Genomic DNA, 57,671 nt, shown 5'->3' on the forward strand with positions numbered 1-57,671 from the left:
TGTCACGCTGCGCCAGATGCGCGAAATTGCCGAATTCGTCTTCCGCGACCTGTCGTTCGAGAAGGAAATGGCGAAGCTGGAGCGCGAGATCAATCACGGCATCCAGCTGTACGGTATTTACCGTCATCCGGAGTTCGGGCCGATCTACGCGTACGAGACCGACGGCTTCGGCAACTACTGCCTGATGGACGACGCGGGTACGCCGGGCTTGATCTCGATTCCGTACCTCGGCTATGTGGACGGAGACGATCCGATTTATCAGAACACGCGCCGTTTCGCGCTGAGCAAGGAAAACCCGTTCTATTACGAAGGCACGGCCGCGAAAGGCATCGGCAGCCCGCATACGCCGCCGGGATATATCTGGCATATGGCTTTGTCCATGCAAGGGCTGACAGCCAAGACGGACGAGGAGATTCTCGATATGATCGCGGTCTTGGAAGCGACGGACGCCGACACCGGCTTCATGCATGAAGGCTTCCATTCGGACGATCCAGCCGTGTTCACGCGCAAATGGTTCGCCTGGTCCAACAGCTTGTTCTCCCAGCTGGTCTATAAAGCGATGAAAGCGGGACTCCTCGATGCTTAATTCGACGATTATTTTCTATGATGGCGCCTTTCCGGGCGCCTCTGCCATTAACGGAGCGGAACTGGAGCAGCTGCGGGGCGTCGGCGAGGTATACGGCGCCGATGCGCTGGCGGCAAGGCTGGAAGGTGCGGAAGGCGGCGTATTCGTGTCGCTGCACGCGCCTTACTTCCCGGTCGCCGCATGGGAAGCGCTGCTCGGGTTCTTGAAACGCGGCGGAGGACTGATCAGCTTGGGCGGCGCGCCTTTCCGCGTGCCGGTGCGCAAGGAAGCGGGCCAGTGGCTTGCAGAGCCGGAGCAAACCGCGTATCACCGTCAGCTGCGCATCCACGAAATGCTGCCGGTAAAAGCGGAGCCCGTTCTGAAGCTGGCCGCTGTCGAGGAAATCCCTTTATTCAAAGGCAGAGAGGCTCTGCTTGACACAGCGGATACGTGGAACCTCGTGCCGCACGTAACCAAATCGAGCGACCTGCCGCTGCAGATGGGCTCGGCGGGTCCGATGGACGCGCATATTTACCCCGTGCTGAAGGGCATCTCCGCCGAAGGGCGGGAGGTTGCTGCACCGGCCGTGCTATGGGAGAACACGAAAGGCGATTTCGCCGGCGGACGCTGGCTCTTCGTCAACCAGCCGCTTGGCGCGAATTTCTTCGCGCGCGGCGGAGCTGAGGCGCTGCAGGCGTGGACGGCATTCTGCGCGGCCGGCGTGACCGAGCTGTGGCTGAAGCCGGGCTATGCTTCCTACGAGCTGCATGAGCGGCCGTTGCTGACGCTCCAGGCGCAGAAGCTGGGCCGTGGATCGGCGGGCAAGACGAACTGGACGTTCGACATTAAAGTCAGCCGCGCGGAAGGATCGGACGTGTTCGCCTGCCGCCACGAAGCGGAAATCGGCCCCGAGCTCGAGCTGAAGCGCATTCCGCTGCCCGTCGACATTCAAGCCGGTTATTATCAGGTGGATTGCGTCGCTAAGTCCTCGGACGGCGAGACGCGTCTGCTTCGCCAAGGCTTCTGGGGCATGGACGCCGGCTTGCTGAACACCGGCGGGCTGCTGTCGCGCGGCCGGGATTATTTCGAGAAGGACGGCCGGCCGATGCCGGTTGTCGGCATGACGTACATGACCTCGGACGTCGCGCGCAAGTTCCTGTTCCTGCCGAACGTTTCGGTGTGGGACCGCGATATGGCGCAGATGCGCAAGGCGGGCATTAACTGGATCCGCACCGGCATCTGGACGGCATACCGCAATATTATGCAGGTGGACGGGCATGCGTCCGAAGAAGTGCTGCGCTCGATCGACGCGTTCTTCATGACCGCGAAGCGGCACGGCCTGCAGGTGACGTTTACATTCTTCTCCTTTACGCCGGAGACGTGGGAAGGCGCGAACCCGTATCTCGATCCGCGCAGCGTGGAGGCGCAGAAGCGGTTTATCCGTTCCATCGTCAGCCGTCACCGCGAGACGACAAACGTCGATTGGGACCTGATCAACGAGCCGTCGATGTTCGATCCGCCGCGGATCTTCTCCGACGGTCCTCGCTCAAGCCGCGACCGGTTCGAGAAAGCGGCGTTCGCGGAATGGCTGGCGAGGCGCCACGGCGCCATCGAGAAGCTGCGGGAGCGCTGGGGCATGACCCCGGGCGAGCTGCCGGATTTCGCGTCCGCCGCCATACCGGAGCCGGAGGACATCAACTTTGACGTGCAGGACATGCACCAAGGCAAAAGAGGGACGCGTTGGCTGGATTACGCGCTCTTCTCCATGGACATGCACAACCGCTGGGCGAAGCAGCTCGTCGACGCGATCAAGGAAAGCAATCCGTCGCAGCTCGTGACGGTCGGTCAGGACGAGGCGCTTGGCGCGCAGCGGCCTTCGCCGTTCTTCTATGGGGAAGCGGTCGACTACACGACCGTGCATTCCTGGTGGCTGAACGACCATCTGCTGTGGGACGGCATCTTCGCGAAGACGGCTGACAAGCCGAACGTGGTGCAGGAGACGGGCATCATGTACGTGGAAACGCCGGCCGGCTTCGCGAAGCGGTCCGAGGAAGAGCTGCGGGCGATGTTGGAGCGCAAGTACGCGTATGCCTTCGCGGCAGGCGGAGCCGGAGCCGTGCAGTGGATCTGGAACACCAACTTCTACATGGACAACGCGAACGAATCCCATATCGGCGCGCTACGGGCCGACGGGACCGAGAAGCCGGAGGCGGACGTCTCCTACCGGTTCGGCAGCTTCATGGAACGGATCCGCGATCTGTTCCGGGACCGCGAGCTGGAAGACGTCGCCGCCGTGTTCCCGTATTCCAACGACTTCTCCAACCGCAAGCTGGCGTTCGACGCGACGACGCGCCTGACGCGTGTGCTCGGCTACGAGCTGAAGACGCCGTTCCGCGGCGTGTCGGAGTACCATCTGGACGCGCTTGAGGCGGCGCCGGCCAAACTGATTATCGTGCCGTCCGCGCATAACTTCGAGGGCGAGGCGTTCGCGCGGCTGCTTGACATCGTGGACCGGACGGCCGCAACGCTCTTGTTCACGGGCCCGCTCGGGCTCGACGCCTACTGGCGGGAAGCGGACCGGCTGACGGATACGTTCGGCCAGCGGAAGCCGGCCAATGTCGTTCGGGAAGAACGGCTTGCGATCGGGGACAAGGCATATACGGTATCGTACGGTCACCGGAGGATCGCCGAGGTGTTCAAGGAGGCAGGTTACGGCGCCTCTGCGGGAGCGGACCGGGTCATGGAGGCGGCTTACGGACAAGGACGCCTGATCTGGTGTCCGCTGCCGGTGGAGCTGAACGAACGCGCCGAGCCGGTCGCGGCGCTTTACGCGCATGCGCTAGAGATTTCGGGCGCGCGCCGAGAATTGGAATGGCTGAGGGGCGGCGACCTGGCCGGCGTGTACGGCCGGAGTATGCAATTCAAGGACGGAGAACTCTTCGTGTTCGTGTCCGAATACGCGCATGACGCAGAGATCGAAGTGAAGTCCGCCGCGACGGGAACGACGTATTCGTTCGTGCTGGAACGGGAGCGCGCGGTATTGTTTGCCGCCGACCGGACCGGCCGCGTGACGGCGGTCTATCGCCCGGACGAAGTGGAAGTGCTGGCGCTGCCGGCCGGAGAAGGCTTGAAATAAGAAAGCTTGAAACAAGAAGGCTTGAAATCGAAAGGAGACGATCGCCATGGCGAACGCTGATCATAGAAAAACCGCGCATATCATCTCGCACACGCATTGGGACCGCGAATGGTATCTGCCTTACGAGAAACATCACGTGCGGCTTATCGCGCTAATGGATACGCTGCTGGACACTTTGGAGAACGACACGGAATACCGCAGCTTCTATCTGGACGGACAGACGATCATCATCGAGGACTACCTGCAAGTACGCCCGGAAATGCGGGAGCGTCTAGAAAAATGGATCCGCGAGGGCCGCATTCATATCGGCCCATGGTACGTGCTGCAGGATGCGTTCCTGACGAGCAGCGAAGCGAATGTCCGAAATCTGCAGATCGGGCACCAGGATGCCGCGCAGTACGGCACGATCGCGAAGGTCGGGTATTTCCCCGACACCTTCGGCAACATCGGCCAAGCGCCGCAGCTCATGAAGCAGGCGGGCATCGACAACGCGGTGTTCGGCCGCGGCGTCAAGCCGACGGGTTTTAACAACATGGTCTCGGACTCCGCATACGAGTCGTCCTTCTCGGAGCTCGTATGGGAAGGGCCGGACGGCTCGCAGGTGCTCGGCATTCTGTTCGCCAACTGGTACAGCAACGGCAACGAGGTACCCGTGGACGAAGCGGAAGCCAAGGAATACTGGGACCGCAAGCTGGCCGATGCCGGCAAATACGCATCGACGGGGCAGTTCCTGTTCATGAACGGCTGCGATCATCAGCCGATCCAGACGGATCTGGCCGAAGCGATCCGCGTCGCGCGCAAGCTGTACCCGGATACGGATTTCGTCCATTCGAATTTCCCGGATTACCTGGCGTCGCTGAAGTCGTCGCTCGCCGATAAGCAGCTGTCGGTCGTACGCGGCGAGCTGCGCAGCCAGCGGACGGACGGCTGGTCGACGCTCGTGAATACGGCGTCCGCACGCGTCTACCTGAAGCAGATGAACCAGGTCGGGCAGACGATCCTCGAGAAGGTCGCCGAGCCGCTCGCCGCGTTCGCGCATGTGGCTGGCAAGGCAACCTACCCGCATCATCTGATGAAGTACGCTTGGAAAACGCTCATGCAGAACCATCCGCACGACAGCATTTGCGGCTGCAGCGTCGACGAAGTGCACCGCGAGATGGTTACCCGGTTCGATAAGAGCCGCCATGTGGCGGAGACGATCGTCGACGACAGCAAGCATGCGGTCGCCGGCGCCGTCGACACGAGCGTGTTCGCGGGCTACGGCCAGGATGCCCTGCCGCTTGTCGCGTTTAATACGACCGGATGGACGCGCAGCGGCGTCGTTGAGGTCGAGCTGGACGTTGCGCGCGTGTATTTCCGAGAAGGCATCGCCCCGAATGACATGATTCGCATGATGAAGGAGGTTTCTCTCGAGGGACGCACGCTTGTGGACGCGGACGGCAACGCGGTCGCGCATACGTTCGAGGATCTGGGCTTGAAGTTCGGCTACGACCTGCCGGATGACAAATTCCGCCAGCCGTATTGGACCCGCCGGGTGAAGCTGACTTTCGAAGCGACCGCCGTGCCGGCGCTTGGCTTGAAAACTTACGCTTGGGTGCTCGGTGCTGCAGGCGATGCTTCGTCGTCGTCCTTGGTAACCGGTCCGCGTACGCTGGCGAACGACAACCTGAGCATCGAGATCGCCGAGGACGGAACCTTGGCGGTAACGGATATCGCCAGCGGACGCACGTACCGCGATCTGCTCATCTATGAAGATGCCGGAGATATCGGCAACGAGTACATGTTCAAGCAGCCGGACGGCGAGCCGGCGCTTACGACCAAAGGTCTTGCGGCCGAAATCCGCGTTATCGAAGACAGCGCGTACCGCGCAGCGTTCGAGATCGTGCATCATTGGTCGATACCGGCATCCGCGGACGAGCTGTTCGAGCAGGAGAAGCAGGAAGCCGTTTATTATCCCGAGCGTAAAGCCGGCCGTTCCACGGACTACGTGCCGTTTAAGATCCGCACCGTCGTCAGCCTGGAGCGTTCCGGGCGCGGCGTAGGCATCCGTACGACGTTTAATAACCAAGCGAAGGACCATCGCGTACGCGCCTTGTTCCCGACCGACCTGGCCGCGTCCGTCCATCGGGCCGACGCGATCTTCGAAGTGGCGGTACGTGACAATGAGCCGGCCGCCGAATGGGAGAACCCGAGCAACGCGCAGCATCAGCAAGCCTTTGCCGATGTGAGCGACGGCACGCTGGGTCTCACGATCTCGAACCTGGGCTTAAACGAATACGAAGTGCTGCGCGACGGCCGCAATACGATTGCCGTCACGCTGCTTCGCTCCGTCTCCGAGCTGGGCGACTGGGGCGTCTTCCCGACGCCGGAAGCGCAATGCCTCGGCGAGCAAACGGTAGAGCTCTTAATCCTTCCGCATGGCGGCGACGGTGCGGCGACGGGCGCTTATGCGGCTGCGTATCAGTTCCAAGCGCCTTGGACCATCGCGCAAACCGGCATACACGGCGGAACGCTTTCGCCGGAGCATGCGTTCCTGGCATGGGAAGGCGAAGGCATCGCGTTCTCCTCCGCCAAGATCGCGGAAGCGACGGGCGACCTCATGCTGCGCTGGTTCAACATGCGGCCGGAAGCCGCGAAGCTGCAGGCGCAGCCGAACGTCGGCACGGCCGCTGCAGCGTACGCGAGTGACGTGCTCGAGCAAGCGGGCGAACGCCTTCAGCCACCGGGCGAAGGCGGCAACGGCTCGTTCGCGGCGGAGCTCGGGCCGTGCGAGATCTATACGGTAGGCATCGCGGCTGCGAAATAAACGCCGCTTTTGCGAATTGGTTTTAACCAACGGAGCGGAAAGAGGGTGGATCGGCAAGTCCGGTCCGGAACAGTAGTTAAGGGCAGCTGGCCATATGGCCAGCTGCCCGATTTATTTTTCATAAGCCCTGCCGCATGAAATAATTAACTCCGTTTTTGCGCACCTTTAAACCATACGGCTTTAATGGATAAGGTATCCGAGATATGGGTTGTCGGATCGCCATCCACCAGTACGAGGTCCGCACGCGCGCCTTCCGCAATACGACCCCGATCCGTAAGGCCGAACCGACGGGCAGGTTTCGAGGTAGCCGACTGAAGGGCTTCTATCGGAGTGAATCCGGCCTTAACCAGCAATTGCAGCTCATGATGCACGCTGGCTCCGTGGGCAAGGCCGCCAAGATTCGGAACGGGAACGGGGGCGACATCCGTCCCGACCAGAATATCCACGCCGGCCTTGTGAAGATCCATCACGTTTTTAAAGCTGTTTTCCAGGTTGCCTTGCGGGAAAGTATTGAAGCTTGAGTTCAATATATCCATCCATTCCGGACTTAGCTTGGAATGAACGCGGGGATCATTCGCCAATTCCGATGCCGGGTTCCCAAGAATGGATGAGTTCAATACCAGGCACGGTGTAACAAACGCGCCGGAATCGGCGATGGTCTGCACTAACTCCGGCGTATACCCGGGCCTGTCGATAAACAGGTGGCCCAATCCGTCCACTCCAAGATCGATGGCAGTTTGCGATGAATGGGCAGTCAAGACATGGGCGATGACGATTTTACCGGACTTATGGGCTTCTTCTACGGCTGCTTTAAGAATCTCATCGCTTAATACGGGCAGGCCGGGGGCACCCATGACCGTACCTTCTTCAATCATGATCTTTATATAGTCGGCGCCATTATCCACTTGAGTATGCACATGTTTAATCGCTTCTTCCACCGTCGTTACTTGCGGCACCTCTTCGTGATCGTGGGCATAAGCGGCTAGCATAGCTTCCCGGTCTTCATCCGATAACTTTGCCAATTCCTTTAATACGAATTCCGGAATCTCGTCCCCATCAGGCAGTAATTCATCCGGATGGCCTCCCGGAGCGGTGATTGCCGTGCCTGCAGAGCGGACATCGGCGACGTCATCCGCATTTTTTAATTGAATCGCGCGTCCTCTCCCCGTGAAATCGCCATTCATTTCGAGTTCCGTCGTCACTCCGAAATTTAATGCATCCCTTAATCCGCCGACGGAAGTGTGGACATGCGCATCAATCAAGCCGGGCAGTAAGGTTGCTCCCTCGGCATCGATTATTGCTGCATCCGCCGGAACGTCGCCGCCCACCGCAATTATGGTTTCCCCTTCGATGACGATGCTCCTTGCTTCGATTACTTTTTCGCCATCGAAAATACGCGCATTCGTAATCGCCGTTACTTTTTCTACAGAAGAGCTTGGGATTGAATTATTCATTTTATTATTCCTCCTTGGAGTTGCGTTCGAATCAATTCGGAGTATAACTGTTAGAAAACTAACTGTCAATAAACTAATATTTGTTTGACAGGAAAGCTGCTTCTCTGTATAGTTTATTTGCTTACAGTTAGCGTTCTAACAATAAGGGAGGAACGGTTATGAAGCCTCGCAAGGATACGCCTTATCTGGATTTGTTTCAGATTATTGGCCTTAAGTTAAAGAAAAAAGCGGACGAGAGCATAAAAGAGTTAGGTTTAAACGCTCAACAAGGAAAAATAATCGGCTATATCTACGAGAATCAAGAAAAGGAATTAATTCAGAGGGATCTTGCCGATCGGTTTCATCTGCGCGGGGCCAGCATAACAAGCATGCTTCAAGGCCTTGAGCAAAGAGGATTTATCGAACGGAAAATCCCGGCCAATAACGAAAGGCAAAAAAATATATATGTTTTGCCAAAGGCCGTTGAATTGATTGAAGATTTTAATGAGTCCTTCCAAAAGGTGGAGGACGAGATCGTTCAGGTTCTTACCGAAGAGGAAAAGCAAGCCTTGAAGGAATTGCTCACCAAAATTAATGAACGCTTATAGGGCGCGTTTGGAGTCGCTACCTCGAAGGTCGGCTATCATTGGCCGAGATCATAAACGCTATAAAGAACAGAATTAAAGCAGCATTTCCTTTTATGGAAATGCTGCTTTTTTAGTATCGGAAATAAAGTTCGTTCAGGATACAGGAGTTGAAAAAGTATCCTGATATTTCCTGTAAATTAGATCAAAAGAACTAGAAAACGAAGTTTTTTCACGAAATTATTACAAAATGTATAAATTATTAACACAGTTTTTTTTATTTTGCTATTCAACTTATAGTTATTTAGTACGATACTATATAAATAGTCTATGTCGAAATTTGGCAGCATTACGAGATTGGATTTATGTTTTTCAGAAATTATTCCATATCGTTACTTAAGGGAAGGGGGTTAATCGCGTTTCGATTTGATAATGCAGCCAAATAGACAATTAAATGATAATAGGAGCGTTTTACAGATGTTGTTGATCAGACGGATGTCCTTTTTCACCAAGATGTTGCTGCTAGCCTTTATTAACATTATTTTAATCGGCACAATTCTAATCTCCTCCAGTTATATGACCCAAAAAGACATTCTGATTGAGCAGCTGCGCGGTCAGATTATTGCCATAACGCAGGAGTGGGCGAAAGAAATCGACCCGGCGGTCGTTGCCCAGGCGATTGAGCAGAAGAGTTATCAGGGTTCGGCGCAAGCCGAGCTTCAGGTTAAATTCGACGAAATTCACAAATACAATCCGAATATCGCGCAAGCGTACATATTTGGCACGGAGCTCGAGGACGGCAATAAAACCTCGCTGGTCGCCATGCCTACAAGTCTCGTAGAAGCGTTCTCTGCCGAGAACATTAATATCGGGGACATGTACGAGCAGCCGTCCGCCATGGCGAGTGCCGTTGCCAAGATGCTGAAGACCGGCAAGCCGACCTTTACAAGCTTCTATTCCGACAGCTTCGGGACATGGACGTCGGTTCTTTACCCAATCGTTGACAGCCAAGGCAACAGTCTTGGATTCTTCGCTGCCGACGTGGATGCAAGCGCTGTTCCCGAGGGACTGCACAAGCTTCTTGTGAATGGCATTACCATTATGGTTATTTTCATGCTGATTATTTTCCTGATCCAATTCTTTGTGTCCCGCCGTACGATGAAGCCTATTAAGGAGCTGGTTCGCGGTATTGATACGGTCAGCACCGGCAACCTGAACGTAGAGCTGAAGACCGGCAGCGACGACCTTGGAATGGTTAACCAGAAATTCAACCAGATGGTCAGCCGGATTAACGATATGATGCTTCAAGTTCAGCACACCTCGCATGCCGTTACGAATTCTGCCAAGAATCTGCATGAAATCTCGGAGCTGAACAGTAAAAATACAAACCTGATCACGGCAAGCGTACAGGAAATCTCGGGAGGCATCGGGGAGCAGAAGCAGGCGACCATGGATACCGCCAGAGCGATGGCCGAGCTTGCAACCGTTATTCAGACGATCGCGGAGAATTCCTCGAAGGTCGCTCACGAAGCTTACGACATGGAGCAAAAATCCATTGAGGGCAACTCGGCCGTAAAGCAGGTCATGACGCAGATGGAGCAAATCCAGACCGTCGTCAGCAAGTCTACAAGTGCCATTAAGCTGCTGGACAGCCGTTCGCAGGAGATCGAGAATATCGTTTCGATTATCATGAACATCTCCGGCCAGACGAATCTGCTTGCGCTGAACGCGGCGATCGAAGCCGCACGGGTAGGCGAGCATGGTAAAGGCTTTGCCGTCGTTGCCGGCGAGGTGCGGAAGCTGGCGGAGCAGTCCGACCAGTCCGCGAATCAAATCTCCGAGCTCGTGAAGGAAATTCAGGACGTTATCCGGATTGCCGTAGAGGCGCTGGAGCAAGGTACCTACGAGGTTATTGACGGCCTCAAAGTGACGAGCACCACGGAGCAGCTGTTGAACGAGATTCTGCAGGCCACGCAAAACGTAACGATGCAAATTCAAGAGGTGTCGAGTTCGACAGAGGAGCTGTCGGCAGGCACGGAGGAGCTTACGGCAACATCCGAAAGCCTGTCGTCGGCGGTAAGCGTTACGGCCGTAAACAGCGCCAAAATATCCGATTCCGTCGAAGAGCAGAAGGAAAGCATGTCCGCGATCGTGGACTCTTCAACGGAGCTTACCGCTCTGTCGGAAAAACTTCAGAAGCTCCTTAACCAGTTCCAGGTTAAAGGTTAAGGCTAACCTGTTTCATCCTCGCATCGGATCCGATGCGGGGACATTTTTACTGCTCGGAAGGAGTATAGAGATATGACGGAGATTAATCATCACACTAAGGTAACAGAGAATTTGCTGCTATTTATCCCGCTCGATTCGTCACGTCACAGCCGCACTTATTCCTACTTAACAGTAGAAGCAGCCTTTGAAGACCGCTTAAACGAGAAGCTGCAGGCTTTGAAGGATGACGGAGAGCAACTCGCGGCAGCAGCCTTTATGGCCATGCTTTACCGTTTGTCCGGGGAAACCGACATTATGGCGGAGTGGATTACGGGCGGCGGGACGCCGGTACCCCTTCTTCTAAGCTTCGAACAGAAGCAGACTTTCGCTAGTTTGAAAGAGACGATTAACAATCAGGCAGCAGCCGGGGCTGTCGCTTCGCCGGAGCTTCAATTCGATACCCGGTTCTCGTGCGGCCGGCCGATCCGCACGGTACAGGAGCTGCTCAACTGGCAGCTGCTTCATGAGGGCGGCCGCTGGATGCTGCACGTGGATTACGACAGCTCGGTGCTCACGGAGTCTACGATCCGCAGGTATATGCAATACTTTGATATTTTGCTGGAGGCGGCTCTTACGGATGCGGGCAGCCTGATTGCCGCGGTCGATATTCTGCTCGATACGGACCGGGCAGTCTATGATCGCATGAACGATACGTCTTACCCTTACGATCGAACAAAGACGATTCACGGCATGTTCGAGCAAGCGGCTGCAGCTTATCCGGATCGAATCGCAGTCTCTTCCATTTACGGACAGCTGACTTACCGGGAGTTGAACGAGAGAGCGAACAGCACGGCAAGAATGCTGTTGAATCGCGGTCTCGGCAAAGGAGATTTCGTCACCATCTTTATGGAACGGAGCCTGGAGCTGATCGTCAGCCTGCTTGGCATTCTTAAGGCGGGCGGCGTGTACGTTCCGGTTGACCCGGAGCATCCGGAGGAACGCAACCGCTATATTTTGTCGGATACCGCATCGGCCTTTTTCCTGACCAAATCCGCCTACGAAGCACAGGCGGCCTTGCTCTGCGAAGGCGTGGATACCGTCAAGGAGATCATTGCGCTAGACTCCGGCATGACCGAGGTCTATGAAGGGATCTACAATATCGAGAACGGGGCTGCCCCGGAGGATCTTGCCTATATTATCTATACATCCGGCTCGACGGGAAGGCCGAAGGGCACGCTGATCGCGCATGAAGGCGTCGTCAACCTGGGCGAGACGGTCCGCACGGACTGCGGCATTGGCCCCGAGGACGTGCTTACGCAGTTCGCGACGTACAGCTTTGACGCATCGGTATGGGATACGATAGGAGCGCTGTTCTACGGGGCGCACCTGTATTTACTGTCTGCGGAGGAGCGGGTATCCGTCGAGGAATTCGCTAGCGCGATCGAGAGAACGGGGACAACCATCATTACGATCCTGCCGACGGTGTTCTTCAACCAGCTGTCCGCTTACTTATCGGAGGAAGGCTACCGCAAGCTTTCGGGCGTCAAGCTCATAACGGTTGCGGGCGAGGCGTTATACGGCGAGCAGGTCCGGGCCTTCCAGCGCAAGTTCCATGACGCGATCGATATCGTTAACGTATACGGTCCAACCGAATGCACGGTCTGCACAACAACGTTTACGGTAAGAGGGCTTATTCCGGATGAGGTAACGAGCATTCCGATCGGCAAGCCGATTCATAATTACAAGGTTTATATTGTGAACGAAGAAAATCAGCTGTGTCCGGTAAACGTGCACGGCGAGGTATATATATCAACCGTGGGACTCGCGAAAGGGTACTTGAACCAGCCGGAGAAAACGGCCGAAGCCTTTATCGACAATCCGTTTGGCGAAGGGAAAATCTACAAGTCCGGCGATATCGCGAAGCTGCTGCCTGACGGAACGGTCGAGTATGCAGGGCGCCGCGACTCCCAGATCAAGATCCGCGGTCACCGCATCGAAATCGGGGAAATCGAGGACAGCTTCGCCAAAATTCCAAACGTACAGGACATTGCGGTCATCTGCAAGAAGGATACGGACGGCCAAAATACGCTGGTCGGTTATTTCACGACCCAAGACGGCGCCGAGCTGCAGTCTGCGGTTATCAAGCGGATGCTGGGAGCTAAGCTGCCTTCTTATTTTGTTCCGAAATGGATCGTTCAGCTGGATGCGATGCCGATATCGCCAACGGGCAAAATCGACCGCAAAGGTCTGCAGCGCTTCAATCATATGGAGACCTTGGCCGCCGATGAAGGCTTTGCGCCGCCGGCTACGGTCATTGAGAGGGACATTGCCGCATCCTGGCAGGAGGCACTGCGTCTGGAGCGGGTTGGACGGTACGATGACTTCTTCTCGATTGGCGGCGATTCGCTGGCGATTATCCATGTGCTCGTCCTGCTGAAGCCGCAATATCCGGAGCTGAAAATCAATGATTTCTTCACCTGCCGGACCGTGGAAGCCTTGGCCTCGCGGATCGAGCAGCTGCAGGCGGTGCAGGCTCTAGACGGGAAAGGCTCTGCCAAGCCGGCGGCCGGACCTATTGTGCCGCTTAACGAGGAGCCTCCGATCCCGGATCCGGAAGCAGCAATGCCGCAAAATAGCGGCGCTGAGCCTAAAGCTTTCTTGCTGACGGGAGCTACGGGTTATCTTGGCGCTTATCTGCTGCATGAGCTGCTTGAGCGAAGCGATGCGAAGATCTATTGCCTCGTCCGTCCGGGAATCGATTCCGGTCTGGTCCGCGTTCAGGCGCATATGGAATACTTCTTCGGACAAGCGGTCAAGGAACGTATCGAGGAGCGGGTGATCGCGGTAGAAGGCGACTTGGAGCAGGAGGATCTGGGGATTTCCGCCGAGACGCGGCAGGAGCTTCTGGGTTCGCTGGATGCCATTATTCACAGCGCAGCCGATGTAAGGCATTTTGGCGAAGAAGAGCAATTCGCGAAGACGAATATCGCGGGCACGCTCGCCTTAATCGGTCTTGCCAAGGCATGCGGGAAGCCGGTTCGCTTCCACCATATTTCCACGCTGGGGATTCCCGAGGATTTGGCGTTAAGCGGGCAATGGGAGAAGGTATTAAGCGAGCAGACGCTGTGGCCTGAATTGAAGGTAGAGAATTTGTATACGAACAGCAAAATGGAGGCGGAAAAAGCGCTGATGTCCGCTGCCAAGGAAGGACTGAGCGTAAACATTTACCGGGCCGGCAATCTGTCCTCCCATTCGGAAAGCGGTTTGTTCCAGCGGAATATCGACAGCAACTCGTTCTACCGCATGCTGAAAGCGATGCTGCTGCTCGGCAAAGCGCCAAAGGTGCAATGGGAGGTGGACTTTACCCCGATTGATTACGCGGGCAAATCCATCGTAACGCTTGCGCTGCAGCCTTCTCGCTCGGGACGAATGTTCCACATTTGCAATCCGGAGACAATCCCGTATACCCAATGGGTCGAGCTTATCCGCAATTACGGTTATGCAGTGGAGCTGCTGGAGCAGGACTCTTATGCCAAATGGCTGTTTGACCCGTCCGTTCCGAAAAACGCGGAAGGCGTCAAGCTGGCGATTGCCCAGCTCGAAGGCGACGGAGCGAAGGATTCGGGCTACCGCTACGGATGCGAATACACGTACGAAGTCCTGCAGGAGCTTAACGTTACATGCGCTGCGCCGGACAGCCGCTTTATGGAGGCTATGCTGGATCATGCCGTGAGAATCGGATACTTCCCGAAAATACTGGTAACGGCTTGATAGTTGGTTACAGAGCTGAGAAGTTTTCGTCCAAATAAGCGGGTTTGTTAACCTGATAAAATGCTTAAAGGGCAATCCCGTGACGGGATTGCCCTATTTTGTTTGTTCGGGATGGTTGCCCCCATGCCCGATATGCGGTTGCGGCGGTCGTTCAAGCCAGGTGTTAAGACAAGGTATAGCTTAGCAGCGTTCCGTTTGCGCCCGGAAGCCGGTTCGCGGTCGAATCGTTGGAGACAAAGCCGAGTCGGATGGCACTGCCTGGGGTTAAACCAAGAGAAGAGAGAGGGACCGCGACTTCAATAACCGTATCGTTGCGGACATACTGGGCGGCGCTGAGCGTAGAAGCCAGGCTCCAGGTCCAGCCGTTGTTCGTTCCGCTGTAAGCAAACAGGTTCTGATTCTCCAGCAGGGTATCCACGCCGCTTGTTGCCCAGTTCGCGGGATTATAGCCGGATGACGCGTTGTTGTCCGTGTTCAGGTAGAACTGGCTTTTGGTATTCAGGCCGCTGCCTTGAATAAGCAGATACAGGTTGGTGCCGTCGTTTTTGGCTTTCATTGCGGTAATAGTGCCGCCTGCGCTGCCGTTTAGTGCCGGGACCGCTCCCCAGTCGCTTGCGCTGCCGTCGATGGTAATTGTTGTCGCTGCCTGCGGAGTCGCGCTGACGGCGGTTGATTTGGCGGATTCATTGCCGCTTGTATCCACGGCGCTGATCTGGAATGAATACGAGGTACCGTTAGTTAGTCCGGCAGCCGTATAAGTCGTTCCTGTTACAGGAGCAGTGTTTAGCTTCGTTGTTCCCCTGTAAATGTTGTAGCCCTGCAGGTCGGATTCGGTGTTGGCCGACCAGCTTAAAGTGACCTGGCCGCTGCCTGCGGAAGCGGTTAAGCCCGCGGGAACGGCAGGCGGTGCCGTATCCGGCGTTGTTCCGCCTCCGCCGGTTCCTCCGCTGCCAAGCGTATAACCGGGCATAACGCCGCTGCTGCCAGGCAGTCGGTTCAAAGCCGAGTCGTTGCTGATATAGCCGGCCCGGATCGTGTTTCCGTTTGCGAGGTTAAGCGTGCTGAGCGGGATCGACAATTCAACCACGTTATTGTTGCGCTGGAACTCCGCGGTGCTGAGCGTGCGCGCTGACGTCCAAGACCAGCCTGCCCCCGTGTTCCGGTACACGATATTGTTCTCGATCATGTACTCGGCGCCGCTTTCCGCACCGGAGGTATTCCAGCCTGCCGCGTTATAACCGGTCAGCCGGTTATTGTCGGTGTCGAGGAACAACTGGCCTTTGACATTCAAATTATTGCCCTGCACGAGCAGGTACAGCTGGCTTGCGGTATTGGCCGCCTTTAACGACTGCACATCGGAGGTGCCTGTCGCTAGGGCGGCAACACCGTTCCAATCGGATGCCGATCCGTCAATCGTTATTGTCGTTGGGGTTGCGCCGCTGGGAGTGACGGATACGGCTGCGCTAAGCGGTGACTCCTGACCGGCATTGTTCACCGCGGATACCTGGAAGCTGTAAGCCGTGCCGTTATTCAGGCCGGTACTGGTGTAAGCCGTTCCTGTAACAAGCGAGCCGTTTATTTTCATGCCGTTCCGGTAGACGTTGTACCCTGAAAGATTGGCTTCTCCATTGGCGATCCAGTTTAAAACGGCCTGCCCGTTGCCCGCGGCTGCGGTCAGTCCGGCAGGGGCTGCCGGCGCAACAGGGGCTGCCGGGATAACGGATACCGTACTGCTTAATGCCGACTGAATGCCGTTCGCGTTTACGGCCGCAACCTGGAAGCTGTAGCTGGTGCCGTTTGTCAGTCCGGTTGCGGTATAGGAAGGACTGGTCACAAGGGTGCCGTTCACCTTCGTTCCGCCCCGATAAACGTTATAGCCCGCCAGATTCGACTCGGAATTCGGGCTCCAGCTTAAGGTTGCTTGACCGTTGCCGGGCGATGCGGATAACCCCGTCGGAGTGCTTGGCACGGCGGGTGAGCCCGGAACGGTGAATTTAACCGAAGAGCCGCCGAAGTTGGCTGTACGAAGCCACATCCAGATCTCCTGCCCGGCAAGCGAATCCGGGAAAATATAGTCCGCGTCGAACATCAGCTCAACCGAATTGCCGGACTGCTTCGCAATGACCGGCCATCCGTTGTTGCCGACGGTTGTAGTCGGAAACTTGAACACGTCTGCCTGCCCGCTAACATGCGGGGCGAGGTACACCTTGTTCATGTTCTCGAAATAGATGCGGGAATCCGGCGTAATGGGCCAGGCAACGCCCTGCCAGCCGGCTGCGCCTTTTTTGTCATAATCGAAGTAGAGCATTTCCCCTTGCATGTTTAACGCGGATAAGGCGTCAATCTTCATCAGGAACTTATCGCCGGCGAATTTAGCGTACACCTTCGTAATGCCTTTGGCATTGCTTCCCGCCGGATCGCTGTAGATTGGCGTTTCGTTTGCCCAGTCCGAGAACTGCCCGTCGATATTGAAGCCGCCCTGCAGATCGGTAGGATGCGTGCCGGCAAGCGAGGAAGAAGGGTGGCCGCTCGCATCCAGCCAGTTTTTCGCGTCTTGGTACATGTTGGTGAAGTTGGTGGCGCCGCTTACGTCGTAACCCATATAGTGGCTGTTATTCACGATTTCGTTCATCCATTTGTTCGTGCTTGCGGAAGGGATCGTAAAGTCGCAGATGATGATGTTGAAGCCGTCCGACTGGTTCGCTTGGGCGTTCATGTAGTCTTTCCAGAAGCCTCCGAAGTTGTCGCGGCTGCGGTAGGTAGGAGAGGCGGGGTTGGTGTTCCAGTTGTCTGCGAATGCGGAATTCTCGTCGTAGAACTTGGAGCCTGAAGTGATGTAGGGGTTGTAATACCAGGATTCGGTCAGAAAAATATTAATGGCATGCCGATAGCGCTCGGCGAATTGGGAGGTGCCTTCGTCCGGGTTGAAATACCAGTAGCCCCGGTTCGCCGCAACGATTTTGGTCGGGTCGACGGCTTTGACCGCTTCAACCAGCTCTACCATACCCTTGGCCGTAAAACCGAAGTTGCCGCGTGGACCCCAAGAGGTCGTTGGACCCGCGCCGCCGACCGGATCGGGCGTATCGACGGTATCCAGGAAGACGCCGTCGTATCCGGCATCATGCTCCAGCTTGTCGGTCATGAAGGTAATAAGCTTTTTCCACGTTGGATCACCGCCGTTAATGTACCCGCCGCCGTAAGTTTTGTTCTTGTCGGCAACGCCGTCCCCGGATTTCCAATACCCTCCGTACATGTAGCGGGTGTCGCTTATCCATGTCCCTTGCTGATCCAGATACCAAGGCATCAGACCGTTATTGGTCCAGCTGAGCAAGTTGCCGGTAGAGGAGTAGTCGTTTGCGATCGAAATGCCCGTATAACCGTTGTAACCGGAATTAGAAGTGCCGTCCGGCGTTGCGCCGCCTTCAACGTTTATGTAATTGCCTGAGCTGTTGTAATTCCATGGGTTTGGACCATGCAGCGGTCCGCTTGGTCCGCTGTAATCCGCCGGAAGCAGACCGACGTCCTTGCCGTTTTGAATCGTCATGTCGCCGGTGAAGCCGGTAAATACGCTGGAAGTAGCCAGCTCGCCAACCGACATGTAGGCCAGCACGATGACATCGTCGGCCGTACCGAGAATGCCGTCAACGCCCCGTTTTACTTCGTTAACCTGATTGGGAGTAAACGTCTCGAAGTAGAATTGGTTCTTCGCGACGTTAATGATGCGGATGGTAGGCTCGAGGATCACAAGATCGTATGTCTTTAATGTATCAAGCTGAGTCTGGGTTGCGGTATTCGTGCCGTACCAGATCATAACCCGGCTGTATTCGCTGAGACCGGGTACTTTGCCGTACAATGGATCTTTGCCGATGGCGGCGTGTGCGGACGGCGCGAGGCCGGGGGCGCGGAATGTCGGGAACAGCAGCAGCAGGACCAGGGATGCGGTGAGCATTCGGCGAGCCAAACGATGGAAGGCTGTAAGCAAAATAGTCACTCCTCTTTTTTTGAATTGTATGACGTCGGAAAATTCGGACAAATCACCTCCTAGATGGGCGAAGGAATTTGGCGCAAAAAATTCAGGAAATTAACAGGGTGAATGAGATTGGTTATGCGCCAACGAGGCCATTATAATCGAGCGTTTACGGGATTACAACAATTATATTCACGGTTTTTTGAGGCGCATGACTTCGATTGCAACGTTTAGTGCCCTTAAAGGATTTAGGGACTAGTTATAAATCAGCTAAATTATTTGCCGCAAACTAAATAAATATTTTCCTAAAAATGATTGAAATTTGTGTAAATATTTACTAGAATGAGGGGCAACAAGCGTCTGGCGCTTATACAAACAAAGGAGGCTGCAAAATTAGAAGGGGCAACGTCTAGGGGAGTTCGTCGAGAATCGCTTCACAGGTAAGGACAAACCGAAGGGATGGGGAAACGATGGGCAAGACGGGGAAAAAGGCAGCGTTAACGGCACTGGCGGTTATAATGGGGGCTCTTCCGGCTGCCGGGCTGCCTGCGGCATCTGCGGAAGCGGGTTCCGGGGCTGTGCCGCTGTACGGCAATTTCGAGGATTGGAATGGCGGGCACACGGATCAGGCGACGGCAAGCAGCCGGATGGCATCGATTAAGGCGGTTAATCAGGACGGCAAGCTCTATGTCATGGCGAAGGGAAGCGGGATGAACCGCGCCAAGACGCTGTACGTAAATACCGACAATAATGCGGCTACGGGGGCGAATATAGCCGGGTGGAAGGATTCGACCGGGATTGATTACAAGATTGAAGGCGACGCAGCGTATGCCTACGAGAATGGGGATTGGGTGCGGCAGGGACAGGTTGTGCTGAGGGATAACGACACCGTTGCCGAATACGAGATTGATCTGACGGCGCTTCAGGCTGCCGATCCCGCGGGCAAAATCAAGGTGGGTTTATTGTCGGAAGGATCGATGCTGCCGGAGCTTGGCGAGTTAATGGTCTCGGTGCAGCCTTCCTCATCCGGCGGTACAGCGCAAGCACCTCCGCCTCCGGCTGATCTGGCCATTGACGGCAACGGCTCCGAATGGGCCGATGTGCCCGAGCTGCTTCGCAGCGCGGACGGGAAAACAACGGTGAAATACGCGGTGTCGGCGGATGCTCTGCACATGCTGATTGAGGGGCGTATCGACAATGGCGAATTCCCGGATTTGTGGGAGCATCTGCTGATCGACGTTGACCGCAAGCCTGCAACGGGAAATGCGATGTGGGCATGGGCGAGCACGCTGGGCTCGGAATACCTCGTTCAATCCGGTTTTCTCTATGAGGCGAACGGAAGCGGCGGCTGGCAGGAGGCGGCGACCGGATTAAGCTATGCCCGTTCCGGAACGGGCGACGCGAAGACGATTGAATGGACGCTGCCGCTTGCCGACCTGCATGCCGGCGATGCGAAGTCGGTTCATGCGGCTTTTCTAAGCAATAACTACGCCATGCCGGACCCTGCCGGCGATCCCGCGGAGATTAGCCTCGCGGCGAAGCCGCAGTTAACGGTGGATGGCGATCCCGCGGATTGGGCGGGTATTCAGCCGCTGACGGTGACGGCGGACGGGCTGACAACCGTGAAGACTTATGTGACGGACGGCAAGCTGTTTGCACTCCTTGATGGCCGAATCGATAATGCCGAGTTCCCTAATCTGTGGGAGCATCTGTTCCTTGATACGGACAAAAACCCTTCCACCGGCACGTCCAGCTGGGCATGGGCAGGCAAGCTGGGCGCTGAATTCCTGGTCCAGACGGCTATACTGTACGCCTCGAACGGAAGCGGCGGCTGGGATCAGACGCCCGCGGTATTCCCTTATGTCAGCACGGGTACCGGCGACCATAAAGTGATTGAATGGTCCGTGCCGCTTAACGAGCTGGGGATTACCGATGAGCAGTCCATTCATGCCGGATTCCTAAGCAACAGCTATGCCGCGCCTGACGCAAGCGGCGATCCTGCTGTTATCCAGCTCCGCAGCAGCGGGTCCTCGATAACCGTAGACGGGGACGACGGCGATTGGAGCGGGGTGGAGCTTGGCGCCGCCGCAGGCGGTTCCCCTTATGCGCTGGATGCGGTGCAGGACGAACGCAAGCTGTACGTTCGGGTAAAGGGCAAGAATCTCGATCTGCGTAACGTCTATTATTTGAATACGGACGGCGATTCGGCTACAGGGGCATCAAGCGGCCTATGGACGGAGGAAGGCTTCGATTACAAGATCGACCGAAGCACGCTGTACGAATACAAGCAGCAGAACGGCTCCTGGGAGGAGAAGGGACCGGTTTATCTGGCGGTAACGGACGATTCGATCGAAATGAACGTCTACCTGGATCAGCTGGGTCTTGATGAACCGGCTCCAATCAAGCTTGGTTATGCCAACCGGGGCATGCTGCAGCTGCCGATGGGCGGCAGCGCGCCGCTGACCGTGGACAATACGGTGCGGACGCAGGAGACGGCGGACGTATTTTACCCTCGCCAAAGCTTTGAGCTGCTGAATAATCCGTTTATGGGCTGGGTCGCTTGGGCGAAGGATTCATCGAAGCCTGACGGCACTCCATACCCTCAGCAGCACAGCATGGTGTACGCGGGAATTTCTTGGCGCGAGCTCGAGCCTGTCAAAGGGCAGTTCGACTGGGCGGGCATTGAACAGAAATATCAATTCGCTTATTGGGCCTCGCAGGGCAAACGGATTAACCTGCGGATTGTGATGGATACGCCTACGGCCGACCCGTCCCATAAGGATATTCCGGATTGGCTGTACGATGAGCTTGCCGCGGAAGGAAATGCCGGCACCTGGTACGATACGCAGGAGGTTGGCTCCGGCTTTAGTCCGAATTACGACAGCGAGACGCTGCTGGCCGAGCATGAGCGGATGATCGCCAAGGTAGCCGAGCGATACGACAACGATCCGCGGATTGCTTTCGTGCAATTGGGGAGTCTGGGGCACTGGGGAGAGTGGCATACGTGGCCAAGCGGCTCCGGCGCGTTTCCGAAGCTGAGTATCTCCGACCGATACGTTCAGCACTACCTGGACGCGTTCAAGCACAAGCAGATCGGCATGAGAAAACCTTTCCCTATCGCAAGCGAGCAGCGGACCGGATTGTTTAACGACGTGTTCGGCATTAAATCCAGCACGGACGAGTGGGTGGGCTGGACGCAAAACGGCTGGTCGGGCATCGGGGAGTTCGTGGATAATCCCTCGGATGCGGCATCGGCTCAAGCGGCTTCCGCGATGCCGGACTTTTGGAAGTATGCGTATTCCGGCGGAGAGTTTGCCAACGGCAACCCGGAAAGCTGGCTGACCGATGATGCACTTATGGAATCCTTGCGCCAGATGCGGGTCAGCCATACCTCGTGGCTTGGGCCGTCTTCCCCGGCGCGTACGGCATACGGGACCGACATTCAGTCCAACATCGAGACGATGCAGAAAATGATGGGCTACCGCTACGTGATCGAGGCGGTGAAGCATTCGGACTCCGCGGCGCGCGGAACCTCCGCTTCCGTTGAGACGGTTCTTAACAACAAAGGAGTTGCTCCGTTCTATCAGGATTGGAAGCTGGAATACAGCCTTGCCGATGCCAGTGGAGCAATCGTGTACAAAGAGCGGCAGGATACCGATCTGCGTACGCTTCTGCCGGGCCGGCATGTGCTGGAGCATCGGCTGAATTTGCCAAGCACGCTGGCGGCAGGCGGCTACAAGCTGCTTATTGCCGTCATTGATCCGGCGACGGACGCGCCGGGCATGGAGCTGGCGATTGACGGGAAACGTCCGGACGGCAGATACGAGGTTGGCACTCTGACGGTGACCGGCTCATCCGGCAGCACGGGCGGCGGGAACGGCTCGGTCCCGGCGGCGGATGACAGCAAGGTTCAGCGTCTCGGTAATCCGGTTCTTACGGATGGCAAGCTTGCTATCGCATGGCTTCCAGGCAAAGAGAAAATCGAGGTGCCTCTTCAGGCCCCGGCTCTCTCGGGCAATCCGTCCATTGTCATTTCGGATGGGAAAGTAAGCTGGGAGCTGCCAGGCTCCCTGCTGGCCAAGGCGAAGGAGCAGGCTGGAAGCGGCGCGGCTTGGCTGTCCGTTACCGTTAAGCCCGGATCGGATCTCGCTTCCTATGCAGCGAAGGAGAATGCCTCGGCGCATGGCATCGGGCAGGCTGTTTCCTTTGGACTTGCCGTAACGACGGCAGCAGGGGAGAAGACGCTTGATTTTGCGGCATCGCCCGTCAAAGTATCCTTGAAGCCCGATACGGCGGATGTAAATGCCGTTAATCTTTACGGTGTTCGGAATGAACGGTTAAAAGCAGCAGCCGCAAGCTTCCGCAACGGGTTGTTAACCGCGCAAATCACGATCTCCGGAACCTATCAATGGCTGAATTACGAGAAGGCCTTCCGCGATGTTGCGGCCGGTCATTGGGCGGCGGAAGCAATCGAAGCGCTGGCAGCAAAGCAAGTCATGCAAGGGGTGGGCGATGACAGATTTGCTCCCGACCGGTCCATTACCCGCGTAGAGCTTGCCGCCATGCTGGCAAGAATACTGGGGCTTGGAACGGTGCCGGCCGGCGGAACGCAAACGCCGTTCCGGGATGTTCCGGCGCAGGCTTGGTATACAGAGGAGTTGAAGGAAGTATTGGCAGCGGGATTGATGAATGGTTACGGCGATACGTTCCGGCCGAATGAGCAAATGACCCGGGAGGAGCTGGCAGTTCTGGCTATTCGCGCAGCCGCGAAGATGCTCGGGGAAGCAGCTTCGGGAACGTCTCCGAATCATGAAGAAGCGAGCTATCGGGATGCGGAACGGATTAGCGATTGGGCATCCGATAGCGTAAGAAAGGCGAGGCAGCTTGGTCTCATGATTGGGGATGCGGACGGCTCTTTCCGTCCTCGGGAAGGCGTGTCGCGTGCGGAAGCGGCGGTGATTACGCTTCGTTTGATGGAGATGCTGCTCAAATAAAAGCGAGCTCAAGTGACTGTCCGGCATGCCGGACAGTCTTTTTTTTGCGCCAAGAAGATTTGAGAGAAAAGTGTTGGCGAAATTTGCATAGAAGATAGTTAATTTGGCGCAAATTACGAAATCACATCTGACTTATTGGTGTCATATTCCCAAATTTTATGGAGGATAAAGTTTAAACATTTAGCGAAAAACCCGCATGATTACTGATAAAATGAAATAATATAATTTTGGCGCAAATATGTCAGGTATTTTACCCAAAAATTGTTGACTTGTCGTGAAGGCTGCGTTATGATCAGAACATGAAAGCGAGTACTCGCCATGAGTTGTAATGATCCGGATCATATTTGGCGCAAAATTATCGATGGAGAGTGTAGACATGGGAAAACTGAGAATGGCATTTATCGGCGTGGGAGATATGGGCTCGCATCATTGCATCGGTTTTGATCTGCTGCCGGAGTGCAAGGTGAATTATATTTGCGATATGAACCAGGCAAACGTGGACCGCACGCTGGCCGAGCTGAAGAACAGCAAGCCGGTTATCGTAGCCGATTATAAGGAGCTTTTACATAAAGAAGACATCGATGCGGTGGTCATCAGCGTTCCGAACTATTTGCACCGCGAGGTTGCGGTTGCTTTTCTCGAAGCCGGCAAGCATGTTTTCCTAGAGAAACCCGTTGCCCATACCCTTGAGGATTGCAACGCGATTATTGAAGCAGCCGAGGTAAACGATCGCATTCTGCAGATCGGGCTTGTGTACCGTTACTCCAATGTGTACCGGAGAATGGCCGAGGAGCTTGGGCGGGGACGCCTGGGCGACGTAAAGCTGATGTGGTGCAAGGAATTCCGCGATCCGTTCCCTCCGACGGAGTGGTTCTATGACAAGAACAAATCGGGCGGCGCGCTGGTCGAGAAGGACTGCCACCACTTTGATATTTTCAATTGGATGATCGGCTCGAAGCCGGTACGGGTGTTTGCAACCGGCGGTCAACACGTAATGAAGCAGGGGCAGCCAAACCTGATTACGAACTCCTACAGCCACTATCCTGCTAAACCGATCGAGGATGTCTCGATCGTCGATCATGCCTGGGTAACGATTGAATACGAGAACGGAAGCAAGGCGAATCTTGGTCTTTGCATGTACCTGAAGCCTCGCAATTTAATGGGTGACGGCCTTGAGATCGGGCTGATCGGCGAGAACGGCGGCCAGATGGTGGCGAAGAACGACAAGACGATCGACATCGTTGGCGGACAAAACTTCACCCGCGATCATCTCGATATCGACGTCACCTCGGACTCGATTATGGGCGGGCATACCGGCGGACAAACGCAGCGCATCGAATTCGTGAAGAGCGTGAAGGAAGGCAAGCAGCCTTTTGCCTCCGCGTATGTCGGCAGAGACGCGCTTCTGATTGCGCTGGCGGCGGAGAAATCCATCGTGGAAGAACGCTATGTATACGTGAACGAACTAATGAAGTAAGGGGGTGCCCGGATGAAAAGCAAGCTGAGAAGATTTGACACACTTATTTTCTTCTTATTTATTTCCCCTTGGATCATCGGATTCTCGCTCTTTTTCCTTGTTCCTTTCGGTACTTCCGTGTTTTACGCGTTTACCGATGCCCGGCTGCCGGGCGCGGCAAACTATAACTTCGTCGGGTTATCGAACTTCGTGGACATGTTTAACAACCCGATCTTCAGCAAAAGCCTGGGGAACACCGCCTACTTCGTCATCATTGGCGTTCCGATCGTAACGGCGGGGATGCTGCTGCTGGCCCTGCTGCTCAATATGAACGTCAAAGGCATCGCCCTTTACCGAACTTTTTATTACCTGCCGACGCTGGTGCCAATCGTGGCGACCGTCATTATCTGGCGCCTGGTTTTCAACTCGGAATTCGGCATTTTGAATGCGGGGTTGTCCGTATTCGGGATTGGCAAGATCGACTGGATGGGCAGCGAAGGCTTGATCAAGCCGGTCATAATCCTGCTGCAGGTATGGATTTCCGGGAGCGGGGTGCTTATCTTCCTGGCGGCGCTCAAGAACGTGCCGAAGCATCTATATGAAGCGGTTCTCATCGACGGGGCTAACAAGGTTCAATCGTTCTTCCGCGTGACGCTGCCGATGATCAGTCCTTCCATTCTGTTTGTTGTCATTATCCAGACGATGTACAACTTCCAGATGTTTACGGAAGCGCTGCTGCTGACGAAGGGCGGGCCCAATTACGCGGCGTATACCTTTGTCTACAACATCTACAAGTCGGCGTTTACGGATTTGAAATTCAGCATGGCGATGACGCAGTCCATCTTCCTATTCGCGCTGATCTCGCTTGTTACGTTTGTTCTAATGAAGCTGTCGAAGCGGTTTGTCTATTATGAAGGCGAGAAATAGAAGGGGGAAACAAGATGACTACGTCTAACAGACGCGTGATGAAGCAAACCGGCAAATACGTGCTTCTGACAGCCGCGCTGGTGCTGTTCGCGGGACCGCTCGTATGGATGCTGTCGACGATGCTCAAGACAAAGGCCGAAACGTACAAGGTTCCTCCGACATTGCTGCCGGAATCGCTCAATTTCGAAGCGTTCAACAGGCTGTTTGATGTACAGCCGCTGATGTGGAGGTGGATCCAGAATTCGTTTGCAATCTCCGCGCTTGTTGTGCTAGGGGCGGTATTGTCCAGCTCGATCGTAGCTTACGGCTTCTCGCGTTTTTCAACCAAATACAAGGACAGGCTGTTCCCGATCGTCCTTATGACGCTGATGATTCCGCCGTCCATTCTAATGATTCCGTCTTACGTGCTCTTTACGAAGCTGCACTGGGTGGATACGTGGCTGCCGCTGATCGTTCCGGCGTGGCTTGGCGGCGCGTACTACATCTTCTTGTTCCGGCAATTTTTCATGACGATCCCTCAGGAGCTAGATGAAGCGACCTACCTCGACGGCGGGAACCGGTGGACCGTGTTTACGAAGGTTATCATGCCGCTGTCCAAACCGATTGTCGTCACGACCGTAATCTTTGCTTTCGTGAACTCATGGCTCGATTTCCTCGGACCGTTCCTTTATATCAAGAGCAACAACATGTTTACCCTCAGCGTTGGTCTGCAGCTGCTCATCGGCCAGACGAGTCAGGATTTCCCGGCGCTTGCCGCCGGCGCTTTTATCAGTATCGTGCCAATCGGTCTGCTGTTCCTGTTCGCGCAGCGCTATATCGTTGAGGGGGTGGTGCTCACGGGTTCGAAGGGGTAAGGCCGATAGGGAGAACAACACGGGCAGGCATAAGATTTTCAATACTGCTGTTTTCAAAATAATCTAAAGGGGAACTGGATATGAAAACAAACAGAAAGTGGTTATTGGGTCTTTTTACGCTGGTATTATCCATGACGATTATCATTTCCGGCTGCGGCAGCAACAATAATAACGGCGGCTCGAATACGGCGGCAAACGGCGGGCAAAGCGATAACGGCAGCGCCGAGCAGACAGAAAAGCCAGCGGAACCGGTTACGATTACGTATTCGCAATGGGGAACGGCGGAAGAGCTGCAGCGTACGCAAGAGCTTCTCGATAAGTTCATGGAAGCCAATCCGAGCATTACGGTTAAGCTGGAAGGCAAGGACTGGGGCAGCTATTGGGACGGTCTGACGGCTAACGCCGCGGGCGGCACGCTTCCCGACGTATTCAAAACCAGCTATGCCTTTATTGAGAAATATGCCGAGCTCGGCATCTTCAAAGAGCTGGACGGTCCGCTTGCGGACAACGGCTTCGACTTGAACAATATTGACCAAAGCCTGCTCGGTTTACATAAATACAACGGCAAGCAAGTGTCGCTTCCGATCGACGCGAACGTTATCGTCTGGTACTACGACAAAGCGATCTTTGCGGATCCGAAGAAAAATCCGAAGAACGCGCCGGTTCCTTCCCTTGAACCAACCTGGGCCGAGATTATCGACATCGCAACGAAGCTGACGCTCGACAAGAACGGCAAGAACCCCGGCGAGGCCGGCTTTGACGGCAACAACATCGTGCAATGGGGCATGTCCGTATCGCCTGGTTCGACCATGGATTGGTTCCTAGAGCCGGAGCTGTGGTCCAACGGCGCGAAGCTTGTGAACGATGACGGATCGCTTGCCCTGAATACCCCTGAAGCACGTGAAGTACTGGACTTCTTTATTGACGCAACGAAGAAAAAAATCAATACCACGCCAGCGCAAATCGAAGGTCTAGGCGGCCAAGTGAACCTCGGCATTACGACCGGCAAGGTTGCGATGAACCCGGGCGGCAACTGGAATACAACCAACTTCAAGGAAGCTAAAGTGGATTACGGCATTACGTACCTGCCGAAATTCAAAGAGAACAAAACGGTTGTACAACCGGCGGGTATCGCGATTTCGAGCAACACGAAGCATGAAGATGCAGCGTATAAACTGCTGGCATGGCTGGCAGGTCCGGAAGGTCAAACGGAGCTTGCGAAGCAAGGCTACTCGATTCCGGCGAATAAAGCGGCATCCGACGCTTATATCGCAACCGCGGGCGAAGCGAATAAAATCTTCCTCGACGCGCAGCAGTTCGGCATCATTTCGCCGTTCACGGTGAAAAAGACGGATCTGGTATGGACATACGGCGAGCAGTCGCTTAAGAATCCGCTTGCCGGCGACGGCGACGTGGATGCGGCCATTAAGGATCTGGAGTCCAAGCTGAAATAAGAGGGTTAAGGAAAGAGCGGGGGAAAGAGGCGTTTGGTCGCTTCTTTTCCCTTTTTTGCTTAGGCCTGAATGCCTGAAATGACGCTGTTTCTTGACTATTGATGAATAGGGCTATACAATAGATTTTGCCGCAACTTTTGCGTAGTTGCCGCAATTATAGAGAGCATATATTCGATATAGGAACAGAGAGGAACGTATGATGGCCAAGTTAAAGGATATTGCAGAGCAGGTCGGGGTATCGATCTCGACGGTATCGCGGGTCATGAAGAATGACTCCACGCGTTCCGTCAGCGAAGAGACCCGTAAGAAAATTTGGGAAGTTGCGGAGAAGCTCGGCTACAAGGCGAACCGTGCGGAGAAGCTGGGCAAATCCGATAACAAGCTGATGGTTCATATCGGCTGTGTCGTTGCCATTCCTCAGAACAAATATAATAATCCATACTTCTCCGTTATTCTGGAGGGCATCGAGAAAGCGTTGACGGAGTCCGGTCTACGGCTGGAGTTTGTATACAGCATCGAGAATCAGCAGGATATCCAGCAGCTGCAGTCGCTCGTGAAGGAGCACCGGATCGACGGCATGATTATCGTCGAGCGAATTGATGCGGATGCGTACCAATGGATCAAGCAGAATGTGAAGGCGGTCGTTGGCGTGGATTTGGCGGACAGAACGATTCCGGTCGTCTGTTATGACCGCGAAGCCGCAGCGAAGGAAGCCGTGCAGCATCTCATCCAGCAGGGGCATAAGCAGATCGGCTATATCGGCGGTCCGGAGCTAAGCGATCCTTTCCGTCAGGAGAAGCGGTTCCTCGGCTATCAAAGCGCGATGCGCGAAGCCGGTCTAGAGATGAACGACAATTGGATTATCGACGTGAAGTGGGATGTATCGCTCAGCTATGAGCTGACCAAGCAGGCATTCGAGAAAAAAGGCTATTCGCCAACCGCCGTATTCGCGGCCAGCGATATGATGGCGATTGCGGCGATGCGCGCCGCTTCCGAGCGCGGTCTCCGCATTCCGGAGGATATAGCGGTCGTAGGCGTCGATAATATCGAAATCTCCGAGTTCACCTCGCCGCCGCTTACAACGATTCATGTACCCAAAATCGAGATGGGAATGTACGCGGTGAAGCTGCTGCTCGATTACTTGAATCATCAATATTCGCTGCCGGTGCGCATGACGATTCCGTACCGGATGGTATACCGCCGCTCTTCCGAGTCCCAGCAGCCGGCCGTCAGCAGCGTGCAATCATAGAGAAGAGGCAGTCCCGAGGTCATCTTTAATGGCTTTGGGGGCGCCTTTTTTTTGTTTATGGCTTAGCACGCTGCCAATAGACACGCGTTCCGTCTTGCTGGATGCCGAGTTGCCCAGATGGATGCCAATGGTATAACATTCACGGAACTGCGTTGCACGCAAACGGTATGGCATTCATGGAGCTGAGATGCACGCCAACGGCATAGCCTTCACGGAGCTGCGTTGCACGAATTGCAGGATAATGGTTCGAAATAGTGGGTGCTGGTGAGATATGTTGCACGGAATACAGCATATTGTTCGTAATGAGCCTAGGATTAACCGTTTTTCCCCCGATATCCTGCATTCCGCTCAGTATATTGTTAGAAGACGGCCTCAAATGTACGATTACACTGCATATTGTGCAACAAAGGCTTTCGAAGCTGTGCGGTTACCGGTAAGGAGCTTATAAATTGCGCATAGGGCTATCTCATCCTTGTGCCCGGGCCTTGGCGGTACGGGCGTAATCGGACGGCGGCATGCCGGTTGATTTCTTGAAATCGCGCGAGAAATAATGAATGCTGCTGTAGCCAAGCATAGCGGCAATCTCGGTCATGTTGTACTGCTGCTCGCGGATCATCGTTTTGGCTTCCTCGATCTTGAGCTGCTTGAAATAGTCCATCGGGCCAACGCCGGCCTGCGCGTGAAACACTTCCTTGAGCCGGCTTTTCCCCAAGTGAAGCTCCTTGCACAGCCTGTCCAAAGTCAACTGCTCGCCCAGGTGCCCGCGCATGAAGGCGATAATCCGGTCGGCCGTCTTCTGTTCCGCTTTCTCCGTCTGGAAAGAGGCGGGCTTGCGCACGGATTGCCGGTCGGCATCTTCCTGCTGCCGAATCAATTGAATAAGCAGCGTCTCCAAGTAATTGCGCATCGCCTGCTCGCTGGCGAAGGGGGCGTCTTCCCGGGTAACCAGCTCATGGAGATCGGACTTGTCGTATGGCGGCTCAAAGGAATAAAAGCCTTCCTGCATGAGCAGTGACAGCAGGTTCCGTTCTTTTGTCCCCAGCTGCATAATCCGGTTCTCGAAGCACTCCATGCATGGGGAAGCGCACTCGAATGAGAGCACGAACAGGTTAGGCGGCTTATGCTGGCTGCCAACCTTCACGGTATGAAACTCTCCGGGCTTATGGAAGATGATCATGCCTTGTTCAAGCTGATGCGTTTGCTCATCGGCCCTTACTTCCACGTTCCCCTTGTCCACGTAAAGCAGCTCCCAGAAGTCATGCTGCTCTCCCTCGAATACGTAACCTTTCGCGAACTCAAAGTAATGGAACGAGATCAGCTTGCGTACGGCAAGCATTTCTTTCAGCGTATGGCGAATGAATTCCACCTATTGCCCTCTCCCTTGTTTGTACCTGTTTGCACTAATTATAAATCCTTTTCGCTCTGTGCAAAAGGTCCGGCTGATTTGCTAAAGAAGGGCTTCGCGGGGGCCTATATAATGGCAGTATAAAGAGCTAAAGGAGGCTGCCTAACTTGAAAAAAGGGATTAATATTTGGTCTTTTCCGGCAGGCATGAGTATAGAGGAAAGCATTGCGCTGGCAAAGGATGCGGGCTTTGACGGCATCGAGCTGTCGCTGAACGAGACAGGCCCGCTGAGCCTGGAAAGCACGACGGAAGAGGTACGCGCAATCCGCCAATTTGCGGATAACGCCGGCATCGAGCTGTCGAGCCTGGCAAGCGGCTTGTATTGGGACTACCCGCCAACCAGCGAGAATGAGCAAGTGTCCAGCAAGGCTTACGATATCGCGAGAAAACAGCTCGAGCATGCCGCAGCGCTTGGCGTTGACTCCGTCCTGATCGTGCCTGGCGCGGTAGGCGTTGATTTTATCCCGAATGCGCCCGTGGTTCCTTATGACCGGGCGTACGACAATGCGCTGGCCTTCTTCACGAAGCTGGCGAAGGAAGCGGAAGCGGTGAAGGTATCCGTTGGCATCGAAAACGTATGGAACAAGTTCCTGCTGTCGCCGCTTGAGATGCGCGGATTTATTGACGCGGTTGGCTCCGAGTATGTCGGTTCTTACTTCGATGTGGGCAACGTTGTCTATTCCGGTTATCCGGAGCATTGGATCTCGATCCTGAACAAGCGGATCAAGAAGGTGCATTTCAAGGATTACCGCAGACAAGCGGGCGGACTTCACGGCTTCGTCGACCTTCTTGCGGGCGACGTGGATTATCCGGTAGTGATTCAAGCGCTTAAAGATATCGGCTATAACGATTACGTAACGGCGGAGATGATCCCGCCATACACCCATCATACGAAACAAATCGTGTACAACACTTCGGCTGCAATGGACGCCATCTTGGGGAGGACGGAACGCTAATGCTTAAAATAGGACTGATTGGACTTGGCTTTATGGGCAAGACCCATCTCGAGAACTACCTGCGACTCGAGAGAGAAGGGGCGCCGATCCGCGTCGTGGCGCTTTGCGATGTGGACGAAGCGAAGCTGAACGGCGGCGGCAGCGGCGGCAACATTGATACTTCCTCGGAGAATGCGATCGATTACGGCCGTTTCAATAAATACACGTCGGTGCAAGAGATGCTGGATAGCGAGCAGCTGGATGCGGTCGATATTACGCTGCCTACCTTCCTGCACCGCGATGTCACGACTCAATGCCTGAGCAGCGGCGTTCACGTGCTTTGCGAGAAGCCGATGGCGATGAATGCGGAAGAATGCGATGCTATGATTGCGGCTGCGGAAGCAAGCGGCAAACAGCTGATGATCGGACAATGCCTGCGTTTCTGGCCGGCTTACGTTTATCTTCAGGAGCTCGTTCGCAGCGGCAAGTTCGGCAGCGTTACGAATGCGTACTTCTACCGCGGCGGCGGAACGCCTTCCTGGGGACCGTGGGTGCTCGTGAACGAAAAGGGCGGCGGTGCTTTGCTCGACATGCACGTGCACGACACGGATGTCGTGAACTGGCTGTTCGGAAAGCCGGAAGCGGTATCTTGCTACGGCAGAAACGTGATCGCGGGAAGCGGCTACGATATCGTCTCCACGCATTACCGTTATGCGGATAACAAAATTGTATCCGCTCATGTGGATTGGACGCTGAATGGCGACTTTGGCTTTGAGATGGGCTTTAAGGTTAACTTTGAGCACGGCAACGTGCAGTTCGACGGCGTTTCCGTCAAAGTAAATCCGAATGACGGAGCAGGCTTCACGGCCGAGCTGCCGGCGGATCAAGGCTATTACTATCAACAAAAATATTTCACGGAAGCGCTTGTTCAAGGCTTGCCGCTGGATACGGCTACTCCGGAGAGCACAAAGGCCAGCATCGAGATCGTAACGGCGGAGCGGGAATCGGCGGATCAACGCGGCGCATGGATTTCCGTACTGTAAAGGATCGCCATGCCATGAGCAAACAGCATGAGTTTTCATTCGCAGCCGGCGCTGCCGGCTTTACGGACAAGGAATGGCGGGGGCTGCCGCCCGCGGAGGTTGCTTATCAGCAGTGGCTGCATATAGAGCAGCCGCCCGAGACCGAGGTTCGAGGCGTCTACGATGAAGAGGCGCTGCATCTGCAGTTCCGGGTCTACGAGGAATCGCCCGTCATGAAGCATAGGCGGCATGGCGACCCGGTCTATCAGGACAGCTGCGTGGAGTTTTTCGTTCAGCCGCTTCCTGCCCGGGATTCCCGTTATCTCAACTTTGAGCTGAATGCCGCCGGGGTACTGCTCTTGGAGATTGGCGAAAGCGGCGGCCCGAAACGCAAGCGCATTCTGCCCGAAGCCGCAAGCCAGTTCGGCATAAGGACGGCCCTTGGCTTATGGAATCCCGAATGCCGCCGGATGTACTGGGAGCTTAACCTGCGCATACCGTTTGCGTTCCTTAACTACTGGTTTCCGGATTTTCGGGCGGAACCGGGTGCCGTTATGAAGGGTAACTTCTATAAGTGCGGCGATCTGACGCCGGCCCCTCATTATTTGAGCTGGTCGCCGGTCCAGTCGGATACCCCTAATTTTCACCGCAGCGACAGCTTTGGAACGCTTGTATTTAAATAAGTACGGCTCAAAAACAGTGGTGCCTTGCACCGCTGTTTTTTTTTGCGTAAAATACGAAGAATTAAAGTTTTTGTAAAGTTATTCACATAGTTACCCACATATCAACGGGCTATTCAAGCAGGAAAATTAGACTTTCAACAGCCCTCATCCACATATCCACAGCCCGTTTTATCCACATGTGGTTAATATTTAAGGCTCCTAAATTTCTGGTTAACCACGTTAAGAATAAGGAGATTAAGCGAAAAAGCTTCATTTCGAGGCAGCCGTTTTCTATATTTTCCAAGGTATGGTAAGGTAGTCGTAAGGAACGGGCTCATTACGGATAGGAGGGAAATGATGAGAAAAAAAGGCATGTGGATTGGTGGGGCTATAGCCTTGCTGCTGCTGGCCGGATGCACGAATTCGGAATCAAACGAACCAACGCCAACACCAACACCAGTGGTTAGTGAACTTGCCGAATCGCCGGTGCCAAGCATAGAAACGCCTGAAGAAGAGCCTGCGGAAACGGATGAGGGGGCGGCTAACGGTCAATTGGAGCTGGGTCGCCTGGAAAACGTGTTTGCGTTCGCGGACGAAACCGGGCAGCAGTTAATCACGATTCCCACCGAAAATGGGGATGAAATAGACGATCCGGAGCAGTTTGCCGCGGCTATCGGAAATGGCGGGGACCGGATCGAGATCGAGTATGTCCGCCGTCAAGAGGCCAATGATCAGGATACCAATAGACAGTCGATCGATAACTTCAATAATATGGCGGGGTATATCTACAAAATTAAGGATGAAGGGATACTCCTGCCGAATAAGTCGTATCTGCTGGCTAGGGAAGGCGTCGTTAGCCAGGACTCCTTGGTCGATCTAGCCAGCGCCGAAGACGGGCAGTACGAACAGGCGGATGCCGATACGATAGCCCGCGTGGAAGAAATTAAAGGCAGAAAGGTAACATCGAGCAGCATTCTTTCCGAATCGGAACAAGAGAAGATAGCTTTGTTTGTGTTCGAGCGTGAAGGGGACGACATGCTGGCAAGCATCGCTTACATCCATGAAGACAAAGTGCTGTTCAAGGATTTCCCCGCAACGTATAACGAATCCGGTACTTGGCGGGTAGACGGCGGAGATGACCCGGGAAGGTTCGAGGTGCTGTTCCTGGCCCATTCGGATGAAGGGGTGCTGCTTGGAATCGCTTGGGCTGGTGCCGAGGGCGAGAACTTATTTATCTTGCAGGAAGCCGATGGCGCTCTGCAGGATACGGATCTTAAGGGCGGAAGATACTGGTCGCCTTAATGGATAGAGGGCAGAGGTCGCATTGACCGTCTGCCCTTGTTTTTTACCAGCCGAAGTCAAGCGTTTTGCCCGTTTCCGTGTAGGTCTTAATATTGCTGAGCATCATCCACCAATGCTCTTTCGAATTTGCGAAGGACGGGTGATCCGGCGTCCATTGATCATTGACAAGCGTCAGCTTGGTGCAGCTGCCTACCGTCTCCATGGTGAACGTTACTCTGGATTCCAGCTCGGCATGGTTGTCCCTGTAAGAAGGGCCGGGATGCTCCCGATAGCTGAGCACCTTGCCTGGAACGGCCTCCAGAATAGTGCCGTACACATGGACCGTATTGTCGCCGTCCGCTCCCGGTCCGACGTATTCGAAGGAAGCTCCAGGCTCAAGGGTAGAGTTCAGGACGGTTCCGAAAAAGGTGCTCCGCGTTCCTTCCGGGGTGACAAGCGTCTGCCACACCTGCTCGGGCGAGGCATCAATATAGAATACATAGTTTAGCTCCATCTTTGTTAATATCCTCCTTGGATTCTATTTATCTTTCTTCTAGGCTGCAGGTTCTTCTTGGATGCGTGTGGTAAACTCATTATAGAAGAAGACTTTTTCTAAGTATTGTAAAAACGCGACACGAACAGGAGTGAAGGGATGAGCCATCCACAAACCCGGCCCAGCATGGGCGTTCTCGGATTAAACGCAGCAGGGGACCAGTTCCGGCTGGAGCGGTATTCGCTTCGGAGGCCTTGTCGCCTTTTATCAAGCATTACTGGATTGTTCAATGGAACCTGGAACAGAATGACTCCTATTGGCAGCATGTTGTACCCAATCCGTGCGCTAATCTGGTGGTTGAGCAGGGCAAAACCTTTTTCTACGGGCCTGGCAAAGAGAAATTTTCTTATCTGCTGAAGGGAAGCGGAATCGTCTTTGGCGTTAAGTTCCGTCCGGGCGGTCTGTATCCGTTTGTGAACAAAGAGCTGTCCGAGTTGACAGAAGGACCTATAGAGGTGGAGACCGTGCTTGGGATACCAGGCTCGGAGCTTGAAGAGCTTGTGCTTGCCCATCGAGATAGTGACCGCGGTATGATTCATGTCGTAGAGCAGCTGCTGGCAGAGAGGCTCCCGCCTTATGATGACCAGATCACGTTAGTCAATCAAATTATCGATTATGCGGCTGGCAACCAGGGTATAACCAAGGTAGAGCAGGTATGCGAGTCCTTTGACATAAACATCCGGCGGCTGCAGCGTTTATTCGCCAAATACGTCGGAGTGAATCCGAAGTCGGTTATCCGGCTGTTCCGGCTGCAAAATGCCGCCGAAGCGATGGATCTGGGTCAAGCCCAGGATTTGGCCGGGTTATCGGTTGAGCTGGGTTACCACGATCAGGCGCATTTCAGCAAAGATTTCAAGGCCGTGGTCGGCCGTTCACCCGAGCAGTATCTGTCGGGCGTTATTAGCTAAGGAAGGAATAAAAGGAGTGTTGGCTATGAAGAGACAAAAGCTGTTGATCGGCGGACAAGAGGTCGAGACCGCCCAATACACGACGCTTTATGCGCCATATTCAAAGGAAGCGATTGCCGAGATTGCGGACGCCGGATTAACGGAAGCGAATCTGGCTATTCAAGCAGCGGTGGCGGCCACGGCGGGTATGCGTAAGATGCCGGCCCACAAGCGCGCCGCTATTCTCGAAAAGCTTGTTCAGCTGCTTGCCGAGCGCCGCGAAGAGGCTGCACGGCTTGTCGCGCTGGAAGCGGCCAAGCCGCTGAAGGCGGCTTATGCCGAAGTTGACCGCACGATTCAGACCTATCAAATAGCCGCTGAAGAAGCGAAACGCATACACGGGGAGACGATCCCCATGGATGCGGTGCCGGGCGGCGAGGGCCGCTTTGGTTATACCGTTCGCGAGCCTATTGGCGTCGTTGGCGCCATTACGCCGTTTAACTTTCCTCTAAATCTGGTCGCCCACAAGCTTGGGCCGGCGATTGCGTCAGGGAATACAGTCGTGCTGAAGCCTGCGCCGCAGACTCCGCTGTCCGCGTATTTTATCGCGGAGCTGCTTCAAGAAGCAGGCCTGCCGGATGGTGCGCTAAACGTGATTACCGGCGATGGCCGGCTACTGGGCGAGGCTATCGTAAAGGATCCGAGGGTGAGCATGGTTACCTTCACGGGCAGCGCGGCGGTTGGCGCAAGCATTCGCGCAATGGCCGGCATCAAGCGGGTAACGCTGGAGCTTGGTTCGAATTCGGCGGTTATTATCGATAAGGGCGTAAATATCGAAGCTATTGCTGCCCGCGCGGCGGTTGGAGCCTTCTCCTACCAGGGGCAGGTATGCATCTCGCTGCAGCGAGTCTATGTGCTGGCAGAAGTATTCGAGGAATTCGTGGAGCGTTTCACGGCGGAGGTTGAAAAGCTGCAAGTCGGCGACCCGCTTGATCCTTTAACCGATGTATCGGCACTGATCTCGGAGCGGGATGTCACGCGGGTACTGGAATGGATGGAGGAGGCGCGCTCGCTTGGCGCGGAAGTCGCATGCGGCGGCAAGGCGGAAGGCGGCATCCTGCTGCCAACCGTATTGTTGAACGTTCCTGCCCATGCGCAAGTATCATGCAAGGAAGTGTTCGCTCCGGTTGTCATTGTGAACAAAGTGGATACCCTGGAGGAAGCGGTCGAGAAGGTGAATGATTCCGAGTTCGGCCTGCAGGCCGGTCTCTATACGAATGATCTTAAGACCGCGCTTGATCTGTCCGAGCAGCTGCAGGTTGGCGGAGTGATGATTAACGATATCCCGACTTTCCGCGTGGACCACATGCCTTATGGCGGCATTAAGCAAAGCGGCCTCGGGCGCGAAGGCATAAAATACGCCATTGAAGATATGACCGAGCTGAAGCTGGTCGTCTTTAATCGCAATTAGCGGTTCGTTGGCGCTGGCAGGCGTTGTCCTCTTGACTCCGGACGGCGCCTTTTTTGCCAGCTCTGCTCCTGTTGTGTACTGCGAAGATTGCGGATACTCCGAATTTTATAATAAAGAGTCCTCGGCGGGCTCAAACATCTTGGATTTGTTCTTTGGGTAAAGGTTAGCGAGTGAATAGTCGGCAGGCTGTCTTTCATTAGACAGCCTGTTTTTTGCGTTGCAGGAAAATAATGGCTAGCACCGAATTAATGGGAGTAACTAACGGACAGGAGCGTGTATGTGCGTGGGAAAAAGCTTATCTCTCTTATTAGTGGGTGCGAGTCTGATCTGCTGTACTTCTTTTTTGACGGCGGCGGCTATGCCTTTGAAGAACGAGCCTTTATTTTTGATCAAGCAGAATGGAAAATACGGGTATATGGACAGTTCCGGAAAGGTTCGAATTAAACCGCGGTTCGATAGCGCAAATGATTTTTCGGAAGGGCGCGCTAGTGTAATGAAGCAAAACGGGGACGAATCCCAGTACGGATATATTGACGAGCAAGGTAAAATAATCGTTCCTTTGAATTACGATTTTGCCGTGGATTATCAGGAGGGATTGGCCGCGGTTACTACTTATTTGAAGAATGGGATTAGGAGCGTGTTTATCGATAAAAAGGGTAAAACCGTATTCTCCATAGGAAGCAATGTCTCGTTCGGTTTTTCAGAGGGAAGAGCAGCTGTCATAACTAATTTTGCAGGAACAGGAATGGGAGAAACAAAAGTTGGATTTATCGATAATAAAGGGAAGACCATTGTCCAACCGCAGTACGAGTACACCTTTGCTGAGGGATACTCAGACTTCCATGAAGGCATGGCTTCCGTGCTGAAGAATGGCCAGTATGGCTTTATTGATAAGAATGGCGTTATGAAAATAAACTTCAAATATGAAACGGCTTTGCCGTTCCAAGAAAGCCTTGCAGCAGTCGAAGACTCGAATGGCAGCTGGGGCTTTATTGATAAGAATGGGCAGTATATTATTCAGCCGCAGTTTGCAGATGCAAACTCATTTCAGAATGGCTTGGCTCCGGTAATGAAAGAAGTGAATGGGAATTCATTATGGGGCTATATCGACCAAACAGGTAAGCTCGTCATTCCCGCTGAATACACGGATGCGGAACCGTTTGCCGAAGGTCTGGCAGCTGTTGAGGTAGAAGCAGGCGATAGTCGCAAGTGGGGCTTTATCGACAGTCAGGGCACACTTGTCGTTAAGCCGCAATTTGATTATGTGGGGGCTTTTCATAATGGATTAGCTAGCGTCCTTATTAACGATGGCTCTGATGATGCCGCGAATGCCAGTTACCGTTACGGCTATATCAACAAACAAGGTAAATATGTCTGGAAGCCAAGCAATTGATATGCGGATGTAGAGCAGGCGGCCATCAATCCGATGGCTGTTTTTTTGTGTGGGGAAAATCATCATGATTTTCTACAAAACGAGTAAAATATATTGTAAAACGATAAATGATGTGGTACATTCAAAACGATAATAATGAAGTGAGGTGCATGTTTGTGGAACGGGGAACAACGCTCTTTTTGAAGGTAACCGTGTTTCTGATGGGGCTTCCGGTTCTGGCATTGTGTATTTTTGGGCTGCCTGCAATAATGAAAGAGGCTAGGGAAGCTTGGCCGGATAGTTGGGTATATCCGATTATCATCGCGATGTATCTTTCGGCGATACCTTTTTATATGGCTTTGTATCAGGCATTCAAGCTGCTCGGCTATATCGACAAGAACCAGGCATTCTCCGAATTATCCGTGAAGGCGTTGAAAAATATTAAGTACTGCGCGATTGCGATTAGCCTTTTATATGCGGCAGCGGAACCTTTCGTGTATCTCATTGCGGATATGGATGACGCTCCCGGTCTGATCGTTATCGGTTTGGTTGTTATCTTCGCATCCTTGGTCATTGCAGTCTTTGCGGCTGTTCTTCAGAAGCTTCTCAAAAATGCCATCGATATAAAATCAGAAAATGATTTAACGATCTGAGGTGAAATAACATGGCGATCATAATTAATGTTGACGTAATGCTGGCCAAAAGGAAGATGAGCGTGACGGAGCTCTCGGAGCGGGTTGGAATAACGATGGCGAACCTGTCGATTCTAAAGAACGGCAAGGCGAAAGCCATTCGGATTTCAACCTTAAACGCCATCTGCAAGGCGCTGGATTGCCAGCCGGGAGATGTCCTGGAATACAGAATGAGTGAGGATGACGCGGAAGATAAAGAAGAATAGCATACAGGAAGAAATGGAGCTGCCGGCATGGATTGGCGGCTTTTTGTTTTCTCCAGGGAAGCAGCCATCCAACAGGAGGATTAAACGCCATAAGAATGGAAGAAATAGATAATTACATTTCTATTCTTTTAAGGAGGTAAATCTATTGATTCATGACAACGTCATTCTATCGTATACGGTGGATCTGCAGCTAGATCGGATAGTGATACATACAAGAGACGAGTCGACTTTGAAGGAAGTCGATATTGTATTAAAAGATGTGTGTTGCCATTATTTTGAGCACCAGGTCAAGGGCAGCATCATTCTTGCAATGACCGTATCGAACATCTCCAGTTTTATAGCGGGGAACATTGAAATCCTGAGGAATGGCAAGGATCACGGTTGGCCAACTGTATATGAATCAATAGACGAGCTGGAGAAAAAACTGACGGAGGGCGGATACAAATATTTTAATCTTTATTCCTCTTACGGGATGAGCGGTTGGATTGTAGCCAAGGATTTGGAAGTCGTTAAGAAGGGCGAGGAGGAATAGAAAGCATGAAATTTCGCGCAACGATCGAGCTCAGCAAATAAGCGAAGGACGGATTCAATAAAAAAGAAAAGCCCTGCTATCACCACCAGGGAGGATAACGGGGTACTTGTTCATTAAGCGTTGGAATCGGAGGTTGTCTCACTGTCTGTGCTTGCTTGAGCCGTCGGCTTTGCTCCACCGCCATGGCGGCCGGCATCGCCTTTAAGCGGAAACTCGCCATTTACGATGCTTTGAGCTTGCGCGGCTGTACCTTCTTTCTTCGTAGCGGCTTCATCGGCTGTCAGCTTGCCATCCGTAACGGCTTGATCGATTTGAACGTTAATCGCAGTCTCGAGCGCGCTGACTACCGAGTCCGCGCTAACCCCTTTCGCTTCAGCGATATCCGCAATGGTTTTGCCTGCCCGCAGTTCTGTTTTCAGATCATCCTCCGTCATATTTAAAGCGGTCGCAACGGTGTCCAGGCTTTGCCCGAAACCGCGTCCTCCTCTGCGTCCTTCACGTCCTTGAGCAAGTTGGTCGGAGTTGATCAGGTTGTCCAGGTTTGCGGTGAACTGGCTCTTCTCGGCGGTCTGACGCTCTTCAAACGCGGCTGTTAGCGCTGCTTTCAAATCGTCGCTCGACACCCCTTGCTCTGCAGCGATTTCAGCAAGCGTGCTGCCCGCAGCAAGCTTCTCATTAAGCGTATCGCGGTCCAGCTTAAGCAATGTAAGTACGGAATCCGAGACGAAGTTCCCGCCGAAACCGCCGCGGCCATGCTTGCCGCCCATTTGTTTAGTCGTGTTATCCGTTTGAACTTGAGCCGTATTTGAAGAGCTTGCAGTCGACGTTGTGTCTGTTGCCGCAAATGCGCTTAGCGGAACCATGACCGCCAAAGTAGCCGTAATTCCGATTGTCTTTAAGTATTTGTTCATTTCCATTGCCTCCTTAGGGCTTGTGAATTGTCTTACAGGACCCATTATGGACACGGTACCTTAAATGGAACTGAAATGAATTTAAAAGTACTTTTCAGCCTCATTCCGGTAATATAAGGAACAAATATTGCCTCTTCATTGAAAAAGGCTGTCCCCAAGTCATCGAATGACGATGGGACAGCCTTCTTTTTGCGCTAAGGGCAATTAGCGTGATGTAGTTTCGTCAGAGATTTAATGCTTCTCGGTTTTATGCTGTCCGGGCAGCGGCGCCTGGCAAAGCCGGTCGGTAAAGACGGAGCCCCATACGGCGACGCCAACAAGCGTAAGCGTTGCAAGGACGGATAAGAACAACGGTGGTATGAAGCTGTAGAGCAGGAACAAAGCAACGAGTACGATGATTCCAACCGTATACGGTGCCGATACAACACCGGCTGCGATTCGCATAAACAGCATATTGCCAAGCAAATAGAGAGCAGGACCGGCCATAATAACAAGCGCTGTCTTAAGCTCGATATGTCCCGTCGGGTGCGCGAGCACCAATTCGTCCGCTACGGCCGACAGGATGATGCCGGCAACCAGAAGCAGATGCGTATACGTATAAGCCGAACGGGCAATTCTGCCCGGATCCTCGGAATGCGCGATGAAATGATGGCCGGTTTTGGCCGTCATATTGAAATAAATCCACCACATCGCAACCGTGCTGACAAAAGCGGCTGCAAACGACCCCAAGGTAAGCATGTCCCATTCGAGCTCGGCGAAGGTCGCTCCCGTAACCAGAATGGATTCGCCAAGCGCGATAATCATAAACAATCCGCACCGCTCGGCCATATGGGAGCCTTCCACGTCCCAGACGGTGGTAGGGGTTTTGCCAAGCTTAGGCGTCCAGAAGCCCAGAGACGGAGAGAGGTATTCAATGAGCAGCGCGATGCACCACAAAGCGAGACGGTTCTCCTCGTGCGCAATTCCTCCGGCAATCCAGAAAACTCCCGCAAAAGCCAGCCAGCTGAGTATCCGGATAAAATTAATCCGAAGCTCGGTTGAGCCATGCTGCAGAACCCAGATGGTATAAGCGGTTCTTCCCACTTGGAACAGGGTATAGGCGCAGGCAAAATAAATTCCCGTTTTCTCAAAAGCCTCCGGCAGCGACGACGACATAATAAGTCCCACCAGCATGAGAGCAATAAGCATAAACCGGACGCGTCTCGTTTCCGGATTGAGCCAGTTCATGACCCACGCGGAAAAAATCCACACCCACCAGACCGCCATCGTCAGGATACCGAGATGAATGGCTCCTTCCAGAGTGAAATTTTTCAGAAAGGAATGGGATAACTGGGTAACGGCAAAGACAAAGATCAAGTCAAAAAACAATTCGATAAAAGATACTTTCCCGGAATCGATACTGCCCCTGCTTCGGAACAGCATCGAATCTGCTGCCAACCTCTTCATTCGTTCTCTCCTTCGCCTTGTATTTCCATAGTTTTCGTCGATTGTATCACGGGAGGCTTGAAATGTCTTGATACAATGACGAAGAACATGGGTAATTTTATCCGGAGTGGGCAACACTACCGCATGGACAGGAGGGAATGCCAATGATAGCGAAAGAGCTGTACAAAACAAGCGTAAAAGCGGTTGGAGGCCGTAACGGCCGTCTTGAATCGGAGGATGGTATGCTGGCCATCAACGTGATTCATCCGAAAGAGCTGGGCGGTCCGGGAGGCGCAACCAATCCGGAGCAGCTGTTTGCGGGCGGTTATGCCGCATGCTTCGAGAGCGCGCTGAATCTGGTGTGCCGGGAAAGAAAAATCAAACCGGACAGCACATCCGTGACGGCGCGGGTAACGCTTGGCAAGGATGCAGAGGATCATTTCGAGCTTGCGGTCGTACTCGACATTACTTTGGCTGGCGTGGAAAGCGGTCAAGCTCGGGAGCTTGCCGAAGCGGCGCATAATGTGTGCCCGTATTCCAGAGCAACCCGCGGCAACATCAACGTTCAATTAAACGTAGTTTAACCTTGCCTTGTTGACGAAAAGCCCATCCGAATCAAATGATCGGATGGGCTTTTTCCAGATTCCTCATAGGTCAGAAGTAAGTATGTGAAAACGATTGTTTTCAGAGCCGATAAGCACGGCCGTATGATAGAAGAGATCAAGTCGAAGAGGGGGAGTTATTTAATCATTTTCCGAATCTGGATAAGTTCATTGATATAAAAATCAACCTGCTGCTGGATGTTTTCGGTTTGTCTGAATTGATCCACTTCGGCCCGCGATTCGGCAAGGTTCTGCTCTTCCAGCTGCCGAAGGGCGATGCCTGCCGCGATCGCGGCTACGCCGTCTCCGATGGTTGCGATAATGGCACCGATATAGCCAAGCCGGGCGGCGATGAGATCCAAGGAGTCACCAAGCTGATTGCCATTACCGCTGCCTTTGCTGCTTCCATTGTTTCCGCTTTGACCGTTGTTGTTATTGTTGTTGTTCTTATTGTTGTTGTTATTGTTTTTGTTGTTGCTGTTGTTATTGTTATTGTTATTGTTATTGTTATTATTATTGTTCCCCATGAATTGTACTCACCTCGCCCAAGCGTTTCATCCCTTCCCCGATATTAGCCTATGCAGGAGGGGAAGGCGGGGTATGGGCGGCTTTCGGACGAAAAGTAAAGCGCTGACCAACGGTTCAACGTCTTTTGCTTACATAATAGAAAAGCGCTGAACCAATGGTTCAACGCTTTTTCCGCTATGCAGCTTATTTTGCTGCTTGCAATGCTTCTTCCAGACGATCCCAAGTTTCCGAAATGCCTTGCAGCATTCCCATGTCCATAACCGTCTTCAGGGCGTCGCCCGATGCATACACCGCACGGTTGATCAGTTTGGTTGTGCCGTCTCCCAGATCAACAAACTCCAGTACGATATCGGTAGCAGGCAATTCTTCATTGATATGGCCTTCCGCATCGGAGAAGTAATCCGTGTAGCTGAAGCTGTTAGGCTCGTCGATTTCTTTGTATACGCCTTTGCCCCAGGATTCCATACCGTAAAAGTCGCCTTGGCTTTGATCCATGCACTTCATGCAATAATGCCATACGCCGCCCGGACGGAAATCGATTGTGCATACAGGCACTTCCCAGCCGCGTGGCCCCCACCAGCGCTTCAGATGCTCCGGCTCCTTGAACATCTTGAACACCAGCTCGCGCGGCGCAGTGAATACGCGCTCCAGCACCAGTACATTGTCATTCTCTACTCTTGATACGATTGCGTTTGTCATTTTAAATCCTCCTCAATATGGTTTTTGGGACTTGGTAACTGTTCTTTGCTTTGCAGTTCACGCAGGTAGTTCTCCAGGTTGTCGTAACGCTCTTCCCAGATCCGGCGGAAGGAGTTCACCCATGAATCGAGCGAGTGGAAGGGCTCTGGCCGAAGCTTGTAAAACCTGCGGTTTGCTTCCGCCTTCACTTCTACAATGCCGTGTTCGCTAAGCACTTTCAGATGCTTCGAAGCTTGAGGCTGCCTGATCCCCAGCTTGTCGGCGATTTCTCCTACTGTCAGGGGACCGTCACGCAGCAGCTCGACAATAAGCTTTCGATTTGGTTCAGCTAATGCGCTTAACGTCGTCATATCCAAGCCCGGATAATGTCCTGACATGCCTTTCACCTCTTTATGCGTCAGTCTCTCCGGCTGTTGATCTAAATATACATCATAAGGAATATTCCTGTAAAGGAATATTTAAAAGTTTTTTCGAAATACGCGGAGGTTTCCATGTCCCGGCAGCCGGATTACAAAATTCGTACCATTAATAAGGACCCAACGGTAAGTTATGAACAAGCTACCTACGCGATCTGGCTTTCTCCGAAGAAAGATCGCTTGGAAGCAGTAATTGAAGGGCAATCCAAATACGGTAAAATGACAAGGGAGAATACAGTAAAACTGCTGCCTATTTTGGAATCTCCCTGACACCTAATGGACCGCCGTATTCCTAAATACCCTATACCGAATGGAATAAACAAACCACCGTACCCATGCACAGCAGCTGATTCCCCCGAATCGGCTGCTTTTTTATGTTCAACCTCTGATATTTGATGAAAAATATCGGATTTTTAAATAGGAATCCGGATCTTGTTAGCAGTATGATCTTTGTGCACTCAAATTTTGGTAAGGACTGCCATGCGTACCGGAGCCCGAAGGGAGGGGGGGGAGTAACGTCAGATGATGAGCAAGGGCCGGCAATCCGATTGCTGGCATCGGCTTAAATGTAGTTTTGAAAGCGGTTGCAATACTTGCTTCGTATTGTAAGGCATCTCAAGAACCTACTGACGAATGAAAATAGGGAAGCGGGGATATCCATTATATGCGAATAAAAAGAAGACCGTTGTACATGTCATTGCTAGCTTTTGTCCTGCTCTGCGCAACGTTGCTGCCGGGCGTACAGTTTGGCGCAAAGCCCGCCCATGCAAGCGTGTCAGAGCCCGTGGTGCGGAAATTCGATTTCGGTACAGCCTCAAGCCCGGTAATGGCCGGGTATACGAGAGTTCACGAGTCGCTGCTGTATACGGCGGAGACCGGGTACGGCCTGAACGTGGCGGTGGCATCCCGCAATCGTTCGGGCGGCGATGAGCTGACGAATGATTTTGTGCTTGGCTTGTCGTATTCGTTCCTTGTTGATCTGCCTAACGGCGATTATAACGTCACCGCATATTCGGGCGATATTACCGGGAGCGGAACGACCAAGACGAACTTTGTTCTTGAAGGCGTGACGGCGGGATCGATCAGCGGCAAAGCGGTCGTGAACTCGGCTACATACAAGACGACGGTAAGCGACGGACAATTGACGGTAGACGTTACGGGCTCCGGCGCGGGCGGTTATTTGAACGGCCTTGTTATAGAGGAAGCGGTAGAAGCCGCTCCCGCTGCTCCGGCTTCCGTTGCGGTGACCGGACTGACCTCCTCAAGCGTAACGCTCGCCTGGAGCGGCGTTGACGGAGCGGCGAGCTATTCCGTATACCGTGCAAGCAGCGGTGACGCAGCGCCAACGTTAATCGGGCACACGCAGGCTGCCGAAACGACGTACTCGGATACCTCGGTTGCGGTTGGCGGCAGCTACACGTATTACGTATCCGCCATAAGCGCCGGCGGCCTGGAATCCCGGCGGAGCGCGCCGGTGACCGTTAGCGAAATTCCGGCTCCGCAGCCTCCTGCCGCGCCGGCGGGTGTTTCGGTAGACGAAGTCAATGCCAATGCGGTGAAGCTGAGCTGGAACGTAACGGAAGGGGCGGCCAGCTACAGGATCATGCGTTCCGAAGCGGCGGAGGGGTCTTTTGCGGAGATTGGCCAATCGACGAATCCGTCATATACAGACAACACGGCGGATACGTCGAAGCGTTATTATTATCAGGTTATTGCGGTGAATGAGGCGGGCGAATCTTCCGCATCCGGCACCGTATCGAGCCCGGCATACGTACCGCCGGCCGAGCTGCCGGAGGGCGGGGTTCAACGGTTTGATTTTGGCCCTGGTCCCATTGCCGAAGGTTATACCGGAGTTATGGCAACGACCAAATACTCGTCATCGCTGAAATACGGCTTTGCCGATCCGGCAAAGGTAACGTCCGTCGACCGGGGCACAAGCGATGCGGTGAAATCCGATTTTGCCGTGCCGCAGGATACCTCCTTTATCGTGGATCTTCCGAACGGGGATTACACGGTGTCGCTTGTGGCGGGGGATGAGCAAGGAGCAACGGACATTGCGATCAAGGCGGAAAATATGCAGAAGGTGCAGCAGACGGCGAAGACCGCCGGCCAATACCTGGAGATGGAATTCCCGATTGCGCTCGTTGACGGGCAATTGAATTTCGAATTTACGGGTACGGCGCCAAAGATCAATGCCATCGTTATTGCCAAGCAGGCTGACCGCCAGCCGGGGGAGATTCCGACCGTCTATATCGCGGGCGACTCGACCGTTCAGACCTATGATCCTTATTGGGAGCCGCAAGCCGGCTGGGGACAAATGCTGCCTCGCTTCTTCAATAACGACGTCGCGATCGTGAACAAAGCCATTGGAGGACGCAGCACCAAAAACTTTATAACGGAAGGCCGTCTCGACGAGATTTTGCGCGCGATAAAGCCAGGCGATTCCTTCCTCGTTCAGTTCGGTCATAACGATGCGACGATCAGCATTCCCGAACGGTACGCCTCTCCGGCCGATTATAAAAACTTCCTGGAGAACTATTATATCGAAGGCGCGATTCAGCGGGGGGCAACGCCGATTCTCGTAACGCCGATGGGCCGCCGCGACTTTAATGCCGAAACCGGCAAGTTTAACGTCAGCTTCCCGGAATACGTGCAGGCGATGAAGGAAGCCGCAGCGGACAAACACGTTGCTATGGTCGATCTCAGCGCATTAAGCATTGCTTATTACAATTCGATTGGATTCGAAGCCACAACGTCGGTGTTCCTGTACGCCGATCCGGGCATCTATCAGGCCTTCCCGAACGGCTCGGCGGATAATACGCACTTCCAGGAGTACGGCGCGATTCAGCTTGCCCGCCTTCTGGCAGGAGGCATTAAGGAGCTGGATCTTCCGCTTGCAAATTCGGTGAAAGAAATTGAGCTTCCGGCAGATGTACCGGCCAAGATAAGCGGGTTGATCGCGGGCAGCGTGAGCAATGCGGGGGCCGTACTCAAATGGAATGCGAACGAAACGGCGGATATATACAAGATATACCGCAAGCTGGCTTCCGAACCGGAATCGGCTTACAAAATGGTAGGAACGGCTACCGTTCCAAGCTTTACGATGGGTGGCATGGCGGAAGGGCTGAGTTACACGGTCCGCGTAACGGCCGTCAACGGCCGCGGCGAATCCACGCCTTCCGATGAAGTGACCCTTACAACGAAGTCGGCAAAATACCGGTACGATTTTGGCCCGGTTGGGGCTCCGGTTGCGGAGGGTTATACCGAAGTGACGCGCAGCGTCTTGTATACGCCGGAGCGGGGATACGGCCTGACCGACAGCACCGGAATGATCGACCGCGACCGCGGCTCGGCAACGGATGCTTTGCGCCGCGACTTTGTCGCTTACTTCGGCAATTCGTACGAGTTCAAGGTGGATCTTCCAAGCGGTTATTACTCCGTGAAGACCTATACCGGCGATTGGATCGGCTCCACGAAAACGAACGTCGCCATTGAGGGCAAAGATTATGGGACCGTCTCGTCCGGCAAGGAAAATATCGCGGAGAAGGTCTACAACAACATCGCGGTAAAAGACGGTCAGATGAATCTCGTATTCAGCGGCCAGACGGCGCATTTGAACGGCCTTGAAATAACGCCGATTCTGCTTGCGCCAACGGGACTTAAGCTGGATGAGCTGCAGCTTTCAACCGATCCCGTGGAGGCCCAGCTGTCCTGGACGCCAGCGGAAAGCGCGGCAGCCTACCGCGTATACCGCAAATCGGCGGACGCGGCTAATGCGGAGCTTCTCGGCGAGTTAACGTCTGCATCCTTCCGCGATACGACAGGCGACGTGGGTCAGCAATACGCGTACACGGTTACGGCGGTAGACAGCGCAGGCTTGGAGTCCGTTGCATCGAACGAGCTGACGATCTCCACCATTGATCCAAGCGTTCCGCTTGCTCCCGTACCGCACGATCTGGCTGTCGCGACTATCAGCAAGAACAGCGTAAGCATGACTTGGACCGGTTCAACGGAGGCGCGTGCCTACAACGTTTACCGGGCGACAAAAGAAAGCGGTACGTTCCAGCTGCTCGGCAAAACAAAAGAGCCTTCTTACACCGATTCTACCGTATTAACAACGGTTCCATATTACTACAAGGTAGCGGCGGTGAATGCGGGCGGTATTTCCGCCATGTCGGATGTACTGGCAACGGAAGCGGTAACGACGCTTTACCGCAATATGGAATATTTGGACCGCGCGCCGGTAGCGGTTAAGCAAGCAGGAGGTATCTATATCGGCTGGCGTATGCTGGGCCTTGACCCGGATACGATCGCTTTTAACGTTTACCGCGACGGAGTAAGGCTGAATAAGACTCCTATAACAGGCAGCACGAATTACTTCGATCCAGCAGGCACGGAACAATCGCAATACCGCATCACGTTAATCATTAACGGCGTTGAAAGACCCGCAACAAAAAGCTTTAACGTATGGAAGCAGCAGTACCTGTCTATTCCGCTGCAAAAACCGGCCGATGCTTATACGAAGGACGGCCAGCCGTATACGTATAGCGCGGGCGACGCCAGCGTTGGCGACCTGGACGGCGACGGGCAGTATGAAATCGTGATGCTGTGGTCGCCTTCGAATGCGAAGGACAACTCGCAGGCAGGTTATACCGGTATCGTGTACATGGATGCTTACGAAATGGACGGAACCCGTCTGTGGCGCATGAATCTTGGACCAAATATTCGGGCCGGGGCGCATTACTCGCCATTTACGGTCTATGATCTGGACGGGGACGGCAAAGCGGAGGTTGTGCTCAAAACCGCCGACGGCACCATTGACGGTCAAGGCAAAGCGATCGGCGACGCGTCCAAGGACAATCGCAACAGCTCGGGTTACGTGCTGCTGGGCGATGAATTCCTGACCGTATTTAACGGTCAGACCGGCGGAGCCGTATCCACCGTCAGCTATGATCCGCCGCGCGGTGACGTTGGCGCATGGGGCGATACGTACGGGAACCGCGTTGACCGCTTCTTGGCTTCCGTCGCTTATCTGGACGGCGAGCATCCAAGCGTGATTTTCAGCCGCGGCTACTACACCCGCACCGTCATTGTTGCGTATGACTTCAAGGACGGCAAGCTGGAGAAGCGCTGGCGTTTCGACACGAACGACGAAGGCAACGGCGGTTACGTGGGCCAAGGCAACCATAACATGTCGGTTGGCGACGTGGATCAGGACGGCAAGGACGAGATCCTGTTCGGCGCGCTCGCTATCGACGATAACGGCGAAGCGCTGTACAGTACGGGCCTTGGTCATGGCGACGCGATGCATTTCGGCGATCTCGATCCAACCCGCCCGGGGCTTGAAGTATTTGGCGTACACGAGCATACGGATGCGGAATACGGCCTCGAAATGCATGATGCGGCAACCGGCGAGATCGTCTGGGGCGTGCATACCGGCATCGATACGGGCCGCGGCTTGACCGCGGATCTGGATCCGAACTATCCGGGCGAGGAAATGTGGTCCTCGACGATTACGAACGAACAGCAGATTCAAATTACGGGATTGTTCAGCGCAAAAGGCGAGCGGATCAGCGCAAGCATTCCTTCGTCAACAAACAACGCCATTTGGTGGGATGCCGATCCGCTCAGAGAACTGCTTGATCATAAGTGGGATACAACGCTTAAAGCCGGCATCGGCAAAATCGACAAGTGGAATTTCGAGACGCAAGCCACCGAAAATCTGCTGACGGCGGAAGGCGCCTTGTCCAACAACTCGACAAAAGGCAACCCTTCGCTTCAGGCCGATTTGTTTGGCGATTGGCGGGAAGAGGTAATGTGGCGTTCCGCGGACAGCTCGGAGCTGCGCATCTATACAACTACGGATGTAACGGATTACCGCATCCGGACGCTGATGCAGGATCCGGTCTACCGCCTTGGCGTTGTGTGGCAGAACAGCGGCTACAACCAGCCGCCTCATACAAGCTTCTTCCTTGGAGCGGGCATGGAAATGCCTTCGGCTCCGCGCATCCAATACGCAGCTCCGCAGCCGGAAGAGAAAGCGATGGGCGTGCCCGGCAAGCCGGTGCTCGCAAGCGATAACGGCTACGATACCGGATTGCTGGACGGCAGCTACAGGATTACGATGAATATGTGGTACGGCTATAACGGTACGATTTACAAGCTGTACGAGAACGGCGTGCTAGTCGATGCGAAGCAGCTGACGGACAACTCGCCAACGGCTCAAATGGCTGCAACCGCGATCAACGGCAAACCGAACGGCACGTACACGTATACATGCGAGCTGATCAATTCTTTCGGCACAGCGTCCTGCTCGCCGCTTACCGTAACGGTCAAGGACGCATCGCCCGGCAAGCCGGTGCTGTCGAATGACAACTGGGATAACAATGGCGACTATAAAGTGACGATGAATATGTGGTGGGGTACCAACGCAACCACCTACAAGCTGTATGAGAATGGCGCACTAATCGATACCCAAACGCTGACGGCTCAAACACCAAACGCGCAGACTGCGGCTACGACGATCACGGGCCGCGCCAAGGGGACTTATGAATACCGCGTGGAATTGATTAACGATACAGGTTCAACGGAAAGCTCCGTGATGAAGGTAACGGTAAAATAACAAACGGTTAGGCAGGCAGCCGGCTTACGGCTGTCTGTTTTTTTATTCGCCGCGCCGGATTACTTGCTACCCGGCTCTTGAACCAGACGTATAAGGGTATACTATGGAAAAAGGGGGAAGGAGCAGAGCGAATGGATTCCATCAAGGCGCAAAACAAGGTATTATTGCGTTCATTCGTATTCACGATTCTGATTCTGTTCGTGTTTGGCTGGATTGCGCAGCTTGTAAGCGGGCAGCGGATTGCGGTTTTTGACAATAACGTAACGGATGCCATTCGGGGCGTGCGTTCCGATGCCATGACGGTTGTCATGAGAGTATTCACCGAGCTTGGGTCGGAGTTTATGGTTATCCTTATCGTTATTGCCTTTTCATCGCTATTTGCGTTTATCGGCTACCGGAGAGAGCTTATCTTCTATCTTGGCGTCATCGTTAGCTCGGCGCTGCTGAATCTGGTGCTCAAGACGATCTTCCAACGGGCAAGACCGGATATTAACCGGATTATCGAAGCGTCCGGCTTCAGCTTTCCAAGCGGGCATTCGATGTCGGCCTTTACGCTATACGGCATTACGATCTATTTTCTGTGGAAGCATTTGAAGTATAGATGGATGCGGGCGGCCGTCATCCTGGTTGGAGTCGTCATTATAGCGATGATCGGGATCAGCAGAATTTATCTTGGCGTGCATTATCCCAGCGATGTGATTGGCGGTTATCTGGTCAGCGCGGCATGGCTCATGATGAGTATCGGGTTATACGAACGATTTCTGGAGCAGCGGTGGTTGTCCAGGAAGCTAAGACGTCAAAATTATTATTGACCGATCGATCCGGAAATGCTAATATGAATCCAACGAACATTTTGGACTGTTCAGTCTATAAAGAAAGGAGGCAGTTCCCATGGCAAGAAGCAAAGAATTTGATAAAACGGTTGTCTTGCGTAAGGCAATGGAGGTATTTGGCCACTACGGTTATGAAGGAGCCTCTCTGCAGCTATTACTCGATGAACTTGGCATTGCCCGGCAAAGCCTGTATGACACTTACGGGACGAAACGCGATCTGTTCGTACAGGCAGTTAAGCATTATGTGAACGAGAAGTCGGATGCGGTGGTCGCTTATTTGACCAAGACGGATTCCGTTAAGCAGGCGATAACGGAAATCTTCCATTCTATTGTGGAGACGTTAACCGATGAAGAGCGTCGCAAGGAATGCTTAATCTTAAACAGCGCTATCGATCAGGTTCCGCATGATCCGGAGATCGGAAAGCTGTTCATGGAGGACAAAAACCGGCTGGAGGCAGCTTTATACCAAGCATTGGCCCATGGACGGGAGAAGGGCGAGATTAATCCTGATCGGGATTTGCGCGCAATGGCCCAATATCTCTACCACGCTAGATACGGGTTGACCCAGGCGGCAAAGCTCACTGACGACCCGAAGGATTTGCAGCAAATTATGTCCATTACCCTGTCGGTCATGGAAAAGTAAGTGAAGCGTTTTTGCGCGCTTCGTTTCTTTTTTCTCATTTCGGACCAAATGGTCTACAATATCTCTGTCAAAATTAGACTGATTGGTCTATTAAAGAGGAGCGAATAAAATGAAAACAAACAAATTATTAGCCATTCTCGTTTTGGCCGTATCGCAGTTGATCATGGCGCTGGATTACACCATTATCTTTGTAGCCATGCCTTCGCTTGGTCACGATCTCGGATTCTCGGCGAGTCACCTGCAGTGGGTGGTGAGTGCCTATTCTCTGGCCTTCGGCGGATTTCTGCTGCTTGGCGGCAGGCTTTCGGATCTAATGGGCAGAAGGATGATGTTTATGCTGGCAATGGGGCTGTTCGGACTAGGCTCGCTGCTTGGCGGTCTGGCTGATTCCCAATTGACGCTTATTCTTGCCAGAGGGCTTCAAGGTCTTGGCGGCGCCTTGTTATCTCCGGCTACTCTGTCTCTTATCATGTCGAACTTCGAGGAAGGCCGGGAGCGCAATCGTGCAATGGGCATATGGGCCTCCATGGGTGGCGTAGGCATGTCCCTGGGGCTTTTACTCGGCGGGGTATTGACCAGCTATATAGGATGGGAAGCGACCTTTTTCGTTAATGTGCCTATTGCGCTGATTGTCATTTTGTTATCCCCTGTGGTGCTCGTCGAGAGCAAATCCGCGTCAGGCTCCCGGCATTACGATGCGGCGGGAACGTTATCCGTAACAGCAGGCATGCTGCTCGTTGTGTATTACCTCATCCAGTCTCCGGTGACGGGGTGGCTTAGCGCGGCAACGCTGCCGTATCTGCTCATTGGCGTTGTGCTTCTGTTGGCGTTTATTCGAATCGAAAAGAAATCCAAAGAACCGCTGCTTCCCCTCGGCTTATTCCGCAACCGGAATTTGACTGGGGCATCGCTTACCGCATTCCTGTTTTCCGCATCGTTTGGGACGCTGTATTATTTCCTTACTTTATATACGCAAGGCGTGCTGCACTACTCAGCTATTCAATCGGGGCTTAGTTTCCTGCCTCTGACCCTTAGCGCATTCCTGGGAGCCCGGATGATTAACTATGCGTTGAGCAAGGTCGGGGTTGCCGGCACCATTGCCGTCGGTATGGGACTTGGCTTGATCGGATTTCTACTGTTGACCAGGTTGTCCGAATACGGCTCGGCTTGGGGCATTATCCCGGGGACGGTAATCGTTGGCCTTGGTCAGGCCTTAGTGTTTACTACCATGTTTATTGCCGGCAGCAGCGGTGTCGATCCCAAGACGCAAGGCGTTGCCTCTGCGGTGATTTCGACCGGCCAGCAGATTGGAGGGGCCGTAGGCCTCGCGGTTATCATGGCCGTTTTATCGGCAAGTCTGGGATCAACCGCTACGCTTGAAACGATGCTTCCGGCTGATCTGAACGAGGCGATTCATACGGCTTTCGTCATTAGCGCGGTTATTGCCCTGCTAGGCATTCTTGTTGCCTATTCGACCTTGAAGCAGAATAAGCCGGAGAAGCTTCAGGATACGAAAGTGACGCCTCTGCATTAATACCAAGAAGAAAGGACCCTCCTCGATGCAGGATGGTCCTTATTCATGAACTGGCGATCATCTTTTCCTCCAGGTGAGCGGCTTCATCACATGCAGCAGCGGAGTGAGGAATCCGTTGCGGCGGCCCTTTTTCGCATCGCTGTCGTACTTGACGTAACGTCCCAAGCGGATAGCCCGGTCGAGCTCGGCCTGGCGGAGCTTTTGCAGTTGATCCACGGTGTGGTAATCATTGTAATTGTACGGCATTTCAACATCCCCTTTAATCGGTTGAACTATTTGTTTTCTTGTTTTCATTATGCGGGTGAAACAAAGAGGTAAAAAGTGTAGAATAGTTGCAATAGATTTCCCCTTTTAGCGAGGTGAGGAGAATTGCTGGTACTGGAACGATATTTGACCCTGTACAACCGTTTTGCCGGCGAACCCGGAGCAGGCGCGACGGCAGAGGCGTCCCTGGAGCAGGTAGCGGAAGCTCTATTCTGTACGGAGCGCAATGCCAAGCTGGTGCTCCGCAAGCTGACGGAAGAGGGACTAATCGATTGGCAGGCGGGACGGGGCCGAGGCAACCGCTCGCAAATTACATTCCGGGAAGACCGGGAGAAGCTGCTGCTCGATCTGTCGAAGCGGTATGCGGAGGATGGCGAATACAACAAGGCATTCCATCTTCTGCAGACCTTCGGGGAAGGGACGGCCGCGAACGAGAAGTTTATGGAGTGGATGAGCGGAAACTTCGGCTTTCGCAGGCAGCCGGGGAAGGAAGCGGACGTACTGCGTCTCCCGATCTTCAAGACCATTATGACGCTTGATCCGGCCGATTTCGTCTATTCCTTGTGCTCGCATATGATTCAGCAAATTTTCGACCGGCTTGTCCTCCTTGATGAAGCGACCGGACAGATCAAGCCCGGAATCGCGCATTATTGGGAGCATAACGAAGACGCTACCGTATGGACCTTCCATCTGCGGAAAGGTATTCACTTTCACGGAGGGCGCGAGCTGACGGCGGAAGATGTTGTATTTACGGCAGAGCGCCTGAAGAACGGAGGCAAACGCAACAGCTGGATTATGCGTTCTCTTGAGCGCGTGGAAGCCGTATCGGAGCGGATTGTAAGGTTTCATCTGACGCGTCCCAACTGGCTGTTTCTGAAATACGCGTCCTCGAATGTAATGGCGATTCTGCCGGCCAATCTGCTGGGACTAACCGAAGAGCAGTTCTGGAAGCTGCCTTCCGGTACCGGGCCGTTTCAGATAGAGGAGTGGAAGGACGGCAAGCTGCTGCTTGGAGCCAACCCGCATTATTACCAGTCTCGTCCCCACCTGGACCAGGTGGAGATCGTTCACGTGCCGCAGGAAGAAGCGAGAAAAGCCGGAATGACCAGCTGGCAGCAATTGATCTGCGATCCGACGCTGCGGGATGTAACGGTGGAGAACGGCTGGATTCAGATTGAATCCAAGAGCTTATGCACCAGTCTGCTTAGCTGGAATATGGAGAAGGCCGGTCCGCAGCGTTCGGAGGCGTTCCGCCGTATCGTGAACCGGCTGATTGACCGCCATGCGATGATCCGGGAATTAACCGGGTACAGGGATTTTCCTGCAAGAGGATTTTTCCCCGAGCTTGCGACCGCTCATGAACCGGATACGGATCGTTTGGAGCCGGAGGAAGCGGGCAGGCTGCTGCTTGAAGCCGGGTATAACGGGGAGCCGATGACCTTGTGCGCCCATCCGGGTCATGCCGAGGATGTGAACTGGATTGCGGATCGCTGCCGCCGTGCCGGTATTTCCGTCCTGGTGCGCATTGAAGCGCCTTATACGATTCATCATGTCTTGGATGAGATTGATCTGCTGTTCCATGCGCTTGTATTTCCGGAGGAGGACGTAAGCCTCATTGAGGGCTGCGAGCAGGAAGGGAGCTTTCTGAAGGAGCTGATGAGCCCCGAGCTGTCGCGCTGGACGATGGAAAGCTTCGATCGGGCGCTGGCAAGCGAAGACCCGAATAGCCGCAAAGCGATTTACGCGGGGATTGAGGAGAGGCTTAAAGGCGAGGCACAGGTGCATTTCGTCCTTCATATGAAATTTCATACCGATTATCATCCTTCGTTAAAAGGAGTCCGGATCAACTCGCTTGGCTGGATCGATTTTAAGGATATTTTCCGTACCTGACTCTTGCATTCGTAACGGTCTGCCTCCGGCGGGCTGTTTTTTTTGCGCCCGGGAACTATTCGGGCGAGGCCTGGGCAAGGCCAACCGTTAAGGCCCGGTTCGTCCACATCACTTGTTGAACCTCATCGGCTTGCCAGGCCTGGCATTGCACAATGACGGTAACCTCGGATTTAAACTTATTGTGCCTTTTGTGCTTATTCACGAAAATCGCATTGATTCCGAAGCCGAGACAAAAGCCGGTAAAAGCAAAGATCAGCCCCCATATAATAGGTCCCCATGTCCAAATAAATCCCAGACTGGTGCCGATGACGGACATAGCCGTAGCGCAAGCCAAGCCAATCTCGACTCCCGTGGAAAGGGAGCTCGCTTTGTTCGGCTTATCGGATTGAAAGATCTTGGATTCCTTATCCATGCATACGACTAGCAGCCGTTCCTTGGATACCCCTATGCTTTCTAGTTTCGTCAGAGCATGCTCAAGCTCGATGGAATGCATGAAGGTGCCGATAATAATCATCCGTTATCACCTGACTTGCCAAAGATTCGTACAGCGGAGGAGCGGTAACGCTCAGCCAGGTACTGGCGCTGCCCCAAGCTGAAAAGCAGATTATGCTCTTTAGCTATCAAAAAGGCATGATACATGGAACCGCCTATAACAGAAGGCATAAACAACAGCCAATGGGCGCTCAAAACGGCGATAGATTCCGTTAGTCTTCCACTCAGGAGATGGATTAACGATTCATGCGCATGAGACAAAACGACATACAGCCACCACCAGAATATCGCATAGAAAGCGAGGCCGATCCGGTGATTGTACAGCTGGCCCATGCCGGGAAACAACAGCGAAATGACGGCTGCGGCTAACGGGCTTTTAGGCTGGATATA

General features: G+C 53.9%; 41 protein-coding genes and 1 pseudogene (2 of these 42 running past the window's edge). 30 read left to right on the forward strand and 12 right to left on the reverse strand.

The features are described 5' to 3' along the window. The 3 genes in view from FHT67_RS19535 to FHT67_RS19545 are tightly spaced (at most 46 nt apart) and all read left to right on the forward strand, a layout consistent with a single transcriptional unit that may run on beyond the window. Positions 1 to 586, forward strand: the final stretch of a protein-coding gene (locus tag FHT67_RS19535) for a glycoside hydrolase family 125 protein (RefSeq protein ID WP_132311631.1). Its footprint begins 740 nt before the window's first position; the window shows 586 of its 1,326 coding nt (coding positions 741-1,326); its start codon lies off the left edge, out of view; its stop codon occupies positions 584 to 586. Beyond that, positions 579 to 3,701, forward strand: a complete 3,123-nt coding sequence (locus tag FHT67_RS19540) for a beta-galactosidase (RefSeq protein ID WP_167200871.1) — start codon at positions 579 to 581, stop codon at positions 3,699 to 3,701. The genes FHT67_RS19535 and FHT67_RS19540 overlap by 8 nt, the downstream gene beginning before the upstream one ends. Before the next feature lie 46 nt (positions 3,702 to 3,747). Then, positions 3,748 to 6,507: an alpha-mannosidase gene (locus FHT67_RS19545; protein ID WP_167200873.1), complete on the forward strand. Its 2,760-nt coding sequence runs from the start codon at positions 3,748 to 3,750 to the stop codon at positions 6,505 to 6,507. Between the two features lie 143 nt (positions 6,508 to 6,650). On the opposite strand, the gene FHT67_RS19550 is transcribed toward FHT67_RS19545, so the two are convergent. Continuing rightward, complete coding sequence (locus FHT67_RS19550; protein WP_132311637.1) at positions 6,651 to 7,961, reverse strand: amidohydrolase family protein; 1,311 nt, start codon at positions 7,959 to 7,961, stop codon at positions 6,651 to 6,653. 158 nt (positions 7,962 to 8,119) lie between these two features. On the opposite strand from FHT67_RS19550, the gene FHT67_RS19555 reads away from it, so the two are divergent. The 3 genes from FHT67_RS19555 (at position 8,120) to FHT67_RS19565 (ending at position 14,503) form a co-directional block, all read left to right on the forward strand. After that, the gene (locus FHT67_RS19555) at positions 8,120 to 8,548 is read left to right on the forward strand and encodes a MarR family winged helix-turn-helix transcriptional regulator (RefSeq protein ID WP_132311639.1); all 429 of its coding nucleotides are present in this window, start codon (positions 8,120 to 8,122) and stop codon (positions 8,546 to 8,548) included. A gap of 453 nt (positions 8,549 to 9,001) precedes the next feature. Beyond that, on the forward strand, positions 9,002 to 10,753 hold the full coding sequence (locus tag FHT67_RS19560) for a methyl-accepting chemotaxis protein (RefSeq protein WP_132311641.1): 1,752 nt from the start codon (positions 9,002 to 9,004) through the stop codon (positions 10,751 to 10,753). A 72-nt stretch (positions 10,754 to 10,825) separates the two neighbouring features. Continuing rightward, a complete protein-coding gene (locus FHT67_RS19565) occupies positions 10,826 to 14,503 on the forward strand; it encodes a non-ribosomal peptide synthetase family protein (protein WP_167200875.1) in 3,678 nt (1,225 codons plus the stop codon). Between the two features lie 163 nt (positions 14,504 to 14,666). Here the strand turns inward: FHT67_RS19565 and FHT67_RS19570 are convergent, their stop codons facing one another. Next, entirely contained in the window at positions 14,667 to 18,485 is a 3,819-nt protein-coding gene (locus tag FHT67_RS19570; protein ID WP_167200877.1) for a fibronectin type III domain-containing protein, read from the reverse strand. A gap of 455 nt (positions 18,486 to 18,940) precedes the next feature. Here FHT67_RS19570 and FHT67_RS19575 point away from each other — a divergent pair, with 455 nt between their 5' ends. The 6 genes from FHT67_RS19575 to FHT67_RS19600 all read left to right on the forward strand — a co-directional run bounded on the left by FHT67_RS19575 (position 18,941) and on the right by FHT67_RS19600 (position 29,404). Beyond that, complete coding sequence (locus tag FHT67_RS19575; RefSeq protein WP_167200879.1) at positions 18,941 to 23,464, forward strand: S-layer homology domain-containing protein; 4,524 nt, start codon at positions 18,941 to 18,943, stop codon at positions 23,462 to 23,464. A 376-nt stretch (positions 23,465 to 23,840) separates the two neighbouring features. Continuing rightward, entirely contained in the window at positions 23,841 to 24,941 is a 1,101-nt protein-coding gene (locus tag FHT67_RS19580) for a Gfo/Idh/MocA family protein (protein WP_167200881.1), read from the forward strand. Positions 24,942 to 24,953: 12 nt separating this feature from the next. Further along, positions 24,954 to 25,847, forward strand: coding sequence for a carbohydrate ABC transporter permease (locus FHT67_RS19585; protein WP_132311651.1), 894 nt, complete (start codon positions 24,954 to 24,956; stop codon positions 25,845 to 25,847). Between the two features lie 14 nt (positions 25,848 to 25,861). Further along, on the forward strand, positions 25,862 to 26,701 hold the full coding sequence (locus FHT67_RS19590; protein ID WP_132311653.1) for a carbohydrate ABC transporter permease: 840 nt from the start codon (positions 25,862 to 25,864) through the stop codon (positions 26,699 to 26,701). A gap of 80 nt (positions 26,702 to 26,781) precedes the next feature. Then, positions 26,782 to 28,155 carry an ABC transporter substrate-binding protein gene (locus FHT67_RS19595; protein ID WP_132311655.1) on the forward strand — a complete coding sequence of 458 codons (1,374 nt, stop codon included), beginning with the start codon at positions 26,782 to 26,784 and terminating at the stop codon, positions 28,153 to 28,155. Positions 28,156 to 28,354: 199 nt separating this feature from the next. Next, on the forward strand, positions 28,355 to 29,404 hold the full coding sequence (locus FHT67_RS19600) for a LacI family DNA-binding transcriptional regulator (protein ID WP_243711785.1): 1,050 nt from the start codon (positions 28,355 to 28,357) through the stop codon (positions 29,402 to 29,404). Between the two features lie 466 nt (positions 29,405 to 29,870). On the opposite strand, the gene FHT67_RS19605 is transcribed toward FHT67_RS19600, so the two are convergent. After that, positions 29,871 to 30,770 carry a helix-turn-helix domain-containing protein gene (locus tag FHT67_RS19605; protein WP_167200883.1) on the reverse strand — a complete coding sequence of 300 codons (900 nt, stop codon included), beginning with the start codon at positions 30,768 to 30,770 and terminating at the stop codon, positions 29,871 to 29,873. A gap of 146 nt (positions 30,771 to 30,916) precedes the next feature. Between FHT67_RS19605 and FHT67_RS19610 the strand changes: the two genes are divergently transcribed. The 4 genes from FHT67_RS19610 (at position 30,917) to FHT67_RS19625 (ending at position 34,730) form a co-directional block, all read left to right on the forward strand. Beyond that, the gene (locus FHT67_RS19610) at positions 30,917 to 31,765 is read left to right on the forward strand and encodes a sugar phosphate isomerase/epimerase family protein (protein WP_167200885.1); all 849 of its coding nucleotides are present in this window, start codon (positions 30,917 to 30,919) and stop codon (positions 31,763 to 31,765) included. Then, positions 31,765 to 32,787, forward strand: coding sequence for a Gfo/Idh/MocA family protein (locus FHT67_RS19615; protein ID WP_167200886.1), 1,023 nt, complete (start codon positions 31,765 to 31,767; stop codon positions 32,785 to 32,787). The genes FHT67_RS19610 and FHT67_RS19615 overlap by 1 nt, the downstream gene beginning before the upstream one ends. A 14-nt stretch (positions 32,788 to 32,801) precedes the next feature. Further along, entirely contained in the window at positions 32,802 to 33,449 is a 648-nt protein-coding gene (locus FHT67_RS19620) for a carbohydrate-binding family 9-like protein (RefSeq protein WP_167200888.1), read from the forward strand. Between the two features lie 333 nt (positions 33,450 to 33,782). Next, positions 33,783 to 34,730 (forward strand): hypothetical protein, encoded by a 948-nt coding sequence (locus FHT67_RS19625; RefSeq protein WP_167200890.1) that lies wholly within the window; start codon positions 33,783 to 33,785, stop codon positions 34,728 to 34,730. 43 nt (positions 34,731 to 34,773) lie between these two features. On the opposite strand, the gene FHT67_RS19630 is transcribed toward FHT67_RS19625, so the two are convergent. Next, positions 34,774 to 35,223, reverse strand: coding sequence for an SRPBCC family protein (locus tag FHT67_RS19630; protein WP_167200892.1), 450 nt, complete (start codon positions 35,221 to 35,223; stop codon positions 34,774 to 34,776). Between the two features lie 233 nt (positions 35,224 to 35,456). Between FHT67_RS19630 and FHT67_RS19635 the strand changes: the two genes are divergently transcribed. The 7 genes and pseudogenes from FHT67_RS19635 (at position 35,457) to FHT67_RS19665 (ending at position 40,422) form a co-directional block, all read left to right on the forward strand. Continuing rightward, positions 35,457 to 36,170 (forward strand): AraC family transcriptional regulator, encoded by a 714-nt coding sequence (locus FHT67_RS19635; RefSeq protein WP_167200894.1) that lies wholly within the window; start codon positions 35,457 to 35,459, stop codon positions 36,168 to 36,170. Between the two features lie 25 nt (positions 36,171 to 36,195). Further along, a complete protein-coding gene (locus FHT67_RS19640; protein ID WP_167200897.1) occupies positions 36,196 to 37,620 on the forward strand; it encodes an aldehyde dehydrogenase family protein in 1,425 nt (474 codons plus the stop codon). Between the two features lie 70 nt (positions 37,621 to 37,690). Further along, a pseudogene (locus FHT67_RS19645) lies at positions 37,691 to 37,780 on the forward strand (zinc ribbon domain-containing protein); the annotation flags it as partial. A 123-nt stretch (positions 37,781 to 37,903) separates the two neighbouring features. After that, the gene (locus tag FHT67_RS19650) at positions 37,904 to 39,013 is read left to right on the forward strand and encodes a WG repeat-containing protein (RefSeq protein ID WP_167200899.1); all 1,110 of its coding nucleotides are present in this window, start codon (positions 37,904 to 37,906) and stop codon (positions 39,011 to 39,013) included. 155 nt (positions 39,014 to 39,168) lie between these two features. Next, positions 39,169 to 39,645: a DUF2975 domain-containing protein gene (locus tag FHT67_RS19655; protein WP_132311677.1), complete on the forward strand. Its 477-nt coding sequence runs from the start codon at positions 39,169 to 39,171 to the stop codon at positions 39,643 to 39,645. Between the two features lie 11 nt (positions 39,646 to 39,656). Beyond that, positions 39,657 to 39,890 (forward strand): helix-turn-helix domain-containing protein, encoded by a 234-nt coding sequence (locus FHT67_RS19660; protein WP_132311679.1) that lies wholly within the window; start codon positions 39,657 to 39,659, stop codon positions 39,888 to 39,890. 145 nt (positions 39,891 to 40,035) lie between these two features. Then, the gene (locus tag FHT67_RS19665) at positions 40,036 to 40,422 is read left to right on the forward strand and encodes a hypothetical protein (protein WP_132311681.1); all 387 of its coding nucleotides are present in this window, start codon (positions 40,036 to 40,038) and stop codon (positions 40,420 to 40,422) included. 113 nt (positions 40,423 to 40,535) lie between these two features. Here the strand turns inward: FHT67_RS19665 and FHT67_RS19670 are convergent, their stop codons facing one another. Together FHT67_RS19670 and FHT67_RS19675 are read right to left on the reverse strand one after the other, a co-directional pair. Further along, the gene (locus tag FHT67_RS19670; protein WP_167200901.1) at positions 40,536 to 41,333 is read right to left on the reverse strand and encodes a hypothetical protein; all 798 of its coding nucleotides are present in this window, start codon (positions 41,331 to 41,333) and stop codon (positions 40,536 to 40,538) included. Between the two features lie 231 nt (positions 41,334 to 41,564). Continuing rightward, entirely contained in the window at positions 41,565 to 42,779 is a 1,215-nt protein-coding gene (locus tag FHT67_RS19675; RefSeq protein WP_132311685.1) for a low temperature requirement protein A, read from the reverse strand. 143 nt (positions 42,780 to 42,922) lie between these two features. Between FHT67_RS19675 and FHT67_RS19680 the strand changes: the two genes are divergently transcribed. Next, on the forward strand, positions 42,923 to 43,342 hold the full coding sequence (locus FHT67_RS19680; protein ID WP_167200903.1) for an organic hydroperoxide resistance protein: 420 nt from the start codon (positions 42,923 to 42,925) through the stop codon (positions 43,340 to 43,342). Between the two features lie 155 nt (positions 43,343 to 43,497). Here FHT67_RS19680 and FHT67_RS30100 read toward each other — a convergent pair whose 3' ends face one another. The 3 genes from FHT67_RS30100 to FHT67_RS19700 all read right to left on the reverse strand — a co-directional run bounded on the left by FHT67_RS30100 (position 43,498) and on the right by FHT67_RS19700 (position 44,964). Beyond that, positions 43,498 to 43,887, reverse strand: coding sequence for a hypothetical protein (locus tag FHT67_RS30100; RefSeq protein WP_243867345.1), 390 nt, complete (start codon positions 43,885 to 43,887; stop codon positions 43,498 to 43,500). A gap of 184 nt (positions 43,888 to 44,071) precedes the next feature. After that, a complete protein-coding gene (locus FHT67_RS19695) occupies positions 44,072 to 44,587 on the reverse strand; it encodes an SRPBCC domain-containing protein (RefSeq protein ID WP_132311689.1) in 516 nt (171 codons plus the stop codon). Beyond that, on the reverse strand, positions 44,584 to 44,964 hold the full coding sequence (locus tag FHT67_RS19700) for an ArsR/SmtB family transcription factor (RefSeq protein ID WP_132311691.1): 381 nt from the start codon (positions 44,962 to 44,964) through the stop codon (positions 44,584 to 44,586). Before FHT67_RS19700 ends, FHT67_RS19695 begins: the two co-directional genes overlap by 4 nt. A 114-nt stretch (positions 44,965 to 45,078) precedes the next feature. Here FHT67_RS19700 and FHT67_RS19705 point away from each other — a divergent pair, with 114 nt between their 5' ends. The 5 genes from FHT67_RS19705 to FHT67_RS19725 all read left to right on the forward strand — a co-directional run bounded on the left by FHT67_RS19705 (position 45,079) and on the right by FHT67_RS19725 (position 54,635). Continuing rightward, positions 45,079 to 45,273, forward strand: coding sequence for a hypothetical protein (locus tag FHT67_RS19705; protein ID WP_167200905.1), 195 nt, complete (start codon positions 45,079 to 45,081; stop codon positions 45,271 to 45,273). Between the two features lie 421 nt (positions 45,274 to 45,694). After that, complete coding sequence (locus FHT67_RS30390; protein ID WP_279591578.1) at positions 45,695 to 51,625, forward strand: rhamnogalacturonan lyase family protein; 5,931 nt, start codon at positions 45,695 to 45,697, stop codon at positions 51,623 to 51,625. 131 nt (positions 51,626 to 51,756) lie between these two features. After that, positions 51,757 to 52,437 carry a phosphatase PAP2 family protein gene (locus FHT67_RS19715; protein WP_132311697.1) on the forward strand — a complete coding sequence of 227 codons (681 nt, stop codon included), beginning with the start codon at positions 51,757 to 51,759 and terminating at the stop codon, positions 52,435 to 52,437. Positions 52,438 to 52,516: 79 nt separating this feature from the next. Beyond that, complete coding sequence (locus tag FHT67_RS19720) at positions 52,517 to 53,101, forward strand: TetR/AcrR family transcriptional regulator (protein WP_132311699.1); 585 nt, start codon at positions 52,517 to 52,519, stop codon at positions 53,099 to 53,101. A gap of 109 nt (positions 53,102 to 53,210) precedes the next feature. Next, on the forward strand, positions 53,211 to 54,635 hold the full coding sequence (locus tag FHT67_RS19725; protein ID WP_167200909.1) for an MFS transporter: 1,425 nt from the start codon (positions 53,211 to 53,213) through the stop codon (positions 54,633 to 54,635). Positions 54,636 to 54,692: 57 nt separating this feature from the next. Here FHT67_RS19725 and FHT67_RS19730 read toward each other — a convergent pair whose 3' ends face one another. Continuing rightward, the gene (locus FHT67_RS19730; RefSeq protein WP_167200911.1) at positions 54,693 to 54,881 is read right to left on the reverse strand and encodes a hypothetical protein; all 189 of its coding nucleotides are present in this window, start codon (positions 54,879 to 54,881) and stop codon (positions 54,693 to 54,695) included. A gap of 123 nt (positions 54,882 to 55,004) precedes the next feature. Here FHT67_RS19730 and FHT67_RS19735 point away from each other — a divergent pair, with 123 nt between their 5' ends. Next, positions 55,005 to 56,789 carry an SgrR family transcriptional regulator gene (locus FHT67_RS19735; protein WP_243867347.1) on the forward strand — a complete coding sequence of 595 codons (1,785 nt, stop codon included), beginning with the start codon at positions 55,005 to 55,007 and terminating at the stop codon, positions 56,787 to 56,789. A gap of 55 nt (positions 56,790 to 56,844) precedes the next feature. Here FHT67_RS19735 and FHT67_RS19740 read toward each other — a convergent pair whose 3' ends face one another. Next, a complete protein-coding gene (locus FHT67_RS19740) occupies positions 56,845 to 57,303 on the reverse strand; it encodes a hypothetical protein (RefSeq protein ID WP_167200913.1) in 459 nt (152 codons plus the stop codon). Continuing rightward, positions 57,300 to 57,671: the final stretch of a DUF5683 domain-containing protein gene (locus tag FHT67_RS19745; RefSeq protein ID WP_167200915.1), read on the reverse strand. Its footprint extends 402 nt past the window's final position; only the last 372 of its 774 coding nucleotides appear in the window; the start codon falls outside the window, past its right edge — the gene reads right to left on this strand; it ends in the stop codon at positions 57,300 to 57,302. The genes FHT67_RS19740 and FHT67_RS19745 overlap by 4 nt, the downstream gene beginning before the upstream one ends.

Origin of the sequence: Paenibacillus sp. BK720, assembly GCF_011761545.1 — a bacterium.
Taxonomy (GTDB): Bacteria; Bacillota; Bacilli; order Paenibacillales; family Paenibacillaceae; genus Pristimantibacillus.

Bases quoted from the DNA above. Each gene is read 5' to 3' on its own strand.
- FHT67_RS19540 (WP_167200871.1), top strand. From the start codon at position 579: ATGCTTAATTCGACGATTATTTTCTATGATGGCGCCTTTCCGGGCGCC.
- FHT67_RS19545 (WP_167200873.1), top strand. From the start codon at position 3,748: ATGGCGAACGCTGATCATAGAAAAACCGCGCATATCATCTCGCACACG.
- FHT67_RS19550 (WP_132311637.1), bottom strand. From the start codon at position 7,961: ATGAATAATTCAATCCCAAGCTCTTCTGTAGAAAAAGTAACGGCGATT.
- FHT67_RS19555 (WP_132311639.1), top strand. From the start codon at position 8,120: ATGAAGCCTCGCAAGGATACGCCTTATCTGGATTTGTTTCAGATTATT.
- FHT67_RS19560 (WP_132311641.1), top strand. From the start codon at position 9,002: ATGTTGTTGATCAGACGGATGTCCTTTTTCACCAAGATGTTGCTGCTA.
- FHT67_RS19565 (WP_167200875.1), top strand. From the start codon at position 10,826: ATGACGGAGATTAATCATCACACTAAGGTAACAGAGAATTTGCTGCTA.
- FHT67_RS19575 (WP_167200879.1), top strand. From the start codon at position 18,941: ATGGGCAAGACGGGGAAAAAGGCAGCGTTAACGGCACTGGCGGTTATA.
- FHT67_RS19580 (WP_167200881.1), top strand. From the start codon at position 23,841: ATGGGAAAACTGAGAATGGCATTTATCGGCGTGGGAGATATGGGCTCG.
- FHT67_RS19585 (WP_132311651.1), top strand. From the start codon at position 24,954: ATGAAAAGCAAGCTGAGAAGATTTGACACACTTATTTTCTTCTTATTT.
- FHT67_RS19590 (WP_132311653.1), top strand. From the start codon at position 25,862: ATGACTACGTCTAACAGACGCGTGATGAAGCAAACCGGCAAATACGTG.
- FHT67_RS19595 (WP_132311655.1), top strand. From the start codon at position 26,782: ATGAAAACAAACAGAAAGTGGTTATTGGGTCTTTTTACGCTGGTATTA.
- FHT67_RS19600 (WP_243711785.1), top strand. From the start codon at position 28,355: ATGGCCAAGTTAAAGGATATTGCAGAGCAGGTCGGGGTATCGATCTCG.
- FHT67_RS19615 (WP_167200886.1), top strand. From the start codon at position 31,765: ATGCTTAAAATAGGACTGATTGGACTTGGCTTTATGGGCAAGACCCAT.
- FHT67_RS19620 (WP_167200888.1), top strand. From the start codon at position 32,802: ATGAGCAAACAGCATGAGTTTTCATTCGCAGCCGGCGCTGCCGGCTTT.
- FHT67_RS19625 (WP_167200890.1), top strand. From the start codon at position 33,783: ATGATGAGAAAAAAAGGCATGTGGATTGGTGGGGCTATAGCCTTGCTG.
- FHT67_RS19630 (WP_167200892.1), bottom strand. From the start codon at position 35,223: ATGGAGCTAAACTATGTATTCTATATTGATGCCTCGCCCGAGCAGGTG.
- FHT67_RS19640 (WP_167200897.1), top strand. From the start codon at position 36,196: ATGAAGAGACAAAAGCTGTTGATCGGCGGACAAGAGGTCGAGACCGCC.
- FHT67_RS19660 (WP_132311679.1), top strand. From the start codon at position 39,657: ATGGCGATCATAATTAATGTTGACGTAATGCTGGCCAAAAGGAAGATG.
- FHT67_RS19670 (WP_167200901.1), bottom strand. From the start codon at position 41,333: ATGAACAAATACTTAAAGACAATCGGAATTACGGCTACTTTGGCGGTC.
- FHT67_RS19675 (WP_132311685.1), bottom strand. From the start codon at position 42,779: ATGAAGAGGTTGGCAGCAGATTCGATGCTGTTCCGAAGCAGGGGCAGT.
- FHT67_RS19680 (WP_167200903.1), top strand. From the start codon at position 42,923: ATGATAGCGAAAGAGCTGTACAAAACAAGCGTAAAAGCGGTTGGAGGC.
- FHT67_RS30100 (WP_243867345.1), bottom strand. From the start codon at position 43,887: ATGGGGAACAATAATAATAACAATAACAATAACAATAACAATAACAAC.
- FHT67_RS19695 (WP_132311689.1), bottom strand. From the start codon at position 44,587: ATGACAAACGCAATCGTATCAAGAGTAGAGAATGACAATGTACTGGTG.
- FHT67_RS19700 (WP_132311691.1), bottom strand. From the start codon at position 44,964: ATGTCAGGACATTATCCGGGCTTGGATATGACGACGTTAAGCGCATTA.
- FHT67_RS19705 (WP_167200905.1), top strand. From the start codon at position 45,079: ATGTCCCGGCAGCCGGATTACAAAATTCGTACCATTAATAAGGACCCA.
- FHT67_RS30390 (WP_279591578.1), top strand. From the start codon at position 45,695: ATGTCATTGCTAGCTTTTGTCCTGCTCTGCGCAACGTTGCTGCCGGGC.
- FHT67_RS19715 (WP_132311697.1), top strand. From the start codon at position 51,757: ATGGATTCCATCAAGGCGCAAAACAAGGTATTATTGCGTTCATTCGTA.
- FHT67_RS19720 (WP_132311699.1), top strand. From the start codon at position 52,517: ATGGCAAGAAGCAAAGAATTTGATAAAACGGTTGTCTTGCGTAAGGCA.
- FHT67_RS19725 (WP_167200909.1), top strand. From the start codon at position 53,211: ATGAAAACAAACAAATTATTAGCCATTCTCGTTTTGGCCGTATCGCAG.
- FHT67_RS19730 (WP_167200911.1), bottom strand. From the start codon at position 54,881: ATGCCGTACAATTACAATGATTACCACACCGTGGATCAACTGCAAAAG.
- FHT67_RS19740 (WP_167200913.1), bottom strand. From the start codon at position 57,303: ATGATTATTATCGGCACCTTCATGCATTCCATCGAGCTTGAGCATGCT.